Source organism: Streptomyces sp. NPDC091377, assembly GCF_044757045.1.
GTDB lineage: Bacteria > Actinomycetota > Actinomycetes > Streptomycetales > Streptomycetaceae > Streptomyces.
The window spans coordinates 1-56220 of record NZ_JBIVUE010000015.1 but is presented as its reverse complement, the minus strand read 5'-3'; the positions used below and the strand labels follow the sequence as shown (position 1 = coordinate 56220).

General features: G+C 72.5%; 50 protein-coding genes, 1 tRNA gene and 2 pseudogenes (1 of these 53 only partly in view). 28 read left to right on the top strand and 25 right to left on the bottom strand.

Annotated features, from left to right (window positions below; genetic code table 11):
• On the top strand, nt 1-526 hold the 3' portion of the coding sequence (locus tag ACIQNG_RS28290) for a nuclear transport factor 2 family protein (protein WP_401438081.1). 20 nt of this gene lie to the left of the window's left edge; 526 of the gene's 546 nt are visible here — the last part of the coding sequence; its start codon lies off the left edge, out of view; the stop codon is at nt 524-526.
• A 48-nt stretch (nt 527-574) separates the two neighbouring features.
• Here ACIQNG_RS28290 and ACIQNG_RS28285 read toward each other — a convergent pair whose 3' ends face one another.
• Entirely contained in the window at nt 575-1396 is an 822-nt protein-coding gene (locus ACIQNG_RS28285) for a serine hydrolase domain-containing protein (protein ID WP_401488896.1), read from the bottom strand.
• 134 nt (nt 1397-1530) lie between these two features.
• Between ACIQNG_RS28285 and ACIQNG_RS28280 the strand changes: the two genes are divergently transcribed.
• The gene (locus tag ACIQNG_RS28280) at nt 1531-2061 is read left to right on the top strand and encodes a MerR family transcriptional regulator (RefSeq protein ID WP_401488894.1); all 531 of its coding nucleotides are present in this window, start codon (nt 1531-1533) and stop codon (nt 2059-2061) included.
• Nucleotides 2058-3077 (top strand): aldo/keto reductase, encoded by a 1020-nt coding sequence (locus ACIQNG_RS28275; protein WP_401488892.1) that lies wholly within the window; start codon nt 2058-2060, stop codon nt 3075-3077. The genes ACIQNG_RS28280 and ACIQNG_RS28275 overlap by 4 nt, the downstream gene beginning before the upstream one ends.
• Nucleotides 3078-3083: 6 nt before the next feature.
• On the opposite strand, the gene ACIQNG_RS28270 is transcribed toward ACIQNG_RS28275, so the two are convergent.
• The 3 genes from ACIQNG_RS28270 to ACIQNG_RS28260 all read right to left on the bottom strand — a co-directional run bounded on the left by ACIQNG_RS28270 (nt 3084) and on the right by ACIQNG_RS28260 (nt 6053).
• A complete protein-coding gene (locus ACIQNG_RS28270) occupies nt 3084-3947 on the bottom strand; it encodes a DUF4429 domain-containing protein (protein ID WP_401438311.1) in 864 nt (287 codons plus the stop codon).
• A 78-nt stretch (nt 3948-4025) separates the two neighbouring features.
• A complete protein-coding gene (locus ACIQNG_RS28265; RefSeq protein ID WP_401438069.1) occupies nt 4026-5243 on the bottom strand; it encodes an alpha/beta hydrolase in 1218 nt (405 codons plus the stop codon).
• Between the two features lie 126 nt (nt 5244-5369).
• On the bottom strand, nt 5370-6053 hold the full coding sequence (locus tag ACIQNG_RS28260) for a TetR/AcrR family transcriptional regulator (protein ID WP_401488890.1): 684 nt from the start codon (nt 6051-6053) through the stop codon (nt 5370-5372).
• Nucleotides 6054-6166: 113 nt separating this feature from the next.
• Between ACIQNG_RS28260 and ACIQNG_RS28255 the strand changes: the two genes are divergently transcribed.
• Nucleotides 6167-7786 (top strand): MFS transporter, encoded by a 1620-nt coding sequence (locus ACIQNG_RS28255; protein WP_401488887.1) that lies wholly within the window; start codon nt 6167-6169, stop codon nt 7784-7786.
• 443 nt (nt 7787-8229) lie between these two features.
• Here ACIQNG_RS28255 and aceE read toward each other — a convergent pair whose 3' ends face one another.
• The gene (aceE, locus tag ACIQNG_RS28250; protein WP_401488884.1) at nt 8230-10977 is read right to left on the bottom strand and encodes a pyruvate dehydrogenase (acetyl-transferring), homodimeric type; all 2748 of its coding nucleotides are present in this window, start codon (nt 10975-10977) and stop codon (nt 8230-8232) included.
• 476 nt (nt 10978-11453) lie between these two features.
• On the opposite strand from aceE, the gene ACIQNG_RS28245 reads away from it, so the two are divergent.
• From ACIQNG_RS28245 to ACIQNG_RS28215, 7 genes are all read left to right on the top strand, one after another.
• Complete coding sequence (locus ACIQNG_RS28245; RefSeq protein ID WP_401438059.1) at nt 11454-11891, top strand: DUF3052 domain-containing protein; 438 nt, start codon at nt 11454-11456, stop codon at nt 11889-11891.
• Nucleotides 11892-12116: 225 nt separating this feature from the next.
• Nucleotides 12117-12575: a peroxiredoxin gene (locus tag ACIQNG_RS28240; protein ID WP_401438056.1), complete on the top strand. Its 459-nt coding sequence runs from the start codon at nt 12117-12119 to the stop codon at nt 12573-12575.
• 188 nt (nt 12576-12763) lie between these two features.
• Nucleotides 12764-13339 (top strand): TerD family protein, encoded by a 576-nt coding sequence (locus ACIQNG_RS28235; RefSeq protein ID WP_401438053.1) that lies wholly within the window; start codon nt 12764-12766, stop codon nt 13337-13339.
• Between the two features lie 128 nt (nt 13340-13467).
• Entirely contained in the window at nt 13468-14043 is a 576-nt protein-coding gene (locus tag ACIQNG_RS28230; RefSeq protein WP_401438051.1) for a TerD family protein, read from the top strand.
• Between the two features lie 89 nt (nt 14044-14132).
• Complete coding sequence (locus ACIQNG_RS28225; RefSeq protein ID WP_401488880.1) at nt 14133-15275, top strand: DUF475 domain-containing protein; 1143 nt, start codon at nt 14133-14135, stop codon at nt 15273-15275.
• Between the two features lie 208 nt (nt 15276-15483).
• Nucleotides 15484-16233 carry a Tellurium resistance gene (locus ACIQNG_RS28220; protein ID WP_401438046.1) on the top strand — a complete coding sequence of 250 codons (750 nt, stop codon included), beginning with the start codon at nt 15484-15486 and terminating at the stop codon, nt 16231-16233.
• Nucleotides 16234-16358: 125 nt separating this feature from the next.
• Nucleotides 16359-16898, top strand: a complete 540-nt coding sequence (locus tag ACIQNG_RS28215) for a hypothetical protein (RefSeq protein ID WP_401488877.1) — start codon at nt 16359-16361, stop codon at nt 16896-16898.
• Nucleotides 16899-17728: 830 nt separating this feature from the next.
• On the opposite strand, the gene ACIQNG_RS28210 is transcribed toward ACIQNG_RS28215, so the two are convergent.
• Nucleotides 17729-18685 carry a TerD family protein gene (locus ACIQNG_RS28210; protein ID WP_401488875.1) on the bottom strand — a complete coding sequence of 319 codons (957 nt, stop codon included), beginning with the start codon at nt 18683-18685 and terminating at the stop codon, nt 17729-17731.
• 219 nt (nt 18686-18904) lie between these two features.
• Between ACIQNG_RS28210 and ACIQNG_RS28205 the strand changes: the two genes are divergently transcribed.
• The 3 genes from ACIQNG_RS28205 to ACIQNG_RS28195 are packed head-to-tail and all read left to right on the top strand — an operon-like array spanning nt 18905 to nt 23594.
• Entirely contained in the window at nt 18905-20101 is a 1197-nt protein-coding gene (locus tag ACIQNG_RS28205) for an HpcH/HpaI aldolase/citrate lyase family protein (protein ID WP_401488873.1), read from the top strand.
• Nucleotides 20098-22770 carry a phosphoribosyltransferase gene (locus ACIQNG_RS28200; RefSeq protein ID WP_401488872.1) on the top strand — a complete coding sequence of 891 codons (2673 nt, stop codon included), beginning with the start codon at nt 20098-20100 and terminating at the stop codon, nt 22768-22770. The genes ACIQNG_RS28205 and ACIQNG_RS28200 overlap by 4 nt, the downstream gene beginning before the upstream one ends.
• Nucleotides 22770-23594 (top strand): HAD family hydrolase, encoded by an 825-nt coding sequence (locus tag ACIQNG_RS28195; RefSeq protein WP_401488870.1) that lies wholly within the window; start codon nt 22770-22772, stop codon nt 23592-23594. Before ACIQNG_RS28200 ends, ACIQNG_RS28195 begins: the two co-directional genes overlap by 1 nt.
• Here the strand turns inward: ACIQNG_RS28195 and ACIQNG_RS28190 are convergent.
• From ACIQNG_RS28190 to ACIQNG_RS28170, 5 genes are all read right to left on the bottom strand, one after another.
• Entirely contained in the window at nt 23591-24562 is a 972-nt protein-coding gene (locus ACIQNG_RS28190; RefSeq protein WP_401488869.1) for a DedA family protein, read from the bottom strand. The two genes, ACIQNG_RS28195 and ACIQNG_RS28190, sit on opposite strands and share 4 nt — an antisense overlap.
• Nucleotides 24563-24685: 123 nt before the next feature.
• Nucleotides 24686-24904, bottom strand: a complete 219-nt coding sequence (locus tag ACIQNG_RS28185) for a zinc ribbon domain-containing protein (protein WP_401488867.1) — start codon at nt 24902-24904, stop codon at nt 24686-24688.
• A 9-nt stretch (nt 24905-24913) separates the two neighbouring features.
• Entirely contained in the window at nt 24914-25525 is a 612-nt protein-coding gene (locus tag ACIQNG_RS28180; protein WP_401488866.1) for a DUF4383 domain-containing protein, read from the bottom strand.
• 104 nt (nt 25526-25629) lie between these two features.
• A complete protein-coding gene (locus ACIQNG_RS28175) occupies nt 25630-27018 on the bottom strand; it encodes a hypothetical protein (protein WP_401438025.1) in 1389 nt (462 codons plus the stop codon).
• A 74-nt stretch (nt 27019-27092) separates the two neighbouring features.
• Nucleotides 27093-27917 carry a DUF4097 family beta strand repeat-containing protein gene (locus ACIQNG_RS28170; RefSeq protein ID WP_401488864.1) on the bottom strand — a complete coding sequence of 275 codons (825 nt, stop codon included), beginning with the start codon at nt 27915-27917 and terminating at the stop codon, nt 27093-27095.
• Between the two features lie 216 nt (nt 27918-28133).
• Between ACIQNG_RS28170 and ACIQNG_RS28165 the strand changes: the two genes are divergently transcribed.
• A tRNA-Val gene (locus ACIQNG_RS28165) sits at nt 28134-28208 on the top strand.
• An 81-nt stretch (nt 28209-28289) separates the two neighbouring features.
• Here the strand turns inward: ACIQNG_RS28165 and ACIQNG_RS28160 are convergent.
• Nucleotides 28290-28628, bottom strand: a pseudogene (locus ACIQNG_RS28160) (HD domain-containing protein); the annotation flags it as partial.
• Between the two features lie 56 nt (nt 28629-28684).
• Between ACIQNG_RS28160 and ACIQNG_RS28155 the strand changes: the two are divergent.
• Complete coding sequence (locus tag ACIQNG_RS28155; RefSeq protein WP_401438020.1) at nt 28685-29038, top strand: DUF6415 family natural product biosynthesis protein; 354 nt, start codon at nt 28685-28687, stop codon at nt 29036-29038.
• Between the two features lie 28 nt (nt 29039-29066).
• Here the strand turns inward: ACIQNG_RS28155 and ACIQNG_RS28150 are convergent, their stop codons facing one another.
• Both ACIQNG_RS28150 and ACIQNG_RS28145 read right to left on the bottom strand, forming a co-directional pair.
• Nucleotides 29067-29417, bottom strand: coding sequence for a hypothetical protein (locus tag ACIQNG_RS28150; RefSeq protein ID WP_401438018.1), 351 nt, complete (start codon nt 29415-29417; stop codon nt 29067-29069).
• Nucleotides 29418-29847: 430 nt separating this feature from the next.
• Nucleotides 29848-30780 carry a ketopantoate reductase family protein gene (locus ACIQNG_RS28145; RefSeq protein ID WP_401488861.1) on the bottom strand — a complete coding sequence of 311 codons (933 nt, stop codon included), beginning with the start codon at nt 30778-30780 and terminating at the stop codon, nt 29848-29850.
• Nucleotides 30781-30893: 113 nt separating this feature from the next.
• Here ACIQNG_RS28145 and ACIQNG_RS28140 point away from each other — a divergent pair, with 113 nt between their 5' ends.
• On the top strand, nt 30894-31136 hold the full coding sequence (locus ACIQNG_RS28140; protein WP_401438012.1) for a DUF2277 domain-containing protein: 243 nt from the start codon (nt 30894-30896) through the stop codon (nt 31134-31136).
• Between the two features lie 60 nt (nt 31137-31196).
• On the opposite strand, the gene ACIQNG_RS28135 is transcribed toward ACIQNG_RS28140, so the two are convergent.
• A complete protein-coding gene (locus ACIQNG_RS28135) occupies nt 31197-31826 on the bottom strand; it encodes a DedA family protein (RefSeq protein WP_401488857.1) in 630 nt (209 codons plus the stop codon).
• A gap of 367 nt (nt 31827-32193) precedes the next feature.
• On the opposite strand from ACIQNG_RS28135, the gene ACIQNG_RS28130 reads away from it, so the two are divergent.
• Nucleotides 32194-32784 carry a superoxide dismutase family protein gene (locus ACIQNG_RS28130; protein ID WP_401488855.1) on the top strand — a complete coding sequence of 197 codons (591 nt, stop codon included), beginning with the start codon at nt 32194-32196 and terminating at the stop codon, nt 32782-32784.
• A gap of 60 nt (nt 32785-32844) precedes the next feature.
• On the opposite strand, the gene ACIQNG_RS28125 is transcribed toward ACIQNG_RS28130, so the two are convergent.
• The 4 genes from ACIQNG_RS28125 to ACIQNG_RS28110 form a co-directional block, all read right to left on the bottom strand.
• Nucleotides 32845-34821, bottom strand: a complete 1977-nt coding sequence (locus tag ACIQNG_RS28125) for an FAD/NAD(P)-binding protein (protein WP_401489090.1) — start codon at nt 34819-34821, stop codon at nt 32845-32847.
• Between the two features lie 84 nt (nt 34822-34905).
• On the bottom strand, nt 34906-35568 hold the full coding sequence (locus tag ACIQNG_RS28120) for a flavin reductase family protein (RefSeq protein ID WP_401488853.1): 663 nt from the start codon (nt 35566-35568) through the stop codon (nt 34906-34908).
• Between the two features lie 307 nt (nt 35569-35875).
• Nucleotides 35876-37549: an alkaline phosphatase D family protein gene (locus tag ACIQNG_RS28115; protein WP_401488850.1), complete on the bottom strand. Its 1674-nt coding sequence runs from the start codon at nt 37547-37549 to the stop codon at nt 35876-35878.
• Between the two features lie 90 nt (nt 37550-37639).
• A complete protein-coding gene (locus tag ACIQNG_RS28110) occupies nt 37640-38284 on the bottom strand; it encodes an HNH endonuclease family protein (RefSeq protein WP_401426458.1) in 645 nt (214 codons plus the stop codon).
• Nucleotides 38285-39183: 899 nt separating this feature from the next.
• Between ACIQNG_RS28110 and ACIQNG_RS28105 the strand changes: the two genes are divergently transcribed.
• Nucleotides 39184-39765, top strand: a complete 582-nt coding sequence (locus tag ACIQNG_RS28105) for a TMEM165/GDT1 family protein (protein WP_401426460.1) — start codon at nt 39184-39186, stop codon at nt 39763-39765.
• 252 nt (nt 39766-40017) lie between these two features.
• A complete protein-coding gene (locus ACIQNG_RS28100; RefSeq protein ID WP_401488849.1) occupies nt 40018-40677 on the top strand; it encodes an HAD-IA family hydrolase in 660 nt (219 codons plus the stop codon).
• Between the two features lie 140 nt (nt 40678-40817).
• On the opposite strand, the gene ACIQNG_RS28095 is transcribed toward ACIQNG_RS28100, so the two are convergent.
• The gene (locus tag ACIQNG_RS28095; RefSeq protein ID WP_401488847.1) at nt 40818-41912 is read right to left on the bottom strand and encodes a peptidoglycan-binding protein; all 1095 of its coding nucleotides are present in this window, start codon (nt 41910-41912) and stop codon (nt 40818-40820) included.
• Between the two features lie 171 nt (nt 41913-42083).
• Here ACIQNG_RS28095 and ACIQNG_RS28090 point away from each other — a divergent pair, with 171 nt between their 5' ends.
• Entirely contained in the window at nt 42084-44162 is a 2079-nt protein-coding gene (locus ACIQNG_RS28090) for an MDR family MFS transporter (RefSeq protein WP_401488845.1), read from the top strand.
• Between the two features lie 100 nt (nt 44163-44262).
• Here the strand turns inward: ACIQNG_RS28090 and ACIQNG_RS28085 are convergent, their stop codons facing one another.
• Complete coding sequence (locus ACIQNG_RS28085) at nt 44263-44697, bottom strand: DUF1992 domain-containing protein (protein WP_401488843.1); 435 nt, start codon at nt 44695-44697, stop codon at nt 44263-44265.
• A 177-nt stretch (nt 44698-44874) separates the two neighbouring features.
• Here ACIQNG_RS28085 and ACIQNG_RS28080 point away from each other — a divergent pair, with 177 nt between their 5' ends.
• On the top strand, nt 44875-45267 hold the full coding sequence (locus ACIQNG_RS28080) for a hypothetical protein (protein WP_401488841.1): 393 nt from the start codon (nt 44875-44877) through the stop codon (nt 45265-45267).
• A gap of 12 nt (nt 45268-45279) precedes the next feature.
• Here the strand turns inward: ACIQNG_RS28080 and ACIQNG_RS28075 are convergent, their stop codons facing one another.
• The gene (locus ACIQNG_RS28075) at nt 45280-45951 is read right to left on the bottom strand and encodes an O-methyltransferase (RefSeq protein WP_401426475.1); all 672 of its coding nucleotides are present in this window, start codon (nt 45949-45951) and stop codon (nt 45280-45282) included.
• Between the two features lie 283 nt (nt 45952-46234).
• Here ACIQNG_RS28075 and ACIQNG_RS28070 point away from each other — a divergent pair, with 283 nt between their 5' ends.
• Nucleotides 46235-48286 (top strand): bifunctional glycosyltransferase 87/phosphatase PAP2 family protein, encoded by a 2052-nt coding sequence (locus ACIQNG_RS28070; RefSeq protein ID WP_401488839.1) that lies wholly within the window; start codon nt 46235-46237, stop codon nt 48284-48286.
• Between the two features lie 449 nt (nt 48287-48735).
• On the opposite strand, the gene ACIQNG_RS28065 is transcribed toward ACIQNG_RS28070, so the two are convergent.
• Complete coding sequence (locus ACIQNG_RS28065; protein ID WP_401488837.1) at nt 48736-49680, bottom strand: LysR family transcriptional regulator; 945 nt, start codon at nt 49678-49680, stop codon at nt 48736-48738.
• A 266-nt stretch (nt 49681-49946) separates the two neighbouring features.
• Between ACIQNG_RS28065 and ACIQNG_RS28060 the strand changes: the two genes are divergently transcribed.
• The 3 genes from ACIQNG_RS28060 to ACIQNG_RS28050 all read left to right on the top strand — a co-directional run bounded on the left by ACIQNG_RS28060 (nt 49947) and on the right by ACIQNG_RS28050 (nt 52177).
• Nucleotides 49947-50408 carry a cupin domain-containing protein gene (locus ACIQNG_RS28060; protein ID WP_401489088.1) on the top strand — a complete coding sequence of 154 codons (462 nt, stop codon included), beginning with the start codon at nt 49947-49949 and terminating at the stop codon, nt 50406-50408.
• Between the two features lie 69 nt (nt 50409-50477).
• The gene (locus ACIQNG_RS28055; protein WP_401488834.1) at nt 50478-50855 is read left to right on the top strand and encodes a hypothetical protein; all 378 of its coding nucleotides are present in this window, start codon (nt 50478-50480) and stop codon (nt 50853-50855) included.
• Nucleotides 50856-51109: 254 nt separating this feature from the next.
• Complete coding sequence (locus tag ACIQNG_RS28050) at nt 51110-52177, top strand: LacI family DNA-binding transcriptional regulator (RefSeq protein WP_401488832.1); 1068 nt, start codon at nt 51110-51112, stop codon at nt 52175-52177.
• Between the two features lie 51 nt (nt 52178-52228).
• Here ACIQNG_RS28050 and ACIQNG_RS28045 read toward each other — a convergent pair whose 3' ends face one another.
• Nucleotides 52229-52591, bottom strand: a complete 363-nt coding sequence (locus tag ACIQNG_RS28045; RefSeq protein ID WP_401488830.1) for a hypothetical protein — start codon at nt 52589-52591, stop codon at nt 52229-52231.
• A 174-nt stretch (nt 52592-52765) separates the two neighbouring features.
• Here ACIQNG_RS28045 and ACIQNG_RS28040 point away from each other — a divergent pair.
• Nucleotides 52766-53146, top strand: a pseudogene (locus tag ACIQNG_RS28040) (DUF6879 family protein); the annotation flags it as partial.
• A gap of 25 nt (nt 53147-53171) precedes the next feature.
• The gene (locus ACIQNG_RS28035) at nt 53172-54023 is read left to right on the top strand and encodes a helix-turn-helix domain-containing protein (RefSeq protein ID WP_401488828.1); all 852 of its coding nucleotides are present in this window, start codon (nt 53172-53174) and stop codon (nt 54021-54023) included.
• Between the two features lie 786 nt (nt 54024-54809).
• On the opposite strand, the gene ACIQNG_RS28030 is transcribed toward ACIQNG_RS28035, so the two are convergent.
• Nucleotides 54810-55784 (bottom strand): acetylxylan esterase, encoded by a 975-nt coding sequence (locus ACIQNG_RS28030; RefSeq protein ID WP_401488825.1) that lies wholly within the window; start codon nt 55782-55784, stop codon nt 54810-54812.
• Nucleotides 55785-56220 lie beyond the last annotated feature (436 nt).

Below are 56220 nucleotides of genomic sequence, written 5' to 3'. Positions count from 1 at the left end.
GGCCGACGATCTGCTCTATGACTACGTCAATGCCTCGGACCCCTTCAACCCCATCAGCGTCCGCTCCCTGTATTCCGAGGACGCCACCCAGGAATTCCCCTTCGCCCCACCGGGCTTCCCGGCCGTGCTGCGGGGCCGGTCACGGGTGGTGCGGGCGGCCGAGGAACTCGGCCGGTGCATCGACCACCTGGAGCTGTACGACGGACGGGTGCACCCCACCCTCGACCCCGAGATCTTCTTCGCCACCTACCGCTCCCGCGGCTCGGTGCTCGGCAAGCCCTACGGCAACCGCTATGTCGCCTACGTCCGGATGCACGAGGGACGGATCGCCGAGTTCCACGAGTACTTCAACCCCCTGGAGATCGTCACCGCGATGCCCGCCCGCGCCCGACTCGGCATGGCGCTCCAACTCGCCCTGCCCCGCCGGGCCGCCCACTGGCTGCAGAAACGAATGAGCCCACGCACCCGGGCACTGCTGCTCGGCTTCGCCGACCGGCTGCCCTCCGGACTCTCCACGGCCGACTGAGCGGCCGGGTCCGAGCGCCGGGCCCTCCCGGGCCCACGGGGCCGGGGATCAGCCCCGTACGTCGCTCAGCACCGCGTCCGTGAACGGCGGCCACGCCTCGATCGCCCAGGGCCCGAACACCCGGTCCGTCAGCGCGGCACAGGCCAGCCCGGCAGCCGGATCGATCCACAAGAACGTACCGGACTGCCCGAAATGACCGAACGTACGGGGCGAGGACAGCGCCCCCGTCCAGTGCGGGCTCTTCGCGTCCCGGATCTCGAAGCCCAGCCCCCAGTCGTTCGGGTTCTGCGCCCCGTACCCGGGAAGCACCCCCTTCGTCCCCGGGAACTGCACGGTCATCGCCTCCGCGACCGTCCGCGGGTCCAGCAGCCGGGGCGTCTGCACCTCCGCCGCGAACCGCAGCAGATCCTCGACCGTCGAGACCCCGTCCTTCGCGGGTGAGCCGTCGAGGACCGTGGACGTCATGCCGAGCGGCTCCAGCACGGCCTGGCGCACATACTCCGCGAACGGCATCTCCGCCGCCGCGGCCACATGCTCGCCGAGCTGCTCGAACCCGGCGTTGGAGTACAGCCGCCGCTCACCGGGCCGGGCGGTCACCCGGTGCTCGTCGAACGCGAGCCCCGAGGTGTGCGCCAGCAGATGCCGTACGGTCGCCCCGTCCGGCCCCGCCGGCTCGTCCAGCTCGACGGCCCCCTCCTCGTACGCCACGAGCACGGCGTACGCGGCGATCGGCTTGGTCACCGACGCCAGCGGGAAGGACCGGCCGACCGGCCCGCGCACCCCCAGGACCGTGCCGTCGGCCCGTACGACACCCGCCGCGGCGTGCGGGACCGGCCAGTTCTCGATCAGTGCGAGGCTCTTGAGCGACATGCGCCGAGCCTATGCGGCCCCTGATCCGGCCCCATGAAGGGGTCCGTGCCGGTGCCGGGGTCCGCGCCGCTTTTTGACCGCTCTGCTCGTCTGGAGTTGCTTGGAGTGCACTCCAAGGTCATAGCGTGGAAGCCATGACGGTGATGCACACCACAGCCGCCCCCCTGACGGACTGCACGACCGGCACCGCGCCGGGCCCGGTGGCGGACGCCGAGGCGGCCCCCGCCCCGGCCGACCTCTGTTCCGCCCCGCCGCCCCGCCACCCCCGCCCCGAGGGCCAGGACCGCTACACCATCAGCGAGGTCGTCGCCTTCACCGGACTGTCGGCGCACACCCTGCGCTGGTACGAGCGGATCGGTCTGATGTCCCACATCGACCGCTCCCACACCGGCCAGCGCCGCTACTCCAACCGCGACCTCGACTGGCTCGACCTGGTCGGCAAGCTGCGGCTGACCGGGATGCCGGTCGCCGACATGGTCCGGTACGCGGAACTGGTGCGGGCGGGCGAGGACACCTACGCCGACCGCTGCGCGCTGCTGGAGGCGACCCGCCGGGACGTCCTCGCCCGGATCACCGAGCTGCGGGACACCCTGGCGGTACTGGACCGGAAGATCAGTTTCTACGCGGACGAGAGCCGCGTCCACCGGGCGGAGAGCGCACGATGACCCAGAACGGCACCATCAGCACCGTACGGCTCGGCGCCACCGGCCCCGAGGTCGGTGTCCAGGGCCTCGGCTGCATGGGCATGAGCTTCGCCTACGGCCCCCCGGACGCCGAGGCGTCCCGGGCGACCCTGGAACGCGCCCTGGAACTGGGCGTCACCCTCTACGACACGGCGGACGCCTACGGCGAGGGCGACAACGAACGCTTCCTGTCGCCGTTCTTCAAGGCGCACCGCGACCGGGTCGTCATCGCGACCAAGTTCGCCCTGCACATCCCGCCGGACGACCCCACCCGCCGGGACATCCGCAACGACCCGCCCTACATCCGCCGGGCCGTCGAGGCCAGCCTCAAGCGCCTGGACGTGGACGTCATCGACCTCTACTACATGCACCGGCGCGATGTGAACGTACCGATCGAGGAATCGGTCGGCACGATGGCCGAACTGGTCCGCGAGGGCAAGGTCAAGCACCTGGGCCTGAGCGAGGTCACCGCCCCCGAACTGCGCGCCGCGCACGCCGTGCACCCGATCGCGGCCGTGCAGTCCGAGTGGTCCCTGTTCAGCCGCGACATCGAGGCCCATGTGGTCCCGGCCGCCCGGGAACTGGGCGTCGCCCTCGTCCCGTACTCGCCGCTCGGCCGGGGCTTCCTCACCGGCTCCTTCACCGACGCCGAGAAGGAACTCACCGCCGACGACTTCCGCCGCCGCCAGCCCCGCTTCACCGGCGACAACGCCACCGCCAACGCGGCGCTCCTCGACCCCGTCCGGACCATCGCCGAGACCCATGGCGCCACCCTCGGCCAGATCGCCCTCGCCTGGGTCCAGCGCCGGGCGGCGGCCGACGGCCTGACCGTCGTCCCCATCCCGGGCACCCGCACACCGCAGCGGGTGGAGGAGAACACGGCCGCCACCCGGATCGTCCTCACCCCGCAGGAGACGGCCCTCCTGGAACCGATCGCGCGGCGGGTCGCGGGCAGCCGCTACGCCGACATGACGTTCACGTCGGCGGGCCGGGAGTAGCGGGGGCTACAGCTCGGCCAGCAACTCGGCCTTCTTCACGGAGAACTCCTCGTCCGTCACCAGCCCGGCCTGGTGCAGCTCCCCGAGATGCCGGATCCGCTCGGCGACCTCCGCGGGATCCCGCCGGGCCGCCGGCACCGCGGCGACCGCGGCGCCGGCCGGCCCCGCCCTCCGCACCGCGTCCAGCACGGCCGCCGCGAACGGCAGCGACTCGTGCACGGGCCCGTACCCCAGGCCGAAGACGACGGCGGCCGGATCCTGGTCCGCCTGGGCGGGCTGATCCCCGCCGTCGCGCCGCACCAGCCGCAGATGCCCCTCGAACACCTCCGGCGAGCGCCACTCCACCTCGGCGATGTCGGCGATCCGGAAACTCTGGTCCCCGGCCTTCCACTTCGCGGACGAAGCGCCCGTCCAGAACCACCGGAACGCCACCGTCGACCCGTCGAACGACGCCTTCGCGTCGTACGCCTTGAAGGCCATCGGCACCCGTGGCGCCGCCACCAGATGCCGCTCGGCGGGACCGGACTCGGTCAGCAGGGACCGCAGTTCGTCGGCGTAGTACTCCGCGAGCGTCTCCCGCTCTGCGGGCAGGACGAGACGGTAAGGGTCGCTGCTCTCCTTGAGCTGACCCGCCGCCGCCTCCATCAACGGATCGGCGCCCGGCCGCGGCTCGGCCCGCAGCACCACCGTTCCGCGCCGGCCGGGGGAGAGGGTCACACCCTGGAGCGCCGCCAGCGGCACCCGCCGCTCGCCCAGCGCCTGGAACAGCCTGGGTGTGCGAATCCCCCGTTCGTAGCGGATGAGCACGGAGTCGGACTCGAACTCCCAGGCGGCATGAAATCCGGCCAGTACGTCACCCATGCGGCTCATCGTATGCGGCACGAGCTCCTCCGTCCCCTCCCCGCGCGCACCGCAATTCCTACGCCTCTACGCGCGTCCTGTGTGACTCTACGCGCGTCCGGTCGACGCGTCCTCGGACAATTCGGCCCGGCATGCCCCGCCGTCGTCGGCGCACTCCACCGATCCGTACGCGCCTACCCCGATCTCGGCGAAGTTGCGCAGACTCCCCGTGCCGGGTTCGAAATACCCGGCGTGTCCCCGCGCCCCGCCCGCCGACAGCACCCGCGCGCCGAACGCCCGGGAGACCGGGTCGGCGCCGTGGCCGAGCCCGCCGAACTCCAGGTGGGGCACGTCCTGGACCCAGTCGTCGGCGTCCCGCATCGCCCACACCCGGGCAGCGGTCCGCAGCCGGGACGCCGTCGCCGCCCGCATGCCCGGACTGCCCGCCACCGCGATGTCGGCCACCCGCTCCGGCAGCGACCGCGCCGCCACCCCGCACAGCACCGAGCCGTAGCTGTGGCAGAACAGCGAGACCGGGGCCGTGCCGGGCAGCGCCCGCACCAGCGCGTCCAGCCGGACCGCGCCCTGCGCCGCGCGGGTCCCCGTGGCGGCGTCCACCCCGATGCCGCTCGGCGTGGTGTAGTCGGCCCAGGCGATCACCGCCGTACGCGTACCGGGGCGGGCGGCGCGCTCGGCCCGGTACAGCGACTCGGCCATGCCCGCGGGCGCCGTGTACTTGCGGTGGGTGCGCTGGAAGGTCATCAGATCGCTGTCGACGCCGGGGACCACGACGGAGATCCGCTCGGCCCGGTCCAGGCTGCCGAAGACCTCGGCCAGCCGCCCGGAGCCCTCGGGGTCGAAGGCGAGGATGTGGCGTCCCGGGGTCATCAGCGCGTCGAGGCGGTTCATCCGGCGCCCCGCCTCGTGCTGTCCGTCCGGGCTGATCCGGTCGTCGCGCATCCGTTGCCGCTCGGTGTCCCTGGCCTGGCTCAGGGCGATGCGGTTGGCCTGGTAGCGCAGGGTGACCGGGGCGCCGTTCATATTGCCGACCGCCAGCGGGTAGCGGTGGGCGAGCAGCGTGCGCTGGGCGTCGCCGAGCGAGGCGAAGAACGCGGCGAGCCGGGCGGGCGCGGACCGCGGGTCGGGCAGCCGGTGACCGCCGAGCCGGCCGCCCTCCCACGCGGCGAGCGAGGACTGGAGCGGGGTGTGCTCGCGCTGACTGCGCAGGGCGGTCCAGCCGGTGGTCGCCAGCATCACGAAGACCACGGCCAGGGCGAGCAGCGCGCGCCACGCGTTGAGCGTCGGGGAGGTGTCGAAGGAAGTCACTGGGAGGACACACTAGGAGAACGGCACGGTCTCACGGCAACCGAGTGACCGGACTCACGTTTCAACCACCCGCACGTGGGTCAGAGATCCGCAGGGAACACCCGCGGGGAACCCGCCGGACGGCGCTCAGGGACACGCCGGACCTCCCCGCGTGTCGCGCCAGTTCCCCGTCAGCGCGGGTCCCACCTGATCGAGGTACTCGACGGTGATCGCGCGCATCGACTCCACGCTGTGGTCCTCGCCCGCGCTCCACAGTCGCTCGGTGACCCGCATCACCCCGCCGAACACCGCCACCACCACCCGGGGCCGCGGGTCCGCGTCCACGTCCAGCCCCTCGCGCTCGGCGATCAGCCGCGCGAACCGCTCCTCCGTCTGCGCCGACCGCCGCAGATGCGCCGCCAGCAGCACCGGCGTCGACTCGATCACCCGGTACATCCCCAGATACTGCTCCACCGGCACGACACACTCGATCGTCTCGTGCACGGTCTCCCAGCCCTCCAGCACCGCCCGGCGCATCGCCTCCAGCGGCGGTTCCTGCGGCGGGCGGGCGCGGACCGCCTCGTAGAAGTGCTCCATCGCCATCTCCTGCACGCCGAGCGCGACGTGCTCCTTGCCGGAGTAGTAGCGGAAGAAGGTGCGCTGGGAGACCCCGACGGCCTCGACGATGGCGTCGACCGTGGTGCTGTCGTACCCCCGCTCGATGAAGAGGGTGTACGCGGCGCGCAGCAGGGCGGCACGCGTGCGCTGCTTCTTCAACTCGCGCAAGCCCGGTCGCGCCGGGGTCGTACCCGTGCGGTCCAGCGTCTCCATGAAGCCCTCCAAGGCGCCGTTCTCGCAGTTCGAGCCCGGTGTGAGTGACGTGACAGCTACCGACTTGTGAATTTGTTTGTCAACTGTCAGTGGCTGTCACTAGCCTCGCTCGCATGACTAGTCAGACCACCATCGACAAGACCGGTCCGGAGGACAAGACACCGTCCCCCGGACCGTCTTCGGCGCCGGCCAAGGGGCTGCGTGGCCATCCTTGGTTCACCCTCATAACCGTCGCCGTCGGGGTCATGATGGTGGCCCTGGACGGCACCATCGTGGCCATCGCCAACCCGGCCATCGCCAAGGACCTCGGGGCGACCTTCGCCCAGGTCCAGTGGATCACCAACTCCTACTTCCTGGCCCTCGCCGTCGCCCTGATCACCGCCGGCAAGCTCGGTGACCGCTTCGGCCACCGCCAGACCTTCCTCATCGGCGTGGTCGGCTTCGCCGCCGCGTCGGGCGCCATCGGGCTGTCGGACAGCATCGCGATGGTCATCGTCTTCCGGGTGTTCCAGGGGCTGTTCGGCGCGCTGCTGATGCCGGCCGCGCTCGGTCTGCTGCGGGCCACCTTCCCGGCCGAGAAGCTCAACATGGCTATCGGCATCTGGGGCATGGTCATCGGCGCCTCCACCGCCGGCGGCCCGATCCTCGGCGGCGTCCTCGTCGAGCACGTCAACTGGCAGTCCGTGTTCTTCATCAACGTCCCGGTCGGCATCCTCGCTGTCGCCCTCGGCGCGGTGATCCTGCTGGACCACCGGGCGAAGAACGCCCCGCGCTCCTTCGACCTGCTCGGCATCGGCCTGCTGTCGGGCGCGATGTTCTGCCTGGTCTGGGCGCTGATCAAGGCCCCCGAGTGGGGCTGGGGCGCGGGTCTGACCTGGCTGTTCATCGGCATCTCGATCGTGGGCTTCGCCCTGTTCGCGCTCTGGGAGACCAAGGTCCGCGAGCCGCTGATCCCGCTGGCGCTGTTCCGCTCGGTGCCGCTGTCGGCCGGTGTGGTCCTGATGGTCCTCATGGCGATCGCGTTCATGGGCGGCCTGTTCTTCGTGACGTTCTACCTCCAGAACGTCCACGGCATGAGCCCCATCGACGCGGGCCTGCACCTCCTCCCGCTCACCGGCATGATGATCGTCGGCTCGCCGCTCGCGGGCTTCATGATCACCAAGGTGGGGCCGCGGATCCCGCTCGCGGGCGGCATGGTCCTCACCGCGCTCGCCATGTACGGCATGTCCACCCTGGAGACCGACACCGGCAGCGCGGTCATGTCCGTCTGGTTCGCCCTGCTCGGCCTCGGCCTCGCGCCGGTCATGGTCGGCGCCACGGAGGTCATCGTCGGCAACGCGCCGATGGAGCTGTCCGGGGTCGCGGGCGGGCTCCAGCAGGCCGCGATGCAGATCGGCGGCAGCCTGGGCACGGCCGTGCTGGGTGCGGTGATGGCCTCCAAGGTCGACAGCGACCTGGCCGGGAACTGGGCCGACGCCGGGCTTCCACCCCTCAGCCACGCCCAGCAGGAACAGGCGTCCGAGGCGGTCCAGGTCGGCGTCGCGCCCATCGCGCCCGGCACACCGGCGGAGGTCGCCACGCAGATCACCGACGTGGCGCACGACACCTTCATCTCCGGCATGAGCCTCGCGTCGCTCGTGGCAGCGGGAGTAGCCGCCGCGGCGGTCTTCGTAGCCTTCCTGACCAAGCGAGGCACCAACGCGAGCGCAGGCGCGGGGGCGGCACACATCTGAAACACGGAACGGCTGAGCCGCGGGTCCCGAGGCCCCCCCAGGGGCGCGGGGAACTGCGCGACCGGCCACGACGCACCCGCGCCGTACCGCGGGTCCGGGTCGGAGCAGGGCGAACCCGATGGGCTACGCCAGCCCGACCCCCCAGGGGCGGGGGGAACTGCGCGACCGGCCACAGGGCGGGGGCAAGCAGGGCGAACCCTGACGGGCTACGGCAGCCCGGCCCCCCAGGGGCGCGGGGAACTGCGCGACCGGCCACGACGCACCCGCGCCGTACCGCGGGTCCGGGTCGGAGCAGGGCGAACCCTGACGGGCTACGCCAGCCCGACCCACCCAGGGGCGCGGGGAACTGCGCGACCAGCCACGACGCACCCGCGCCGTACCGACAACCGCACCACCCCCCACCCCCCCAACCCCCCCAACCCCCCCGCCCCCTCCGGGACGGACTAGGCGTCGCCGCCCGCCGGGCCCGGATCCGCCGCCGTCACATCCAGAAGCCGGTAGCGGTCCAGGGCCTGCTTGGGAGCGGAGCGGTCCACCGTCCCGTCGGCGGCCAGTTCGGTCAGCACCGCCAGGACGACCGAGTGCGCGTCGATGTGGAAGAAGCGACGGGCCGCGCCCCGGGTGTCGGCGAAGCCGAAACCGTCGGCGCCCAGCGACTGGTAGCGCCCCGGCACCCACCGCGCGATCTGGTCCGGCACCGAGCGCATCCAGTCGGACACCGCCACGAACGGCCCCTCGGCGCCGCTCAGCTTGCGGGTCACGTACGGCACCCGCTGCTCCTCCTCCGGCCGCAGCAGATTGTGCTCCTCACAGGCCACCGCCTCGCGCCGCAGCTCGTTCCACGAGGTCGCCGACCAGACGTCGGCCCGTACGTCCCACTCCTCGGCGAGGATCCGCTGGGCCTCCAGCGCCCACGGCACCGCCACGCCCGAGGCCATGATCTGCGCCGGGACCGAACCGGCCGTGGCCGCGCCGACCTTGTGGACGCCCTTGAGGATGCCCTCGACGTCCACGTCCTCCGGCTCGGCCGGGTGCTGGATGGGCTCGTTGTAGACGGTGAGGTAGTAGAAGACGTCCTCGCCGTGCGGATGCTCCGCGCCGCCGCCGTACATCCGCCGCAGCCCGTCCTGCACGATGTGCGCGATCTCGTACCCGTACGCCGGGTCGTACGCCACACAGCCCGGGTTGGTCGAGGCGAGCAGCTGGGAGTGGCCGTCGGCGTGCTGAAGCCCCTCACCGGTCAGGGTCGTACGTCCGGCGGTCGCGCCCAGTACAAAACCCCGCGCGAGCTGATCGGCCATCTGCCAGAACTGATCGCCGGTGCGCTGGAAACCGAACATCGAGTAGAAGACGTAGACCGGGATCAACGGTTCGCCGTGGGTCGCGTACGACGAGCCCGCGGCGATCAGCGAGGCCGTGCAGCCGGCCTCCGAGATGCCGTCGTGCAGCATCTGCCCGGTCGGCGACTCCTTGTAGGCGAGCAGCAGATCCCGGTCCACGGACTCGTACTGCTGGCCGAGCGGGTTGTAGATCTTTGCACTCGGGAAGAACGAGTCCATGCCGAAGGTGCGGTACTCGTCCGGCGCGATCAGCACGAACCGCTTGCCGATCTCCTTGTCCCGCATGAGATCCTTCAGCAGCCGTACGAACGCCATGGTGGTGGCGATCTGCTGGTGCCCCGACCCCTTCTTCACGGTCGCGTACGTCTTGTCCTCGGGCAGCGCCAGCGGCTTCGACCGGACGACACGGGTGGGGACGTAGCCGCCGAGCGCCTTGCGGCGGTCGTGCATGTACTGGATCTCCTCCGAGTCCCGCCCCGGGTGGTAGTACGGCGGCAGCCCGCTCTCCAGCTCACGGTCCGAGATCGGCAGATGGAGCCGGTCACGGAAGCCCTTGAGGTCGGCGACCGTGAGCTTCTTCATCTGGTGGGTGGCGTTGCGGCCCTCGAAGTTCGGGCCGAGCGTCCAGCCCTTGACCGTCTTCGCCAGGATCACCGTCGGCTGGCCCTTGTGCTCCTTGGCCGCCGCGAACGCCGCGAAGATCTTGCGGTGGTCGTGGCCGCCGCGCCCCAGATGCAGGATCTGGTCGTCGCTCATCTCCTCGACCATCGCCCGCAGCCGGTGGTCGTCCCCGAAGAAGTGGTCCCGGATGTAGGCGCCGGTCTCGGTCGCGTACGTCTGGAACTGCCCGTCCGGGGTGGTGTTCATCCGGTTGACCAGCACCCCGTCCCGGTCCCTGGCCAGCAGCGGGTCCCAGGAGCGGTCCCAGACCAGCTTGATCACATTCCAGCCGGCGCCCCGGAACACCGACTCCAGTTCCTGGATGACCTTGCCGTTGCCCCGCACCGGGCCGTCGAGCCGCTGGAGATTGCAGTTGACGACGAAGGTCAGGTTGTCCAGGCCCTCACGCGCGGCGATGGTCAGCTGACCCAGCGACTCCGGCTCGTCCATCTCGCCGTCGCCGAGGAAGGCCCACACGTGGGACTTCGATGTGTCCGCGATCTCGCGCGCGTGGAGATAGCGGTTCATCCGCGCCTGGTAGATCGCGCCGATCGGGCCGAGCCCCATCGACACCGTCGGGAACTCCCAGAAGTCCGGCATCAGCCGCGGGTGCGGATACGAGGACAGACCGTACGGCGCCTTCGACTTCTCCTGGCGGAAGCCGTCCAGGTGCTGCTCGGTGAGGCGGTCCAGGAGGAACGCGCGGGCGTAGATGCCGGGCGAGGCATGGCCCTGGAAGAAGACCTGGTCCCCGCCGTCGCCCTCGTCCTTGCCCCGGAAGAAGTGGTTGAAGCCCACGTCGTAGAGGGAGGCGGAGGACGCGAAGGTGGCGATGTGGCCGCCGACCCCGATCCCGGGGCGCTGGGCCCGCGACACCATCACGGCCGCGTTCCAGCGCGTCGCGTTCAGGACCCGGCGCTCGATCTCCTCATTGCCCGGGAAGAACGGCTCGTCCTTGGTGGCGATCGTGTTGACGTAGTCCGTGCTGCGCATCTCCGGCACGGCCACCCGCTTCTCGCGAGCCCGCTCGATCAGCCGGAGCATGAGATAGCGGGCCCGTTCACGGCCCCGCGCGTCGATGGCGGCGTCCAGGGAGTCCAGCCACTCCTGGGTTTCCTCGGGATCAAAGTCAGGCACCTGACTCGGAAGGCCGCCAATGATGATCGGGTTGCGATCGGATCCGGAAGCCACGCTGTTCCTTACCTGTCGGAGTTACCTGCACCTGTCGGATTCGCCTGTTGCGGGGCTGTTCCGCCCGGTGTCTGCGCCGTTCCCCATCGTGTACCTCGGGGCGGCAAACGTCATCTCTACCGAGAGGTAACCCGCCGTCACGCACAGCTGACCGGTCCGTCGGGCACGATCCGGGCACGATCCGGGCAAGATCCGGGCGGCTTCCCGGCAGGGGGGTCGGTACGGAAAACTCATTCGAGTCTCGTACCCTCAGAGGGTTCCCAAACACACAAACAGGGCAGAACGGTGTGGTGTGCGTCACCTTCCTCCGGGGGGTGGTGCCTGGAGTTGCGGGGACACGGCCGGGATCGTCACCGTTTCGGCGGTCTGAAACGCCGGGTACTTGCGCGATCCGTCCCGTCCGTGTGGACTACGGCCAACGCTTCGCGCACGCGCGAGGCTGAGACATACCCGAAGACATGATCAGGAGGCAACCCGTGAGCGCGACCGCGGACCACGCGGAGGAAAGGACGAACCCTGCCATCAGGCTGGGGTTCCAGCCCGAGCAGGTGGTCCAGGAGATCGGCTACGACGACGACGTCGACCAGGAGCTCCGCGAGGCCATCCAGGAAACGATCGGCAGCGAGCTCGTCGACGAGGACTATGACGACGTGGCCGACGCCGTGGTGCTGTGGTTCCGCGACGACGACGGTGACCTGACCGATGCGCTGGTGGACGCCACCACGTACATCGAGGAGGGCGGCGCCATCCTGCTGCTGACGCCGAAGACCGGGCGGGACGGATACGTCGAGCCGAGCGACATCTCGGAAGCCGCGACGACCGCCGGTCTGACCGCCGCCAAGAGCGTCAGTGTCGGCAAGGACTGGAGCGGGAGCCGGCTGGCGACACCGAAGGCGGCGAAGACGAAGCGGTGACATCACGACGGGGCGGGCCCGGCGTCGACCCGGCCCGCCCCGTCCTCCCCCTGTGACGGCCCCGTCCTTGTGACGCCCGTGTCGTCATCGTGTCGCCCCCCGCGTGTCACCCTGTCGTGGCCCCGCCGTCGTCCCCGCGTGGGGCGGATGTCATCCGGCTGCGTAGGGTGGGAGTCGTTCGAACAGGCTCACCGCGGGGCCGGCGGCCCCGACGAAGGGACGACGATGGCGATCCAGGTCGGCGACAAGGCCCCCGACTTCGAGCTCAAGGACAACCACGGCGCGACCGTGAAGCTGTCCGACTTCCAGGGCGAGAAGAACGTGGTCCTGCTCTTCTACCCCTTCGCCTTCACCGGCGTGTGCACCGGCGAGCTGTGCGAGGTCCGCGACAACCTGCCGAGGTTCGCCGACCGCGACACCCAGGTGCTCGCCGTCTCCAACGACTCCATCCACACCCTGCGCGTCTTCGCCGAGCAGGAGGGCCTGGAATATCCGCTGCTCAGCGACTTCTGGCCGCACGGCGAGGTCTCGCGCGCGTACGACGTCTTCGACGCGGACAAGGGCTGCGCGGTGCGCGGCACCTTCGTGATCGACAAGGAGGGCGTCGTGCGCTGGACCGTGGTCAACGGGCTCCCCGACGCCCGCGACCTCGACGCGTACGTGACGGCGCTCGACGCGCTGTGACCGTCCGGCGTCTCTGATCCCCCCGTCCCTGATCGCGTCCGCGACCTGCCGCGCCGACCACCTCGGCATCCATGATTGCTTCGGTCCAGGGCCTGCGGGGTACGGGAACCGCTCACTAGGATCGACTCGTTTGATCCGTTACCGATGCACGACGGGGCTTCCCGCCCCCGGACACTATGGAGGGACTCGTGGGAGTCAGCCTCAGCAAGGGCGGCAACGTATCGCTGACCAAGGAGGCCCCGGGTCTGACCGCGGTCATCGTCGGTCTGGGGTGGGACGTGCGCACCACGACCGGCACGGACTTCGACCTCGACGCGAGCGCGCTGCTGCTGAACAACACCGGCAAGGTCGCCAACGACCAGCACTTCATCTTCTTCAACAACCTGAAGAGTCCGGACGGCTCGGTCGAGCACACCGGTGACAACCTCACCGGTGAGGGCGAGGGCGACGACGAGCAGATCAAGGTCAACCTCGCGGGCGTCCCGGCCGAGGTCGAGAAGATCACTTTCCCGGTCTCGATCTACGACGCCGAGAACCGCCAGCAGTCCTTCGGCCAGGTGCGCAACGCGTTCATCCGCGTCGTCAACCAGGCCGGCGGCGCCGAGATCGCCCGCTACGACCTCAGTGAGGACGCCTCGACCGAGACCGCGATGGTCTTCGGTGAGCTGTACCGGCACGGCGAGGAGTGGAAGTTCCGCGCCATCGGCCAGGGCTACGCCTCGGGCCTGCGCGGGATCGCGCAGGACTTCGGTGTGAACGTCTGATAGACGTCACTGAGCGACGTCAGCGATCGACGTCACGACAGCTGACCCGTCCGGCGCCGCACGGTTCGTGTGCGGCGCCGGACGCGCAGGACAACAGAAAAAAGCACCACCAGGGGAGGAACAGCATCATGGGCGTCACGCTCGCCAAGGGAGGCAATGTCTCCCTGTCCAAGGCCGCACCGAATCTCACCCACGTGGTGATCGGACTCGGCTGGGACGCGCGTTCCACCACCGGAGCCCCCTTCGACCTCGACGCCAGCGCGCTGGTGTGCAGCAACGGGCGGGTGCTGGGCGACGAGTGGTTCATCTTCTACAACCAGCTCACCAGCCCCGACGGCTCGGTCGAGCACACGGGCGACAACCTCACCGGTGAGGGCGACGGCGACGACGAGTCCCTGGTGATCGATCTGGCCAAGGTCCCGGCGCACGCGGACAAGATCGTGTTCCCGGTCTCGATCCATATGGCCGATGAGCGGGGCCAGACCTTCGGCCAGGTCAGCAATGCCTTCATCCGGGTCGTCAACCAGGCCGACGGCCAGGAACTCGCCCGCTACGACCTGAGTGAGGACGCCTCCACCGAAACGGCCATGATCTTCGGCGAGGTCTACCGCTACCAGGGCGAATGGAAGTTCCGCGCGGTCGGACAGGGGTACGCGTCCGGGTTGCGCGGAATCGCTCTAGACTTCGGGGTCAACGTTTCATAGATCAACTTTCGCAATACCGGGGACGGAGTGGTGGAGGTCCGCATACCTCGCACCCCCCGTGAAGCCCGTACATAGGGATTGGGTAGCCAGTGGTTCTGAAAACCTTCGGCTGGTCGTTCGCGGTCACCGCGGCCGGTCTTGTCGCGGCGATCTTCTACGGGGGGTGGGCCGCGTTCGGGATCGTGGCGATCCTCTGCGTCCTTGAGATCTCGCTTTCCTTCGACAACGCGGTGGTCAACGCCGGAATCCTGAAGAAGATGAATGCCTTCTGGCAGCGCATCTTCCTCACCATCGGCATTCTGATCGCCGTATTCGGTATGCGACTCGTCTTCCCCGTGGTGATCGTCGCGGTCAGCGCGCAACTCGGGCCGATCGAGGCCGTCGACCTCGCGCTCACCGACAAGGACCGCTATCAGGAACTCGTCACCGACGCGCACCCGGCGATCGCCGCCTTCGGTGGCATGTTCCTTTTGATGATCTTCCTGGACTTCGTTTTCGAGGACCGGGAGATCAAATGGCTGACCTGGATCGAGCGCCCGCTGGCCAAGCTCGGCAAGGTCGACATGCTCTCCGTCTGTGTCGCCCTGATCATTCTGCTGATCACCGCAATGACCTTCGCGACCCAAGCCCATCTCCACGCGGGCCCGCAGAACAAGGCGGAGACGGTACTGCTCTCCGGGGTCGCGGGTTTGATCACCTATATGATCGTCGGCGGTCTCTCCGGCTATTTCGAGGACAAGCTGGAGGAACAGGAGGAGCACGAGCACGAACAGGAGGAGGAGGCCAAGCGGGCCGGGAAGCCGGTCATCCTGCTGGCCGGCCGGGCGGCGTTCTTCATGTTCCTCTACCTGGAGGTCCTGGACGCGTCCTTCTCCTTCGACGGTGTGATCGGCGCGTTCGCCATCACCAACGACATCGTGCTCATGGCGCTCGGCCTGGGTGTCGGCGCGATGTACGTCCGGTCGATCACCGTGTATCTGGTCCGTCAGGGCACCCTGGACGACTACGTCTACCTGGAGCACGGCGCGCACTACGCGATCGGCGCGCTCGCCGTCATCCTGCTGATCACCATCCAGTACGAGATCAGCGAGTGGATCACCGGATCGCTCGGTGTCATCCTGATCGCCGCGTCCTTCCTCTGGTCGGTCCGGCGCAACCGGAGGCTGGCGGAGGCCGGGGGCGACGGAGGCTCCGGCTCGGACGAGAAGGCGCAGGTCTCCTCGGGCGTGTGACCTGCTCGGGCGGCTGTGACGCCGTCGGGCGCGAAACGTCCCCGGGCGGCCGGTCTCTTCCGGTGTGACGGGGCCGTGGGTGTGACAGGCCCGCGGGTGAGGAACGCTCTCTGTGCGGGGCGGTGTCGAGGCGGACGTCTCAATGCCGCCCCGTACGGCTGCCGGGCCACGGGGCCGGTCGGCGAGGGACACGAGGTGGGGGCGGGGAATGGGTCTACTGGACGGACTGGAGCGGTTCTGGCGTGGCGGCCGGGACGCGGAGTTCGACTCGGGCAGCGCGGCGACCAACTCGATCGAGCTGACCAAGCGGCACGGCCAGGTGTCCCTGACCAAACAGGGCGCCGCGACCGGCAATCTGCGCATCAACCTGACCTGGCGGATGCGGACCTCCGACATCGGCGGCCCGCAGCGGGAGAGCCTGCTGCGGCACCCCTTCAAGGCGCTGAAGCCGCCGGAGGTGATGGGCCACAGCCAGAGCATGGTCAACGTCGACCTCGACCTCGGCTGCCTGTACGAGATGCAGGACGGCAGCAAGGGCGTCGTCCAGCCGCTCGGCGGCTTCCTCGGCGACCTCAACGCGGCGCCGTACGTCAAGCTCAGCGGCGACGACCGGTTCGGCTCGGGCTCCGGTGAGACGATCTACGTCAACATGGACCAGCGCGAGGCCATCAAGCGGATCCTGGTCTTCGTCTACATCTACGACCAGACCCCGGCCTTCGACCGCACCCACGCCATCGTCACCCTCTACCCCAGCAACGGCCCCCGTATCGAGATCGGCCTCGACGAACGCCATCCCCAGGCCCGCTCCTGTGCCGTCGTCATGCTGGAGAACGTCAAGGGGGAGATGATGGTCCGCCGCGAGGTGAAGTTCGTGTACGGCTTCCAGGGGGAACTGGACCGGCTGTACGGGTGGGGGTTGCAGTGGGGGCGCGGGCACAAGTCGAAGGCGGAGGCGTAGGGGCGCCGGGCGCCCATGGAGCCCCAGGTCGCGCTGGGTAGGCTGGGCCGGTCCGTCGCCGCGCCCCGCGGGGAGGGGCTGACCGTTCGACGTGTGACACGACGGCGCCCGCGCCGTCGGGAGAAGTGAGCGAAGCCATGGCCATGGTGGGCCTGTTCTGGATCGCCCAGGGCGACGTGTACGTGGGCGCCAAGCCGTCCGGACTGAGCCCCGGGGTGCGGCTGACCCCCGACGGGGTGACTGCCCTCGGCGACGGTGGGTCCGGCCTCCACCTGTGGGAGGACGTCCACGGCCTGACCGTGACGGACGTCCCCCTGCGGTCCCTGATGCGGCAGGTCGGCGCGGTCAAGGACCTGGCCCTGGGCACCGTCGCCAACCTGGCCCTGCCCGGCAGCGGGGGCCCCGTGGAGGAGGCCCCGGCGATGATGACCGTACGCGTGACGTCGTCCGGCGTCGACCACGACCTGTCCGCGTACGTGGCCGCGGCCAACGGCTACGCCTCGACCGAGGTCGAACTCTCCCAGGCTCTGCTGTCCCGCCTCACCGAAGGCGCCGCGACGATGGCGACGACCCTCGCGGCGATGTCCGAATGGGGCCGCACCGCGGAGGCGGGCACCCCTCGCAGGCAGGAACGGGAACGCCTGCTCCGGGAGTGGGCCGCGTAGACATCGAGGGCCTGTGCGCCTGACGCCGGGTGGGTCGGTGCGCGCTGCTGTCCGGGGCGGATGGGCCGCCTGCCTGACGCCGGGCCCGCCGCGCCTGGCGTCTGGCCCGGTGGGCCCGGTGCCCGGTGCCCGGTGCCCGGTGCCCGGTGGCCCGGCGTGAGCCCTGCGGCTCCGTGTGCTCGGTGTCTGGGCCGTGTGCGCCCGTACTCCTGGCCTCTGGGCCCGGTGGGTCTGTGTGCGCTGGTGTCCGGGGCCGATGGGCCGCGCCCCTGCCCCCGGGGCCGCCGCGTCTGGCCCCTGGCCCCTGGCCCCTGGCCCCTGGCCCCTGGCCCCTGGCCCCTGGCCCCTGGCCCCTGGCCCCTGGCCCCTGGCCTCGTGGGGCCGTACGCCCGGTCTAAGCCCGATGGCTCCGTCCCCCTGAGTACCCGGGGCCGGTGTGCCTGGCGTCTGGGCCACCGTGGGGCTGAGTGTCTGGTGTCTGGGCCCGGTGGCCGGTATGCCCGGTGTGAGTCCCGGGGCTCCGTGTACCCGGTGTGTCGGGCCCTGTGCGGCTGTACCCCTGGCCTCTGGGCCCGGGGGTCTGGGTGTGCTGGTGTCCGGGGCCGGTGGGCCGTACGCCGGAGTGCCTGGGGTCGGTGGGCCTTGCGGCCGGTCTCCGGGCCGTCGTGGGTCCGCCTGCCCGGTACCTGGGTCCAGCGGGTCCGCGTACCCGGTGTCCGGCCCCGTGAGCCCGCGTACCCGGTGCCTCTGTGAGCCCGTGCACCCGGGGTCCCGGGGGGCGTGCCCCCGGTGTCCCCGTGAGTCCGCGTAGCCGGTGTCCTCCGGGGTTTCTAGCGGCCGATGAACTGCGGTCCCTGGGGAGGTAGCCGGAATTCCGGGTCCGGGGTGGTCGGCTGGGGGTAGCCGTAGGCCGACTGGTCGCCCGCCTGCGGGAAGCCGTGGGGCGACGGGGCGGCCGTCGGGGGCTGGGGGTGCGGGTAGCCGTAGGCCGGCTGTCCTCCGACCGGGCCCGGCGCGGTGACGGCCGCCGCGGCGACCGGCTGGGGGAAGCCGTACGCGGGCTCCCCGCCCTGCGCCGGCATCGGCACAGGCGGCTGCTGCGGCGGCAGCGGCGGGATCACCGGGCCCGGCGCCGCCGGGGCTCCCGCGGCGGCGTGCGCCGCTCCCGCCGGCCGAGGAGCCGTCTGCTGTCCCGAGGCCGTCGGCCCCGCGTCGGCGGCGGCCTGGCGCGCGGCCTCCGCCTCCGCCTCGTCCACCGAGATCCCGAAGTCGGTCGCGAGCCCCCGCAGCCCGTTGGAGTACCCCTCGCCGAGCGCCCGGAACTTCCACCCGTCGCCGCGCCGGTACAGCTCACCGCAGATCAGCGCGGTCTCCTCACCGGTCGTCGGGACGACGTCGAAGGACGCCACCGGCTCCGCGTCCGGCGTCGCCGCGTCGTACAGCAGGATCCGCAGGGTCCGTACGCGGTCGAACGCCACCCCGTCCGCCGACGCGACGAGGAGGATCCGGCCGACACTCGACTCGACACCGGTGAGATCTGTCTGGATCGTGTCGGTGAGGCTCTCGGCGACCCGCTTCTTGCCGAGCCGCCAGACCTTCCCGGAGGGGTGTCGGGGCTGGTTGTAGAAGACGAAGTCCTCGTCGGAGCGCACCCGCCCGTCGGGACCGAGGAGCAGCGCCGAGGCGTCGACGTCCGGGACCCCCTGCCCGGGCGTCCAGCGCAGCACGGCGCGCACCGTCGTGGCATCCAGCGGGACGTTCGACCCCTTCAGCATGGCGTGCGTCATGCGGTCATCCTGCCTTCTCGGTCCTGGTCACGACAATCGGGTCGGCCTGTCCACGGCGGCACGGGGAAGGCACCATGGAGAGGGTTGTGCGTGTATGCGTCACCGGAAATTCATGCCCATCGGGAACCCCTGACATGGACTCCTACGTACTATTACCGGCCACCTTTTACGCACCGCGTTCCATATCATCAGGCCATTTCGACTCCACGGGGGAGACTTATGCATCATTTCGGGCACATCGCCCCTGACGTGCGGCAGCGCCTCTTCCACCGGGAACCCGGCCGGTTCACGGCCGCCTCCCCGGCCCGGCTCCTCGCCGCCGCCCTCGGGGCCACGCTGTACAGCCCCGCGACCCGGCCGAGACTCGCCCGCGACGTCGTGAAACAGGCCGACCGGGGCGTGGTCTCCATGGTGGTGTGCCTGGAGGACTCGATCGACGACGCGGACGTCCAGGACGCCGAGGAGAACCTCGTACGACAGTTCCGCGCCCTCGCCGAGGGCAGCCGGTACGCCGACGACCCACCCCTGCTCTTCATCCGGGTCCGCACCCCGGACCAGATCCCCGACCTCACCCGCCGGCTCGGCCCGGCCGTCGGGCTGCTCTCCGGGTTCGTCCTGCCGAAGTTCACCGAGGAGCGCGGCATCCCCTTCCTGGAGGCCCTCTCCGGCGCCGAGGCGGCCAGCGGCCGGCGCCTCTTCGCCATGCCGGTCCTGGAGTCGCCCGAGCTTCTCTACCGGGAGACCCGCGTCGAGACCCTGGAGGGCATCCTCCGCGCCGTCGACAAGTACCGCGACCGCGTCCTCGCCCTGCGCCTCGGCGTCACCGACTTCTGCTCCTCGTACGGCCTGCGCCGCCCGCCCGACATGACCGCCTACGACGTCCAGGTCGTCGCCTCCGTCATCGCCGACGTGGTCAACATGCTGGGCCGCGCCGACGGCACCGGGTTCACGGTGACCGGCCCGGTCTGGGAGTACTTCCGGGTGCAGGAACGTATGTTCAAGCCCCAGCTGCGCCGCAGCCCCTTCCACGAAGGCCAGGCCGACGCCCTGCGCGCCGCGCTCATCGAGCACGCCATGGACGGACTGCTGCGCGAGATCACCCTCGACCAGGCCAACGGACTGCTCGGCAAGACCTGCATCCACCCCTCCCACGTCCTGCCCGTGCACGCCCTGTCGGTGGTCAGCCACGAGGAGTACAGCGACGCCCAGGACATCCTCCGTCCGGAACGCGGCGGTGGGGGTGTACTGCGGTCTTCGTACACCAACAAGATGAACGAGGTGAAGCCGCACCGCGCCTGGGCCGAACGCACCATGCTGCGCGCCGAGGCGTTCGGCGTGGCCAACGAGGACATCGGCTTCGTCGAACTCCTCGCCGCCGGCATACCCGACCCCGCCCCCACGACAAGGGACGCATGAACAAGGCACCGCACCACCCCACCCACCCCGCCGCCCCCGAGCCCCCCGCGGGAGCCGACGGCACGGACGCCCACCCGGCCGGCCCGGCCCACCCGGGGCAGGAGGCGGCCGAGGGCGTCTGGACCGGGACCTGGGTCGGGGAGCGGCTCGGGGTCGGGCTGACCGGGGACGACGAACTGCCCCGGCTGCTCGGTCTCGCCCTGCGACGCAACCCCAAGCGGGCCCATCTGCTGGTCTCCCACGTGCTCGGCAAGCACATCCCGCAGACGCCCTCCGTCGTCCACGGCCACGGGTTCGCCCTCGGTCGGCGCGTCCGCGACCTGCTCGACGAGGAGGGCGAGCGGGCCGCCGTCGTGCTCGGCTACGCCGAGACGGCCACCGGGCTCGGCCACTGCGTCGCCGACGGACTCGGCGACACGCCCTATCTGCACTCCACCCGCCGCCCCGTGCCCGGCGTGACCCCCGCGGGCGGCTTCGAGGAGTCGCACTCCCACGCCACCTCCCACCTGCTGCTCCCCGAGGACCCGGCGCTCCTCGCCGGGGACGGCCCGCTCGTCCTGGTGGACGACGAGTTCTCCACCGGCAACACCGTCCTCAACACCGTGCGCACCCTCCACGAACGCCACCCGCGCCGCCGCTACGTCATCGTCGCCCTGGTCGACATGCGCTCCCCGGCCGACCAGGGCCGCCTGGCCGAGTTCGCCCGCGAGATGGACGTCCGGGTCGACCTCGTCACCACCGCCCGGGGCACCGTACGACTCCCCGAGGGCGTCCTGGAGAAGGGCCAGGCCCTCGTCGCCGAGCACGAGCAGGAGCAGGAGCGCGCCCGCGAGCGCCGGCAGGAGCACGCGGGCGCACAGGAGCAGGAGCAGGAGCGGGAGCGCGAGGGCGTCGCCGCCGGGCCCGAGGGGGCGGCGCGGCAGGGGGACCCCCGACCCGGCCGCGAGACCGGCACCGTCGCCCGCGTCGATCTGCGCTGGCCCGCCGGAGTCCCCGACGGGGGACGCCACGGCTTCACCCCCGACCACCGGCAGCGCCTCGACGCCGCCCTGCCCGGCATGGGGGCCCGGCTCGCCCAGGCACTGCCGACCGCCCCCCGACGGGTACTGGTCCTCGGCTCCGAGGAGCTGATGTACGCGCCGCTGCGCCTCGCCCACCAGCTGGAACAGCTCCTGCCCGGCGTGGACCTCCGCTTCTCCACCACCACCCGCTCACCGGTCCTCGCCGTCGACGACCCCGGGTACGCCATCCGTACCCGCCTCGTCTTCCCGGCCCACGACGACCCCGCCGACGGCCCCGGCGACCGCTACGCCTACAACGTCGCCGGCGCCGGATTCGACGCCGTCGTCGCCGTCACCGACTCGACCGCCGACACCCCGGCGCTGCACGCCCCCGACGGCCTGCTCGCCCGCCTCGCCGACCACACCCCGCACGTCCTGCTCGCCGTGGTCCCCAGCCACCTCCCCGAGCCGCCGCGCCCCACCTCTCCCGGAGCCAGATCCACGATGCTGCCCGAACCCCTCCGCGGCCCCGCCTTCTCCTCGTACGCCCCCGAGGAGGTCGGCTGGCTCCTCCAGGACCTGTCGGACGTCACCCTGGAGGCCCCGACCGAGGAACGCGAGGAGGCGATCCAGAGCGGCGGCGCCCACTACGCCGAGTCACTGCCCGTGGAGTACCAGCCCAGCGAGGGATACCAGCGGCTCTTCCACGCCGCCCTCGACACCTCGGCGACCCGCATCGCCCAGGCCGTCGGCGTGGTCACCGAGTCCGTCCTCGCCGAACGCTCCCCGCGCCCGGTGCTCGTCTCCCTCGCCCGCGCCGGCACCCCCGTCGGCATCCTGATGCGCCGCTGGGCCCAGCACCGCCACGGCCTCGACCTGCCCCACTACGCCGTCTCCATCGTCCGCGGCCGGGGCATCGACGCCAACGCCCTGCGCTGGCTCGCCGACCACCACGACCCCGCCGACGTCGTCTTCGTCGACGGCTGGACCGGCAAGGGCGCCATCACCCGCGAACTCACTGACGCCGTCCGCCGCTTCGAGCGGGACCACGGCGTCACCGGCTTCGACCCCGAGATCGCCGTCCTCGCCGACCCCGGCTCCTGCGTCCGCACCTACGGCACCCGCGAGGACTTCCTCATCCCCTCCGCCTGCCTCAACTCCACCGTCTCCGGGCTGATATCGCGCACCGTCCTCCGTGCCGACCTCGTCGGACCGCACGACTACCACGGCGCCAAGTACTACCGCGAACTCGCCGGAGCCGACCTCTCCGCCGACTTCCTCGACACCGTCGCCGCCCGCTTCCCCGACGTCACGGACCCCGTCGACACCGCCCTCAAGGAACTCCTCTCCGGCACCGCCGACCGCGCCCCCACCTGGGCCGGCTGGGCCGCCGTCGAGCGCATCTGCGAGGAGTACGGCATCCGCGACGTCAACCTCGTCAAGCCCGGTGTCGGCGAGACCACCCGCGTCCTGCTGCGCCGCGTGCCCTGGAAGATCCTCGCCCGGGCCGGCGCGGGCGCCGACCTCGACCACGTACGCCTCCTCGCCGAGCAGCGGGGCGTCCCCGTCGAAGAGGTCTCCGAACTCCCCTACACCTGCGTGGGGCTGATTCATCCCCAGTACACACGGGGCGCCACCGGCGCCGATGGAAAGGCGGTGGCGCTCTGATGCCGGTGCTGGTGGCGAGCGATCTCGACCGGACCCTGATCTACTCCTCGGCCGCTCTCGCGCTGACCATGCCCGACGCCCGGGCCCCCCGGCTGCTCTGCGTCGAGGTCCACGAGAGCAAGCCCCTCTCCTACCTGACCGAGACCTCCGCCCGGCTCCTCACCGAACTGGGCGAACTCGGCGAGGACCGCGCGGTCTTCGTCCCCTCCACCACCCGCACCCGCAGACAGTACGAGCGCATCAACCTCCCCGGCCCCGCCCCGAGGTTCGCCATCTGCGCCAACGGCGGCCACCTCCTCGTGGACGGCGTCACCGACCACGACTGGCACGCCCGGGTCACCGCCCGCCTCGCCGACGAGTGCGCCCCCCTCGCGGAGGTACGCGCCCATCTGGAGACCTCCGCCGACCCCGCCTGGGTCCGCAAGCACCGGGTCGCCGACGACCTCTTCGCCTATCTGGTGATCGAGCGGGAACTCCTGCCCGAGGACTGGATGAAGGAACTGGCCGTCTGGGCGGAGAACCGCGGCTGGACCGTCTCCCTCCAGGGCCGCAAGATCTACGCCGTGCCCCGACCGCTGACCAAGAGCGCCGCCATGCGCGAGGTCGCCCGCCGCACCGGCGCCGACCGCACCCTCGCCGCCGGTGACTCCCTCCTCGACGCCGACCTCCTGCTCGCGGCCGACCACGCCTGGCGCCCCGCCCACGGCGAACTCGCCGACGCCGGCTGGACCGCCCCCACGGTCACCGCACTGCCCGAACGGGGCGTCCTGGCGGGGGAGCGGATCCTCCGAGAATTCCTCCGCGGGGCGACGGCCACGCCCTAGCGCGGCGCCCGCCCGTACGCCGAGTACTCGTACCCCGGGTGCTCGGCGTACCCCGGGTGCTCGGCGTACCCCGAAGGCTCGGCGTGCTCCGCGTAACCGGCCTCGGCCTCGGCCCCGTACGTGGGATCGGCCTCGTACGTGGCCCGGTACCCGTGGGCTCTGTCGCCCTCCGGGCCCTCGTCGCCGGAACCCGCGGAGTCGCCGGAACCGCCGCTGTGGCCGCCGTGCCCGGAGCGGCCCGAGCGGCCGGTGCCGCGGCCCCGGCCTCCGCGTCCGCCCCGGCGCCGTCCCTGACCTGGCCGCATCAGCCGTACGACCGCGAAGGCCAGGACCGCGAGGACGGCGACGGCGAGGACCACCTTCGAGTAGGTGGACACCACGGTCGTGACCTCGGACCATTTCTCGCCCAGCACATAGCCGGCGAGGACGAACACCGTGTTCCAGATCGCGCTGCCCGCCGTGGTCAGCCCCAGGAACACCGGCAGCGGCATACGTTCCACACCGGCGGGCACGGAGATCAGACTGCGGAAGACGGGGATCATCCGCCCGAAGAACACGGCCTTCGTGCCGTGCCGGGCGAACCACGCCTCCGTCCGCTCGATGTCCGCCACCTTCACCAGCGGCAGCCGCCCGGCGAGGGCGACCGTACGGTCCCGGCCGAGCAGCGCGCCGATGCCGTAGAGGGCGAGCGCGCCGACCACCGAACCGATCGTGGTCCACACCAGGGCCGCGTACAGGTTGATCTGCCCGGTGCTCGACGCGAACCCCGCCAGCGGCAGGATCACCTCGCTGGGCAGCGGGGGGAACAGGTTCTCCAGGGCCACGAGCAGACCGGCACCGGGAGCGCCCAGGGTGTCCATGACGTCGTTGATCCACTGGGGCGCGGCAGCGCCTTCGGCGGCCATGGCCGGCATCGGTGCCGCCATGGCCGTGGTCTGCGCCGCGGTGAGCGCTGCGATGGCTGTCATGTGATCACGGTAGAAAGTCGAAGCTGAAGAAACGCTGAGGACGACCGCCCGGCGGGCCGTCGTCCCCGGTTCCGCCGGGTTGCCGCCCTCGTCGTGCGGTCGGCCCAGCGGTCGTGCGGGCGGTCAGCCGCAGCAGCCGCCCCCGCAGCAGCCGCCGCCTCTGCCGCCGGCGGGCGGGGAGGGGGCCTGGGAGGCGGTGCCGGCGACGGCCACGGTGGACAGGAGCTTGACCGTGTCGCCGTGACCGGCCGGACAGGCGGCGGGGTCGGAGGACTCGGCCATGGGACGGCTCAGTTCGAAGGTGTCTCCGCAGGTACGGCAGCGGTACTCGTAGCGAGGCATGCGCACAGACTAACCGGCCTCTCGCGGCGGGCGCGGGGCCGTGGACGCCTGCTGCCCCTGTTGCCCTTGCTGCCCCGGCTGTCCCGGCTGGTCCGGCTGGTCCGGCGGGGAGGTGGCGTGGCCGGGGTGGCGGGCTCTCCAGTACGGGTTGTCGTGCGGTAGGGCCGAGCCGACGCGACCGTACATCCCGAAGGTCATCAGGAGGAGGCCGACCACAAAGCTGAACAGTACGTTCTGGATCTTGAACGCGAGGAAGTTGTAGTCGGTCTGGAGCAGCCCGAGGTTCAGGAAGCCGTTCAGGATGAAGAGGACTCCGAGGGTCATGTTGAGGGTGGAGGCGAAGTTCCCGCCGATCAGCATGCCGACGAGCAGCAGGGCTCCGACGCAGATGGACAGCACGCTCAGGGCACCGTTGGTGTTCAGGCCGACGACCTGGTCGCCGCCGGTGTCGAAGAACCCGATGTTGTTCGTCAGCCCGAGGATGCCGAAGGCGATCAGCAGCAGACCCATCAGGCCGGCGCCGATGCGGTACACCGTGCTCAGCCGGTGATCGGTGGGAAGGTGCTCGTCGAGCCGGATGCGCTGCCTGGCGGTTCCGGGGTGCATGACGGGTGTGGCCATGGTCCGCCTCCCTTGGGGCGCGAGCGGAGGCCGTACGTGCTCTCCCCACCCAATATCCGCCCGCCGCGCGGATGGGGCAACGGCGGGGCGCGGGGGCCGGTGGCTCAGGAGCCGGAGCCCCCGCCGCGCTCCTCGCGGATCTGCGAGACGACACCGGCCACGGACCGCCGTACGGCCTCGGTCTCGGTGAGGAAGTGCCAGTAGTCGGGGTGGCGGCCCTCAAGGGTGGTGATCGCCCGTTCCAGACGGGCCACGGCGTCGTCCAGGGGGCGGGCGTGGCGCGGGTCGGGGGTGTGGCGGCCGGCCATGGCGAGGCGCTGGGCGTCGCGGATGGCGAACCGGGTCCGCTCGATCTCGGCCTGGGGGTCCTTCTGCACGGCGTTGAGCCGCCGCAGCCGGTCACCGGCGGCGGAGACGGCCTCGTCGGTGGTGTTGAGCAGGGCGCGGACGGTGGAGAGCAGGGCGGTGGCGTCGGGCCAGCGCTGGGCCTCGCGGGCGCTCTGCGCCTCGGTGAGCTTGCGTTCGGCCTGGCGGACGTTGTCCTCGGCGAGGTCGGGGACGCGCTGGAGGTCCTGCCAGCAGGCGGCCGTGAACCGGCGGCGCAGTTCGCTGAGGATGGGGTCGACCTGCTCGGCGCGGGTGGTGAGGGCCTGGGCGCGGGTGCGCAGGGAGACGAGGCGTTTGTCGATCTCGGCGGCGCGTTCGGGCAGCCGGTCGGCTTCGGCGCGGATGGTCTCGGCCTCGCGGGCGACGCGCTCGGCCCGCTCCAGGGTCTGCGGCACGCCGTGCTGGCCGGCGCCCTGGTTGAGGCGGGTCAGGTCGGGGCCGAGGGCGGCGAGGCGGGCGGCGAGGTCGTCGGCCTTGAGCCCGGAGGCGCGGACGCCGTCCAGGGCGTTGGAGGCGGCGAGGAGGGACTGCCGGGCGCGTTCGACGGCGGGGACGAGCCGGGCGAGCTGGGTCTCGGCCTTGCCGAGCAGTGGGCCGAGGCTGTCGGCGAACCGGTCGAGGTCGCGTCTGACGCGGGTCAGCTCGTCGGTGGCCTTGGTCAGCTCGGTGCGGGCGCGGGAGGCGACGGACGCCTCCAGGTCGTCGCGGTCGAGGTCGTGGGCGTCGACGGCGCCGATGTACTGGTGGCTGGCCTGGTCGATGCGGTGGCCGAGGGCCTCGAAGTCGGCGGCGGCGCGCCGGGCGGCGGGGGAGTCGTCGACGGCGACGATGGTCTCTATGGAGATCCGCAGGTCACGCTGGGCGGTGTCGAGGTCGTAGAACGCCGCCGCGGCGGCGTCCTTGGCGGCCTGGGCCTCGGCGCGCTGGCTCTCGGCCCGGCCGCCGAACCAGCGCCGGGTGCCGCCCCCGGTGAAGGAGGCGGGCAGCGCCAGGGCCGCCACCAGCGGCAGGGAGACCAGGGTGAGGGTGTCGCGCCACGCCCGGCGCACGGGACGGCGTGCGGACGGTACCAACGGCGCGTACGGCTGAGTCGGTGTCGCCGTCACATCCCTCTCCCGTGCTGTCGTCCGCCCTGCCCGGTGTCATTCTCCCACCGGTTAAGGACGAACACACGGGCCGGTTAGTTCGCGATCCGGACTGTGACTTTGCCGTCGCCGGTGTGGGCGGAGACCACATGGTCGCTGGAGTCGGCGCGCGGGACGGAGACGTCCACACGGCCGTCGCCGGTCACGGTGGTGACGCGGTAGGTGGCGCGGGGCACCTCGACGGTGACGTTCCCGTCACCGGCGCGGGTCTCGACCCGGTCGGGGACGGTGCCCAGCCGAAGGCGGACACTGCCGTCGCCGGAGCGGGTGGTGACCTCGCGGGAGTCGCCCTCGGCGTGGATGTCGCCGTCGCCGGTGTGCAGATCGAGGCGGCCGGTGGCCTCGGTGACGCGGATCCTGCCGTCGCCGGAGCGCAGGGTGAGCGGGGAGGAGGAGTCGGAGACCCGGACGTTGCCGTCGCCGCTGCGGATGGCGAGGGGGCGCCGGAAGCCGGTGGCGTGGACGTTGCCGTCCGCGGTCCTGATGTCGAGCGCGGTGCCGCCGGGCACCTCGATCCGGTGCCGGGCCGCGCAGTCGGCGACGACGCCGGAGCACTCCAGGCGCAGCTTGAGCCGGTCGTCGTCCATGGACCAGGTCACCTTGGGGTCCTTGCCCACCGCGACCGACCCCTGGAACCAGCGGGTGACCTCGATCTTCCCCGCCGGCAGATCGTCCACGGCGACGATGTCCAGCGAGGAGTCGTCGGAGTCGACGGTGAGGGTGTCACCCCGCAGCGCGAAGGAGCGGCGCTCCGGGTCGCTGTCCTCGGAGGCGTCCGCGGAGCACGCGGTGGCCCCGGCCAGGACGACCAGAACGGCTCCCGCCGCGGCGGCCGAACGCGCGGAAACGGAACGGCTCATGCCGATCTCCCCCTGTGTTGCTGAGTACCCGTACGGGCCTGTCCCCGACGGCACTTCGACCGTAGGCGGCCCGGGCCCCCGCCCGGGATCCGGCCCACGCCCGGATCGAGGGTGGGGCTAACCCCCGGCCCCGCTCCCCGGAGGGCACCAGGCCCCACCAGCCGAGAGGCGTTTGCGGGGCACCGCCCCCGGCCATGTACGCTGTCCACTCGTCCTGGGTGCGTAGCTCAGGGGTAGAGCGCCTGCCTTACAAGCAGGATGTCGGCGGTTCGAAACCGTCCGCGCCCACCAGGATTTAAGTAGCAGGTAGCAGGTAGCAGGTAGCAGGTCAGAGGCCCCCCGCTGGATCGGCGGGGGGCCTCTGTGCATCGTTCATCGGCCGCTCTCGCCCATGGCCGACCGCAGCCAGTCCAGGGGTGACTGGGCCAGCAGCGCGTCAGCCAGCCGCTGTCCGGACTCCGTGACGATCCGGGCCCGGCTGTTGTCCACCCACCGCTGGGCCGAGGCGTACCCCTGTGCCTTGTACTCCAGCCCTTGAAGCATGCATTCCGGCTTGTCCGCGTCCCGCGCGCAGACGGCCTCCGGCGTCTCGCGTGCCTCGTACTCGGCGACGACGGCGCGGACCGCGGTGCGCAGCACCTCGGGCATGCCCGCCGTCTGGTCGTCGGTCACCGCCCTGGGGTCGCCCGGGGCCGCGTACCTCTTCCCCAGAAGGCCATCTGTGGCATCGGCCGTGCGCTGTACCGGCTCGCGCGACGGCGGCCGGCATGAGCGACACCCTGGACCTTCCCGCCATGCGCGACGCCGCCCGGAGCGTCCTCGGCGAGCGCGCCCGACTGCCCACCGAGGAGCAACTGGAGCTTCTCACCAGCCGCCTGCGGGGGCACCTCATGCTCGCCCTTCCCGTCATCGTGGAGGCGGCGGCCGAGTACCCCGAGGACGACATCCCCAGCGCCTGCGCCCTGGTCGGTGTGCAGGACGCACGGTCCCGGCTCGACAAGGAGCCCGCCGCCCGCTCCCGGTCCGCGGGAATCGCCCACGCCCAGCTGCTCGCCCGCTCGGTGATGGCCCTGTGCGACCACTACGAGTCCCTGACCGGCGGGTCGGCGAGCCGTGCCTGACCGGGCCGCGAGGGGCGCCCGCCCGCCGTCACCCCGTGGGCTCTCCCTCCGGTCCCGGCTCGTGGGCGTGTTTGAGGTGGGCGCGGGCGTCGACCTGGTCGGGGCCGGTGAAGTGGTCCCAGTAGCGGTGTGTGGTGACGAAGACGGCCAGTTCGTGTTCGCGGCGGCGGAGCTTCTCTATCTCCGCCTGCTGATCGAGGGTCCAGCCGGGGGAGGCGGGGCGCTCGACCCGCCGCCAGCCGTTGTCGTCGCTGAAGCCGTCGAGGGGCTCGACCGACCAGGGCAGCCGCTTGAGCAGGGCCGACAGCTCGGCCCTGACCTGATGCAGCTCCTCCTGACCGGCGAGGAGGTCGCTTGGGAAGTCGTAGGTCGTCGGCACGCGGTAATGCTACGCCTGTTCGATTTTGTGGTGCGAGTGCCTTCGGGGGCTTCATTCGAATGAGTGCTTCGAGCGCGTGCTCGAACGGGCCGCAGATGCCCAGCAGGATGGGGGGAGGAGGAGCAGGTGCCTTACGGGACCTTGCTCTCGTCTTCCCGGGGGTCGGGGCCCGGGGGCCCGGGGTCTGGGCTCTCGCCTGGGGTTGCCGGGCTCATCGGCCTTCCCGGATCCCCGGATCCCCGGATCCCCGGATCCCCGGATCCCCGGATCCCCGGATCCCCGGATCCCCGGATCACCGGATCCCCGGATCCCCGGATCCCCGGATCCCCGGATCCCCGGATCCCCGGATCCCCGGATCACCAGGTTCCGTAGGGCTCCCGGGGCCGCAGATCCAGCGGCCCCCGCCCCCCCGGCCCCCCGGCCCCCGCCCCTAGCCCTCGCCCAGTTCTCCCACCAGGCGGGATGCCACCGGGACCGGGATGTCGTGGCGGGACGCCGCGCGGAGGAGGGCTCCGCCGATGGCGTCCAGTTCCAGGGGTCGGCCCGCCTCGGCGTCGCGGAGCATCGAGGACTTGGTGTCCGGCGGGAAGGACTCGTAGCGCGCCACCGCCTGCGCCGCGTCGCCTGGGCCGCCGCAGGCCCGGCTGACCGCGATCGTCTCCTCGACCAGGGCGGTGAGTTCGTCCCGGTGGTGGGCGCGGATCTCGCCCACCGGGGCCCGGTAGCGGGTGGTGAGCAGCGCGAGCGGGGCGACGAAGGCCATCTTCGCCCAGAGGGTCGCCGTCTCGTCGTCCCGTACCCGGGTGACGGGACCCGCCTCGGTGAGCACGGCGGCCAGCGCCTCCAGACGGGCCCGCGGGACCGGGTCGCCGGTCAGGTCGATCTCGGCGAACGGGCTCCCGTGCACGATCTCGCCCGGTGCCGTCCGCGTCGACTCGACCCGGATGGCCGCCGGCGCGACCCCGTCGGGCCCGTAGCGGGCCCGCAGCGCCACCGGGTGCTCGACACCGTTCAGGAACGGTACGAGCAGCGCGTCGCCCAGCACCGCGGCCGGAACGCGGGCCAGCGACGCGTCCAGCGCGGTGTGCTTGACGGCGATCAGACAGGCGTCCACCGGTTCACGCAGCTCGGTGTCCGCCTCGACCGAGGCCGTGAAGTCCCCGAACGCGCCACTGCGGACACGGATCCCGGACGTCCGCAGGGACGACGCCGTCTCTTCCCGCGCCAGACAGATCACCCGGTGACCGGCCTGCGCCAGCAACGCGGCGAGCAGTCCGCCCACGCCCCCGGGGCCGAGCACGGCGTACGTGCCGACGGCGCTGTCCGTCCGGTCGTGCTGTGTCGCTGTCCCGTCATGTGCCATCTGATGTGACTCCTCTCGTGGTCGGCCCCGGTGCCGGTGGCCGCCTCGTGGTGGATCATCGCAGGTTTCCCGGGCCCACTGCGGTACGGGAGCGGGCGCGCGACACTGGGGGTATGTGCCGCAGCATCAAGACGCTCCGTCCGCCCGCGTTGCCCGAAGAGGCGACGGAAGACGAGATCAGGGCCGCCGCCCTCCAGTTCGTGCGGAAGGTGTCCGGGTTCCGGGCGCCCGCCGCGCACAACCAAGAGGTCTTCGACCACGCCGTCGACGTGATCGCCCAGGCCACGGCCGAACTCCTCGACGGCCTGGAGATACGGGGCTCCGCACCCCCGGCCCAACGCGCGGCAGCCGGATAGGCGAACGGGGCGGGGCGGGGCGGGTAAGGGAGAGGAGGGGCGGGCGAGCCCAAGGGTCGTCTAGCCCGCCTTCGTCGGGCTCGGGCCCCGTCGCATCAGGTACCCGGCCCCCGCCCCCGCCGCGAACAGCGCCAGCACCGACACCCCCGTGGCCAGCCACGTCGCGCCCAGCCAGTGGGCACCGAAGTAGCCGAGGGCCACGCTGTACGTCGCCCAGGACAGGCCCGCCAGCGCGGACCAGGGCAGGAAGTCACGGGTACGGCGGTGGGCCGTGCCCGCTATCAGGGAGACGGCCGAGCGGCCCGCGGGCGCGAACCGGGCCAGCACCACCAACGCCCCGCCACTGCCCCGGGCGAGGGCGGCGCCGACCCGCTCGTGCGCGCTGGTCAGCCGACGGGAGCGGGCGATCGCCCGGTCGAGCCGGTCCCCGCCGCGCCGGGCCAGCCGGTAGACGACCAGGTCACCCAGGACGGAGGCGGTCGCCGCGCACAGGGTCAGAGCCAGGATGTCGGGCACGTACTGCGGCACATGGTCGCTTGCCGCGCCCGAGCCGGCCGCCGCCGCCGTCGCGGCCATGATGACCAGCACCCCGCTGGGCAGCAGAGGCAGGAACACGTCAAGCAACACCGACAGTGCCACCAGCGCGTAGATCCATGGGCTGGCGGCCAGCGCCCCCACACTTTCCAGCAACGAGACTCCCCGTACTTCCCCCCGTGGACCGGACCGTGCCGCGGTGTCGCGAGGGAACGGCAGGAGCGGCCATGACAGCCATACAGCGTACGCCGAGGGTGTGACAGAGGATTCACCGGGGGCTCGTGTGTTCGGCACACCACGTTCACCCGAGCGTCCACCGAGAGACCGAGAGACCGAGAGACCGACGGAATGACAGAACGACAGACCGACAGACCGACAGGACTGTAGACCGGCCGTCCGGGGCACCGTTCACCCGGCTGTCCCGTCCCGACGGGCGCTCGGTCCCTTCCTCCCGTAGCAACGGTAGGGAAGAAGCAGGGGGGAACGCCCGGAAGCGGGCTCACAGGTGAGGACAGTACCGATCATGGTGGCAGGAGTATGCGTCGGCGCGGTCGCCGCGGTCGTGTTGGCGGCCGGTGCGGGCAGCGCCTATGGAGCGGGTGGCGGCGCGGATCCCGGAACGGCCGTGCCCGAACGCGAGCGGGGCTATGTGATGCGGACGGACGCCCGGTTCGCCCCGCCCGCCGCGCTCGTCCCGTCGGCCGCGGTGACGTACGACGAGACGTTCGTCCCGGCCGGGGCGTGGATCGAGGTCGGGCAGAGCACCGCGCCCGACGGCGCCACGAGCGTACGGCTGAAGGTGCGGGGCGTGAAGCCGGGGCACAGCTTCGGGGTCCATGTGCACCAGAAGCCGTGCGCCGCCGACCCGGCCGCGGCCGGCGGGCACTACCAGCACGTGAAGTCGACCGACCCGCACCAGGCCAACCCGGACAACGAGGTCTGGCTCGACTTCACCGCCGGGCCCACCGGCTCCGGCGACGCGTCCGCCCGCCACGACTGGGGCTTCCGGCGCGGTGAGGCGTCCTCCGTGGTGCTCCACGCCGAGCCCGGCAACCACGGCTCGCGCGTGGGCTGCTTCACCATCCCGTTCGGCTGGACCGCGGGCACCGCCTGAACCCCGCCCGACCACAGGCTCAGGCACCGATGAGGCGTCCTTCCCACCAGGAGGGGCGCCTCACCCCTCCGCGACGGAAACAGACACAGGCGCAGGCACCGGCACCGGCACCCGCAGTGCCGCCCGTGCCACCGCGTCCGCGTCCGACAGGGTCACCGAGTCGACCCCCGGCCGCGCCCCCGCCGCCGTCACCCAGTGCACCCCCTCCGTCGGCACCCCGAACGCGAACCGCCGGGTGTGGGCGACTCCGTGATGGTCCAGCAGCCGGTACGGCCGCGGCGTCACATCCAGGCCGCCGGTCTCGTAGCCGTCCACGACATGCGCCCGGCACCGCCCCTCCGCCAGCAAGGCGGCGAGCAACGGGTCACCGGTCCGCCGCAGGTCCGGTTCCGGGAGCCGCGCCTCCACCAGCGAGGTCACCCGCACCGCGGAACCCGGTACGTCGGGGGAGTGCGCGACCCACGCCCCCCGCGCGCACCGCACCTGGAGGCGGGGCCCCAGCACCTCCACCACCCCGGCCGCCACCAGCGCGGTCAGTTCCTCGATCCGGCGCCGGGGCGGGCCGATGGACAGGAACGCGTTGAGCGGGGTGTACCAGCGGTCCAGGTGATCGCGGCGCGAGGCCCCGGCCAGGCCCCCGTGGTCCACCACCAGCCGCAGTTCGTTGCGCAGATCCCGCAGCACGTCCAGCGCCGCCTTCAGCGGCCCGCGCACATTCCCCAGCCCGGCCTGGACGGCGTCCGCCCGCAGATGCCCGAGCAGCCACGCGCGCCACTCGTCCCGCCCGGCGAAGCGGATCCCGTCGTACGGCCGCGCGATCCGCTCCCACGACCACCGCTCACCCACCCCGAAATCCGCCCGCACCCGCGCTTCCCCGGGATCCCCGTACGGCACGGACAGATACCGCTCGGCGAACTCCCGCCGCCGGCCCGCCTCCGGCACCAGCGCCTCGTGGAAGACGGTCTCGACCTCCTTCGCCACCAGCGGCCAGATCTCCGCCAGGAAGTCGGGGGCGTCCCCGGAGTCGGCCCGTTTACGGAAGCCCGAGACGACCTCCGGGGTCAGCACCCGCGGCAGATGGCGGCCGTAGGCGCCCTTCTGGTTGTCGCCGCGCGCCTGGTACGGCACCCCGCGCCGCGACCCCGCGAACAGCCGCGGCTCCCGCCCCGAGGGCACATACCGCAGCCCGGCCCCGGAATCCCGTACGAACCGCCCGCCCCGGCCGGTCGTGAGCAGCGCCAGATGATCGAAGAAGTTCAGCCCGAGCCCGCGCAGCAGCACCGGTTCGCCGGGGGCCAGCGGGGCGAGGTCGACGTCGGCCGGATTGGCGGGCGGGACGTGGTGCAGACCGCGGGCGGAGGCGTACGACGACTGCGCGCGCTCCTCGTCCGTCGCGGTGAGCGGCAGATGACCCTGGGCGAGGACGACCGCGCTCAGGCCGCTCAGCACCCGCCCGTCGTCCAGCGTCAGCACCTGGCCGCCGCCGGGGCCGTCCGCCAGCCGGACCGCACGGGCGGTGTGCGGCTCGACGTGCACGGCGGGCGGTGCCTCGCGGACCGTCCGGGCGAACACCCACTCCAGGTAGCGGCCGTAGTGGGCGCGGGTCGGGTACTCGTCCGGGCCGAGCCCGCCGGCCGCCCACTCGTACAGGCTCGGGCCGGGATGGATCGGGCCCGAGCAGTCGACGCTGTCGTCGGTGAACAGCGTGACCTGGGAGGCGACGGTGTTCATCAGGAGTTCGGCGGACTGCTCGGTACGCCACACACGGCCCGGGCCCGGCGGCGCCGGATCGACCACATGGACCGTCAGCCGGGCGCCGGGCGGCAGCAACTCCGGAGCGGAGGCGCACAGTCGCTCCAGCACACTCGTGCCGCGTGGACCCGCGCCCACCAGGGCGACGGAGACATGGGGGGTCGGCACCGCGTTCGATATGGACAAGGGGGTGACTCCCGGGGCGTATGGGGCGCGTTCGGAGCTGTGTCGCAGCACTGCCGTACGGCAGTCGACCGCCCGTTGGAAGCGGACGGCCCGCCTCATCATGCCGTCGGCCGCCACCGAAACCAACGCACGCCCCACACGTCGCAGTTGTCCGCGCCTCCTCCCTCACCTCCTCCCGTGCCGTCAGGTGGGCTCCTCGACCGTGCGGGGTGTCTGGGTGCGGTAGGAGTGGCCGAGTTCCGGGCCGAGGCCGAAGTAGTGGCGGAAGTTGTAGACGAGGGGGCTCCAGGCGGCGGGGTCGATGTGGTCGGTGCCCGGGACGACGATGCGGGAGTCGGCGTGCACCCTGCGCACGCCGGCCTCGACGATGACGAAGTCCCCGGAGGCGTCCGGCCGCACCTGCTCGGCGCGGGCCTCCAGCTGGATCGGGCAGCCGGCGACGCGAGGCGGCCGGACCAGATCGGAGGGGATGCCGGTCAGGCCCGCCGCCGCGAACTTGTCCGGCTCGTAGCGGCAGCCCTCGGGCTTGCCGGAGGGCACCGGGTGGCGGCCGGTCAGCGGCGCCAGCCGCTCCACGGCCGGCCATTGGTCGGGGGCCGGCAGGCTGATGACCAGGTCGGGGCGGCTGCCCAGGTTGTACGCGGTCTGCCCCGTACGGCCCAGTCCGATCACGATCGTCCGCCCGAGGGCCCACGCGGACGATATCGGGGCGAGATTGAAGGAACCGTCCTGGTTCTCCGTCGACAGGAGCACCACCGGCGTCCCGAAGTACAGGATGCTCGGCTCGATCCGGAGGTGGGTCGCGGCGGTCTGGGCGGGCAGGTCGCGGGGAGGTGCCGTTCTCATGGCGGCAGCCTAGGATCCGGTCGCTTCGGCCCGCGCCGAAGTGTCCCGGGGCTGGCTGCCCGCCCGGGCCGGACCGCCCGTCACGCGCTCGCCTGTCCCGGCCCGGCCGCCCGCCGCGCGCTTGCCCGTCCGGGCCGGACCGCCCGTCACGCGCTCGCCTGTCCCGGCCCGGCCGCCCGCCGCGCGCTTGCCCGCCCGGGCCGGACCGCCCGTCACGCGCTCGCCTGTCCCGGCCCGGCCGCCCGTCACGCGCTCGCCCGCCCGGGCCCGGCCCCCCGCCGCGCGCCCGCCCGTCCCGGCCCGGCGGTCAGCTCTCCGTCAGTACGGACTCCCGCACCGTCACCAGCCGGGGCGCGGCGCCGGACGACGCCGGCTTGGCCTGTTCCAGGCGCAGGGTCGCGGCGCGGCCCCGCAGGACGAGGGTCATCAGCTGGTTGCCGAACCACGGGCCGCCCGTCTTGCGCCAGTCGATGGACGGGCGCGGGATCCCGCCGTGCCCGGCGAAACAGCGGCCCAACCGGCGGGCGACCGCGCTCCAGCCGAACCGGAAACCGGCGCGGATCGACAGCGGGATGGAGTTGTGCACGGGGGAGCAGGTCAGCTGGAGCACCCGGGCGTCCGGCCCCCCGCGCGCCCCGCCGCGCGCCCCGCCCGCGCCCCCGGGCCAGGTCGGCTCGGCGATGTACGCGTGGTGCACATCGCCGGAGAGCACACACACCGTCGCCGGCGCGTCCGGCCCCGACCCCACCTCGGCGATCAGCGCGGCCAGCGCCTCGAACGACTCCGGGAACGCCGCCCAGTGCTCCAGATCCCCCGCCCGCCGCACCTTCTCCCCGAACCGCGCCCAGCGGGGCCCCTTGTCGCCCCGGCACAGCGCCGCGTTCCACCCCTCGGCGTCGTGTACGAGGTGCGGCAGCAGCCAGGGCAGGGAGGTGCCGATGAGGAGATGGTCGTAGGAGCCGGGCGCTTCGAGCGCCTGCTCGCGCAGCCAGTCCGCCTCGCCGGGGTCGAGCATCGAGCGGCTGCCCTCCGCCAGGACCCGGGCCGCCCGGGTGTCCACCATCAGCAGCCGTACCCGGCCGAAGTCGCGCCGGTAGCTCCAGCGGACGGCGGCCGGATCGGCGTCGGCCCGCGCGGCGAAGGCGCGCAGCGCGTCGGTGCCGTCGGGGGTGGCGCGCACGGCGGCGTAGAGCGGGTCGCCGGCGAGTTCGGCCGGGGTGAGATTGCCGAGGTGCTGATGGACCCAGTACGACATCAGCCCGCCCAGCAGCCGCTCCCGCCACCAACTCGTCGCCCGCATGTCGGCGAGCCAGGCCGCGGAGGTGTTCCAATCGTCGATCAGGTCGTGGTCGTCGAAGATCATGCACGAGGGCACGGTGGACAGCAGCCAGCGCACCTGGGGGTCGAGCCAGGACTCGTAATAGAGGTGGGTGTACTCCTCGTAGTCGGCGACCTGTTCGCCCGGTGGCTCGGCGAGGTCGCGGCGGGCGGACAGCCAGCGGCGGGTCGGCTCGGAGACCTCGTCGGCGTAGATCTGGTCGCCGAGGAGCAGCAGCACGTCGGGGCGTTCGGCGGCCGGGTCGGCGGCGATCCGCGCGGCCAGGGTGTCCAGCGCGTCCGGCCCGACCGGATCGGGCTCCCCCTCGGGCGGCGCGGCCCAGCGGCAGGAGCCGAAGGCGACCCGGACGGTGTCGTCCGGGAGCGGGGTGCGGATGGTGGAGGGCGGGAAGGGGGAGTGGGGCGGCGGCCAGGCCCGGACGCCGTCGAGCAGCACCTCGTACGCCGTCTCCGTGCCCGGCGGGAGGCCGGTCACCGGGATCAGGGCGTAGTGGTGGCCCGCGATCTGGAAGGTGCGGGAGGTGCTCGAGGAGCCGTCCGCGCAGCGCACCTCGGCGGTGCACGGACGGCTCGATTCGACCCATACGGTCGCCGAGGTGCCGTCGGCATGTCTCAGCAGTGGTCCGAGGCGCAGTTCCGCCATGTGATCGCCCGCCTTCTGTCCGGTGGCCCGTACGGTACGGAACGACGGAGGCGGGTGGGGCGGTTCCGGGCGGGTCGTCGTCCGGGAGGGTCAGCAGGCGTTGAGGTAGCTGGTGAGGGCGGTCTTCTCGGCGGAGTCGACGGAGAGTCCGTAGTAGTACTTCACCTGGACCCAGGCGCGGACGTAGGTGCAGCGGTAGTCGGTGCGGGACGGCATCCAGGTGGCCGGGTCCTGGTCGCCCTTGGCCTGGTTGACGTTGTCGGTGACGGCGATGAGCTGGGGGCGGGTGAGGTCGTTGGCGAACGACTGGCGCCGCGAGGTGGTCCAGGAACCGGCCCCGGAGTCCCATGCCTCGGCGAGCGGGACCAGGTGGTCGATGTCGACGTCGGAGGCGGCGGACCAGGTGGCGCCGTCATAGGGGGAGTACCAGCTTCCGCTGGTGGCGGCACAGGAGGAGTCCTGGACGACACCCGTGCCGTCGCGCTTGAGGACGACCTCGCGGGTGTTGCAGGCGCCGGACTGGGTGATCCAGTGCGGGAAGAGGTCCCGGTCGTAGCCGGTGCGGTTCTCGGTGGCCACGGTGAGCTGGGCGAGATAGCCGCGGGCGGTGGCGGCGCTGACCGGGGTGGGCAGAGCGGCTGCGGCGTGGGGGGCGTTGAACAGGGCCGCGCCGGAGATCAGGGCGGTGACGGCGGCGGCCAGGCTGAACCGTCGACGCGCGTAGAACCTGGGCATGCGAACTCCCTCGGGGGATGGGGTGTCGGTGGGTGTCGGTGGGTGGGCGTGGGAATGCTGTCGGTGGGGTGTTGCGTACGGGTGTTCGTCCGGTGAGAAGTTAGTGACACGTGCATGACACCCACAAGATTCGATACGGAACTTTCTGCTCCGGCTGGTGTGCGTGGACCCGCCAGGTCCGCCCGCCCCCGGACGGCGGGACACTTCGCGCGGGGCGGGGTCGAGTGCGGCGGGGGCGGGGGTTTTGCGCGGGGCGTGGGTGCGCCCCCGGGCGCGGAGTCCCGCGCGGGGCGGGGTCGAATGCCGCGGGGGTGGGGATCGCGCGTGGGGCGGGGACGGGCATTTCGGGGCTGGGGGTCTCGCGCGGTGCGGGGCTGAGTGCCGCGGGGCGCGGATCGGTGCGGTGCGCGGGGCTAGTGCGGCGGGGGCGGGAATCTCGCGCGAGGTGGGGGCGGGGATCGCGCGTCGGGGCGGGGGCGGGCACCCGGGGCGGGACCCTGCGCGCGTCGGGGCGGGGGCGGGCACCCGGGGCGGGACCCTGTGCGCGTCGGGGCGGGGGCGGGCGCCGTCGGGGTGGCACTTCTCACGCGGGGCGGTCCGGGGAAGGTCGCGTACCATGGAGGGCGCAGAAGGGGAGTAGCTCTTCGCCGGACCGTCGACATACTGCTCAGCCCGTGAGGGCCGAGCCGGCGCCCGGAGGCGGAACACGATCGCCCGCGTCAGCGCGGCGCGTGAATCGCGGTCAAGCACCGCGACGGTGTCCTCGCCAGCGAGACCTTCGGCAAGCAGTGCACGCCCGTGCCCTACGGCACGGGTGCAGCGTGTGCTGTCCTGCCGAGGTGTTTCGTACGCGAGACGCAGCACTCTCGGTGGGGTGGCCCCGACCGATTGAGGATCCCTTGATCAGCTTCACCGTGACGGCCGTCGTCTTCGGCGTCGTCTTCCTCGCGGAACTCCCCGACAAGACCGCACTCGCCGGGCTGGTCCTCGGCACCCGCTACAAGGCGTCGTACGTCTTCGCGGGCGTGGCGGCGGCGTTCGCCCTGCATGTGGCGCTGGCCGTGGCGGCGGGCAGTGTGCTGACCCTGCTGCCGCAGCAACTGGTCTCGGCCATCACCGGCGTGCTCTTCCTCGGCGGTGCCGCGGTGCTGCTGCTGAAGAAGGACGACGGCGAGGAGGAGATCCGCAAGCCGGAGAACCAGTCCTTCTGGAAGGTGGCGGGCGCGGGCTTCATGCTCATCCTGGTCGCCGAGTTCGGTGACCTGACCCAGATCATGACCGCCAACCTCGCCGCCCGCTACGACGACCCGCTCTCCGTCGCCCTCGGCGCGGTGCTCGCCCTGTGGGCGGTGGCCGGCCTCGGCATCGTGGGCGGCAAGGCCCTGATGAAGCGGGTGCCGCTGAAGCTGATCACCAGGGTGGCGGCACTGCTCATGACGGGGCTCGGCGTGTGGAGCCTCTGGGAGGCGGTGACGGGCTGAGGTCCGCCGCACCCGCCGGGTGACTGTCCCGCCGGAACCGGTTGAACACCGGATGAAGAGGGAGGGGGCCACTGGCGGGATGCCGGATTTATTTTGTACCGTAGAGAAACAAACTGGCTCCGCCCGTTTTCCCTGACCGGCGGGCGGGGCCGGCTTTTCTTCTGCCTTCCGCTTCCTCCTGCCCCCTCCTTCCCTCTCCTTTCCCCTTCCTCCCTTTCTTCCCCTTCCTCCCTCCGTGCCTTGGAGCTGCCGATGCCGGCCAAGACCGTGCTCACCGCCCGCGCCCTCCTGCTCGACATGGACGGCACCCTCGTCAACTCGGACGCCGTCGTGGAGCGGATCTGGCGCCGCTGGGCGGACCGGCAGGGGCTGGACGGCGACGAGGTGATGAAGGTCGTGCACGGGAGGCAGGGCCACACCTCGATGGCCCTGCTGCTGCCGGAGCGGCCGATGGAGCGGAACATCGAGGACAACGCCCGGATGCTCGCGGAGGAGACCGCCGACCTGGACGGGGTCGTGGTGGTGCCGGGCGCGACGGAGTTCATGGCGTCCCTGCGGGGGCTGCCGCACGCGCTGGTGACCTCGGCGGACGCCGCCCTCTCCACAGCGCGCATGGCGGCTACGGGGCTTCCGCTGCCGGACGTCCGGGTCACCGCCGAGTCCGTGGGCGCGAGCAAGCCCGACCCCGAGGGCTTCCTGAAGGGCGCCGCCGAACTGGGCGTCCCGGCCCAGGACTGCGTCGTCTTCGAAGACTCCGGCGCGGGCATCGCAGCCGCCCGCGCCGCGGGCATGCGCGTGGTCGGCATTGGCCCCCGCGCCGCCGCCCACGCCCCCGACATCACCGTCCCGGACCTGACGACCACCCGGGTGACCCCCACGGCCGACGGCCACCTCCAGCTGCACATCACCTGAGCCGGGCACGGGCCCGCATCGCCAACCCCCTGAAGGGGCGCGGGGAACTGCGCGCCCAGCCCACCACCACCCGCACCCGCACCCACAACGCATCGCCCACCCCCAACACACCGCCCACCCACAACACACCCGGCCGGAGGCTACGGCTCGGCGGTCTCCCCCTCCAGCGCCGCCCGAGTCGCCTCGTCATACACCCCGTAGTCCTCGGCCCCCACCCCCCGAGCCCACTGATACGTCCGCACCGCGTTCTCCAGTTCGCGCCCGAAGTTCCCGTCCGTCTCGCTGACGTACAGCTGCAACTGCCCCAGCCGCTGCTGGAGTTCGGTGACCTCGGACCCCCGGTCACCCCGCCGCAGCACCGCGGAGGAGCCGTCGGGGCCCGACGGCGACCCCGAGGCGCGGCTGGGCGACGACTCGGGCGAGCCGCTGGCCGACGTCGACGCGGACGCCGTGGCGGACCGGCTCGCCGACGCGGACGCCGACGGGCTCGCGCTCGCCGACGGCGGACCGGACGTCGCCGAGGGCGAGTGAGAGGCCGGCCCCGTGGTCTCCGGGGTCGCGGACGGCTCGGCATCCTCCTCCGGCACCGACGCCCGTACGTCCTCCGGCATCGCGGTGTCCCGGGACGGCTTCTCGTAGGAGAACACCCCGCTGGCGAACCCGGCCCCCGCGAGCACCGCCACCACCGCACCCCCCGCCGCGATCAGCAGGGCCTTCCGCCGCCGACGCGAAGAACTCCCCGCCCCCGGGCCGGCCGCACCCCCCACACCACCTTCACCAGCCCCTCCGGCTCCTCCGGCCCCACCGGCCCCACCGGCTCCCTCCACGCCACCAGCCCCACCGGCCCCCTCCACATCACCGGGCCCCGGCCCGAACGCCTCCACATCCGCCGGGGACGGCACCGACACCCCCTCCCCGACCCGCCCCAACCGCATCGTCGCGTCCGGCTCCACCCCGGGCCCGGCCACCGGCCCCACCACAGGCCCAGCCGCAGGCGTCCCCGCCCCCGCCCCCGCCCCCGCTCCCGTCCCCACCGCGGACGCGGCCCCGCCCTGCTCCAGGTCGATGTACGGCCTGATCCGCAGCGGATCGAAGTCCTCCGCCGCGGCCTGCTCCGCCGTACGGGCGTCCCGCAGGGCGTCGGACGCCCGGCGGCCACACGCGCACGCCGGGGTGTTGTCCGGCCCGCGGGTCGCCCCGCATTCCGGGCAGTTGCGCCCCTCCGTGTCGACCACCTGTTCGTCCCTCCTAGCGACTGCGGAACTGCCGAAATTATGCAGATCTCGTGGAGGCCGTTTCCGGTGAGCCCCCGGATTCACGGCGGAACATCACATTCCAAAGGGACTCGACAGGCCATAACCGGTCACACCGCTCACGATGGAGGGAGGTGAGCGGCGGGAGGTCGGATGGCGGAGGACGCGTACGGGGTGACCGGCAGCGCGCGGGACCTGCCGACGCCGCCGCCCGCCGGCGACGGGCATGTCGCGCCCAATGTGCTGGTCTCCATCGGCGCCCTGCTCCTCGGCATGCTGCTCGCCGCCCTCGACCAGACCATCGTCTCCACCGCGCTGCCGACCATCGTCAGCGACCTCGGCGGCCTGGAGCACCTGTCCTGGGTCGTCACCGCCTATCTGCTGGCCTCCACCGCCGCCACCCCGCTCTGGGGCAAGCTCGGTGACCAGTACGGCCGCAAACGGCTCTTCCAGATCGCGATCGTGATCTTCCTGGTCGGCTCGGCGCTGTGCGGGATGGCCCAGGACATGTTCCAGCTCATCGCCTTCCGCGCTCTCCAGGGCCTCGGCGGCGGCGGGCTCATGGTGCTGTCCATGGCGATCGTCGGCGACCTGGTCTCCCCCCGGGAACGCGGGCGCTACCAAGGGCTGTTCGGTGCCGTGTTCGGCGCGTCCAGTGTGCTCGGGCCCCTGCTCGGCGGGCTGTTCACCGAGCATCTGAGCTGGCGCTGGGTCTTCTACATCAATCTGCCGATCGGGATCGTCGCGCTGATCGTGATCGCCACCGTGCTGCATCTGCCACGCCGCTCGCAGCGGCATGTCATCGACTACCTCGGTACGGTCCTCATCGCGACCGTCGCCGTGTGCCTGGTGCTGGTCGCCTCGCTCGGCGGCACCACCTGGGCGTGGGGCTCACCGCAGATCGTCGGGCTCGCGGTGGCGGGCGTGGTCCTCGCGGTGGTGTTCGTCGGGGTCGAGCGCCGGGCCGCCGAACCCGTACTGCCGCCGAAGCTGTTCCGGATCCGTACCTTCACCCTCGCCGCGGTCATCAGCTTCATCGTCGGCTTCGCCATGTTCGGCGCGATGACCTATCTGCCGACCTTCCTCCAGGTGGTCCAGGGCATCACTCCGACCATGTCCGGCGTCCACATGCTGCCGATGGTGGTGGGCCTGCTGCTCGCCTCCACCGCCTCCGGGCAGATCGTCAGCCGCACCGGCCGCTGGAAGGTCTTCCCCATCGCGGGCACCGGTATCACCGCGCTGGGCCTGCTGCTCCTGCACCAGCTCGACGAGAACAGCTCGACCGCCCTGATGAGTGTCTACTTCTTCGTCTTCGGCCTCGGCCTCGGCCTGGTCATGCAGGTCCTGGTGCTGATCGTGCAGAACGCGGTGGCCTACGAGGATCTCGGCGTCGCCACCTCCGGCGCGACCTTCTTCCGCTCCATCGGCGCCTCCTTCGGCGTGGCCGTCTTCGGCTCGATCTTCGCCGGACGGCTCGGTGACCGTCTCGCCGACGCCTTCCGGGGCGTCCCGCTCCCCGCCGGGGCCTCGGTCGACGCGCTCAAGGCCGACCCGCACGTCCTGGCCCTGCTCCCGCCCGCCATGCGGCAGCCCGCGCTGCACGCGTACGCCTCCGCCATCACCGACGTCTTCCTGTACGCGGCGCCGGTCGCGCTGCTCGGGTTCGCCCTGGCCTGGTTCCTCAAGGAGGACCGGCTGCGCGGCTCGGTCACGGCACCGGACGCGACCCAGACCCTGGCCAGCAACCCGGTGGAGCGGTCGTCGTACGACGAGGTCTGCCGCGCCCTGTCGGTCCTCGGCACCCGCGAGGGCCGCCGCGAGGTCTACCGCGACATCACCGCGCGGGCCGGCTACGACCTCCAGCCCGCCGCGAGCTGGATGCTGCTGCGGATGAAACGGTACGGCGCCGTCGAGCCGGGCCGGCTGGCCGAGCACGGCCCGGTGCCGCTGACCGTCGTCCTGGAGGCGGCCCGGCAGATCGAGACCCGGCGCCTGGCCCGGCGCGAGGGACTCGACCTGATCCTGACCGGGGAGGGCGTCCAGGTCGCCGAACGCCTCGCCGGTGCCCGCGAGGACTCGCTGTCCCGGCTCCTGGGCGACTGGTGGGGCCCCGACCGCCCGAGGGACCTGGTCCGCCTGGTGAAGGAGCTGAACGACGAGCTGTGCGGATCCCGCAGCGAACAGCCGGGCGAGCCGGACGGGACCACGGACCGCCCGGGCCGGCCCGGGTGACCGAATCGCACCCGCACCCCCCACCCCACCGACCTACCCCACCGATCTAGGCGACCCCACCGGCCAAGGCGACCCCACCGGCCAAGGCGACCCCACCGATCTAGGCGCCCCCGACCCCTTCGCCGCGCTCCCGCCGCTCAAGCCGCTCCCGCCGCTGACGCAGAACGTCCTCCACGTCGTACGGCTTCTTCCCGAGGGGTGGGCCCGGGGGCGGGCGGAGCAGCATGTCGCCGATCTTCGCGTTGACCTTCTCGATGATCCGCCGGGCCCGGTACTCCGAGGGGCAGTCCAGGGCCGCCTCCAGGGCGTCCTCCGCCTCCTTGCGCAGGGCGAGCGCCGGGGGCAGCACCGAGAAGCCCTCCCGTGCCATCTTCCGCTTGATCCACCACAGTTCGTCGTACGGCTGCTCGACCTCGCTCGGCAGCGGCTTGCCCGCGCCGGCCAGCCCGGAGAACTCGCCCCGCTCCTCCGCCTCGCGGATCTGGTGATCGATCCAGGACTCGAAGCTGACTCCCGGTGGCTTTCGCTCGGTCATGAACCCATTGTGCCGGACACCACCCGGCCGGGCGATTTATCATGCGGCGGCGGCGGTCAACGGACCACCGCGCACAGCCGTTTCGCACGGCGAGGACGGATCGGGCGGCGAGTGCGTTCCGGACGGCGGGCAGGTCTCGGCGGACGGCACGCGAGCCGATGTTCACAGGGGGCGTACGTGCTCGAACTCACCATGGCCACCGTGTCCGGGGCCGACGCGGGGGCCACGGCCGGGATGCAGATGGCCGACGCGCCGAGCGAGCCGGGCGCCGTGCTGCGCGTGGGGCGCGATGCCGCCGTGTGCCGGCTGGTGTCACCGCAGGACTGGCTGTTCGTCTCCCGGGTGCATCTGGAGTTCCGGTGCGGCCCCGAGCGCGGCTGGCAGGTGACCTGGCTGCGCGGCTCCCAGGCCGAGCCGTCCTCGGAGGTACGGCTGATCGTCGGGGAGTACGCGCAGCCCCTCGTCTACGGCGGCTCCGTGGCGCTGCCCAGGGGCGGCAACGGCGAGTTGACCATCCGGGACCGCACCGCCCCGCGCAGCGTCAACGTGGGCTTCTACCACGAGGTCTGACCGGCGGGTTCCTCACGCCAGGACCCGCGCCAGCGCGAACCCGTCGTACCCCTTCACCCCGACCGTCTGGATCGCCGTGCCCGTCAGCCTCGGATGCCCGGCGATCAGATCGAGGGCGGCGCGGGTGCCCCGTACGTCCTCGGCGGTGCTGTCCGCGTCCACGACCCGGCCGCCGCGGACGACGTTGTCGAGGACGATCAGACTGCCCGCGCGGGTGAGCTTCAGGGCCCACTCCACGTAGTGCGGGTTGTTCGCCTTGTCCGCGTCGATGAAGACCAGGTCGAAGGGGGGCGGGTTCTCGTCGGCGAGCCGGGGCAGCGACTCCAGCGCGGGCCCGACCCGTACGTCCACGAGCGCGTCGAGACCCGCGCGGGCGATGTTGCGCTCGGCGACCTCGGCGTGCCGCGGGCTGTACTCCAGGGTGACCAGCCGCCCGTCGGACGGGAGCGCGCGGGCCAGCCAGATGGTGCTGTAGCCGCCGAGGGTGCCGATCTCCAGGATCGCGCGGGCGCCCTGGATCTCGGCGAGCAACTGGAGCAGCTTGCCCTGCGGGGCGGAGACCGCGATCGCCGGGAGACCGGAGGCGTCGCTGTCGCGCACGGCCGCGCGCAGGGGGTCGTCGTCGGGGGAGAGACGGGCGGTGAAGTAGGCGTCCACGGCGTCCCAGGTCTGCGATTCGCTCATGCGAGGTGCCTTTCGTGGTTCCGGCCGGCGTCGTCCTTGGATTGTCCGCCGCCCATGGTCCGCCGGGGTGGATTCCGCCCCGGTGTGGATCAGGTGTGAGTCAGGCCCCTCCCCGTGGCGGCGGGGGAACCCGGCGCCAGTATCGTCATCCGGACAAAAGAGGAGCGGACGTCAGGTGAATCAGGGGTAGCCTGCGTCTCTCCCGGGGGCGGTGTGAGCCTCACAGGGAATGACCCCACGCACCTGACGCGTGGGGACGGACGGGGCGGGAGGCCGACGAGGCGTGGCGAATGCGGAACACAGCGGGCGACCGGCGGAGGCGTTCGCGCCGACAGCCTGCGGAACGGCCGGCGCGCGGCTGCGGTACGCGCGGCTCGGCCTGTGGCTGGTGGCCGCGGTCCTCGCCGTACGCGAGATGGCCGTCGTCCTCAGCACCCCGCGCGGCGAGCGGCTGACCGACCTGGAGACCTGGGTGGGGACCAACGGCGTCCTGCACGTCGAGGGCTCGCTGTACGACACCACCCGCTTCACCGGCACCCCGTTCAGCGGGCTGGTCCTCAAACCGCTGACGCGCGCCGCCGAGCAGGCGCTCGGCTGGGGCTGGACCTTCGGCACCCTGCTGCTGGTCGCCGCGCTCGGCCTGGTCGCCGCCCGCGCCCTGCCGCAGCCCGTCAGCCGCCGTACGTCGCTGGTCGCGGCGCCCGTCGCGATCGTCCTGCTGATGGTCTCGCTGCCGGTGCGCAACACCCTCTGGCTCGGCCAGACCAGCATCATCCCGGTCCTGCTGGTGCTGCTCGGCTGTTTCGCCGTACGGGGCCAGCGCGCCAGCGGGGTGCTCATCGGTCTGGCGGCGGCGCTCCAGCCCACGGTCCTGCTGTTCGCCCCGCTGCTCTGGTTCACCGGCCGCAAGCAGGCCGCCGCGACGACCGGGGTCACCTTCGCCGCGACGACCGCGCTGGCGTGGGCGGCGATGCCGCAGGACTCGTACACCTACTGGGTGCACCACATGGCGGGCACCGGGCTGGGCGGCGCGGCCGACGACCTCGCCAACCAGTCGCTGCACGGCGCGCTGCTGCGGCTCGGGCTGAACGGTCCGCTGGAGATCGCCCTCTTCCTGGTGCTGGGCGCGGCCGTCGCGTTCCTCGGGGTGCGGCGGGCGGTGCGGTACGCGCGGGACGGGCAGTTGCTGCTGGCCGTGGCGATCACCGGCTGTGCCGCGATCGCCGTGTCCCCGACGACCTGGCAGCACCAACTGCTGTGGGTGCTGCTCGCGGTGGTCGGCCGGGTCGGCAAACGGGCCTCCGACCGCTATGTGTGGCCGGTCGCGGTCGTCCTGGTGATGACGCTGCCGACGAAGATGATGCTGCCGGACATCGAGGCGCTGTACCCGCTGCGCGACAACGTCGTCCTCCTGGCCGCGCTGGCCGCGGCGACGTTCGTACCGTTCCTGTCCCGTACGTCGCCGCACTACCGGACGCCGATCCCCACCCAGTACGCCGAACCGGTCCCGGGCCGCTTCCCGTGGATCCCGCTCCTGCCGTTCCTGCGCCGGGTCCTCACCCGGCCGAACCTGCTGCTGGAACTGCTGCTGATCCGGGTCACCTACGCCGCCTACCAGCAGGTGCGGCTGGCGGCGACCGGCGGCACGATCTCCGGCGGCCGGGAGCGGGCGGAGGCGCACGGACAGCAGATCCTCGACATCGAACGTGTCCTGCGCATCGACATCGAGTACGCCGTCAACCACGCCGTGGTGAAGATCGACTGGCTGCGGGGCTTCTTCGACTTCTACTACACGTCCTTCCACTTCGCGGTCCCGCTGACCGTGCTCGCCGTCCTGTACTGGCGCCGCCCGGTCGACTACCGCTGGGCCCGCACCTCCCTGGGCATCACCACCCTGCTCGCCCTGATCGGCTTCTGGGCCTATCCGCTGGCGCCCCCGCGCCTGATGCCGGAGTTCGGCATCATCGACACCGTCCACGGCGTCCAGGACTTCTCCCAGCCGGACTACGGCACGCTGACGTCCCTCACCAACCAGTACGCCGCGATGCCCTCGCTCCACTTCGGCTGGTCCCTGTGGTGCGGTCTCGCCATCGCGATCGTCGCCCCCAAGCTGTGGATGAAGGCCCTCGGCCTGCTGCACCCCCTCTTCACGGTCGCCGCGATCGTCGCCACCGGCAATCACTGGGTCCTCGACGCGGTCGGCGGCGCGCTCGTCGTCCTCGGCGGCTTCGCCCTGACCTACGTCTTCCAGGGGCCGCGGGCCCGGACGGTGACGGCGCTGACGGACCTGTCCGAGAAGAAGCCGGTGCTGGCGGAGGCGGGCCCCGGGAAGTAGGCGGGGCCGAATGCCACTGGCCGCCGGCATGCCGGTGTGAGGGGTGTACGCGGTGTTCCCGGTGTTCCCGGTGTTTCCGGTGCTGCCGGTGCCGGTGCCGCAGGTGCCGTGGGCGGGTGAACGCGGGGAGGGGGCGGCGCTGGTGCAGTTGCTGCGCACCCGGCGCCTCCAGGACGCTTCCGGAGAGGTTCTGGCGGCCGGGCGGTCGGGCGGTCGGGCGGCTCGCCGTGCGCCGGTTCGAGTCGGAGGTCCGGCCCCGACCTGCACCGGCTGCTCCTGGACCAGCGGGTCTCGTCCGGCGGGGTCTCGTCTGGCGGGGTCTCGTCTGGCGGGGCTCGTCCGACGGGCCCTGCGCGCGGCCACCCGCCCGGCGCGTGTCGAGCGCGCGGACGGCGCCAGCGCCGGGACCTCCACCCTGAGGATCGGCCCGGCGGCACGCGAGCAGGCGCTCAGCGACGGGGCGCGGCTCTCGTGGGGCGGGGTGAAGCGCCCGCGGCCGGTGACGTGAGCGGACCGCCCGCGGCCGGTGACGTGAGGTGCCCGCCCGCGCGATACGCGGTGGCCGCCAGGGCGGCGAAGGAGGCGACGAGCGGGTTCGCGGCGCCCGTGTTCCAGGCGACGACCACACGGCTCGGCGCCATGTCGGCCAGCGGGACGACGGCGAGCCCCTCCGGCGGCTCGTGGCCGAGCGGGGTCATCCCGACCGTGCCGTTCCACAGGACGGCCTGTCTGCACTCCTCGACCGCGCGGACCACCGGCCCCTCCCGGTGCGTCCCGCCGTGCCAGTACGACTGCCAGAGCCGGTCCGTGTCCTGCGGGAACCTGAACCAGCGGCGGTCCGCCAGTTCGGCCAGCCGCAGACTCGCACGGTCGGCGAGGAGATCGTCGGCCCGCAGCAGCGCCCCGACCGGGTCGGCCCCCACCTCCCGAACCGTCAGCCCCGTCTCGTCGAACGGCCCCCGGGTCAGGGCGACATCGACCGCCCCGGCGGCCAGTCCGCAGGTGGGATCGGTCAGTTCGGCGTCCCGGATCACCACCTCGACCCGCGGGTGCCGCCGCCGGTAGGCGTGAGCCAGCGCCACCGCACGCGGATCGGTGCCGTCACCCAGCAGACCGACGGTGAGGGTCGCGGTACCGGCCGCCTCGGCGACCCGCACCCGGGTCCGAGCGGCCCGGTCGAGCAGCGCGCGGGCCTCACCGAGGAGCACCGCGCCGACGGGGGTGAGCGTGACCCCGGCCGGGGACCGGTGGAGCAGCGTGGCCCCGAGGTCGGCCTCCAGCCGCCTGATCGCCCGGCTCAGGGGCGGCTGGCTCATGTGGAGCCGGGCGGCGGCCCGCCCGAAGTGCAGTTCCTCGGCGACCGCGACGAAGTAGCGCAGCGTGCGTAGTTCCACGCCGGGACGATACCCGTACGGTATCGGGGCGCCGGAACAGGTCTTGGACAGCCGTGGGCCGTCGGCGGTGGGATCGGGACATGACCGAAGAACCGAACCCCCGCGAACGGACCGCCGACGGGACGCACTCACCGGCGAGGGCCGGCGTGCCGGACGGCCTCGGCGGCCCCGACACCCCCCACCCTGCCGACCGAAACGCCCCCGCCCCCGCCCCAGTTCCTGCCCCCGCCCCAGTCCCCGTCCCCGTTCCCGTCCCCGCCGTCTCGGTGGTGGGCCCCGGCGAGGGGGAGACGATCGTCCTGGGCACCACGCGGATGCGCGTCCTGGAGGACGGCGGCACCACCGGCCACCGCCTCGGCGTCGCCGAGTCCGTCCTCGCCCCCCACACCCCCGGACCCGCGCAGCACCGGCACGCCCGGCACGACGAGGGCTTCTACGTCCTCTCCGGTTCGGTGCGCTTCACGGTCGGGGACCGGACGTACGACGCGGCGGCGGGCACGCTGGTGATGGTTCCGCCGGGCGCCCCGCACACCTTCGCCAATGTGACCGACCGACCGGCCGTCATGCTGAGCCTCTTCACGCCGGACCTGTATGTGCAGTACTTCCGCGACCTGCGCGACCTGATGGCGGAAGGCGGCCCACCGGCAACGGAGGCGGCCCTCCGGATCATGCGCCGCTACGCCACGGAACCGGCCGGCGAGGCGTCGGCTGTCCGTGGGCCTGCCTAAGATCACCACCGCGCGGCCCGAGCACCCCCCGCCTCATCCTCCGACCGCCCGCGCAGAGGAAGGAACACCATGGCACTCGACCCCACCCTGGTCGTCGGACGGCTCTTCGAGGAACTGGCCGCCGAGAACTTCGACTTCACGATCACACTGACCGACGGCGAGGATCCGGACCGGTGGGTGCAACTGCGGGCCGGTTCGATCAACATCCCGTACCCGTACGGCGACCCCCCGCAGGAGACCCTGCCTCCCATGGACCTCTTCGGCACGGTGACGTGGAGCGTCGACAGTTGGGAACCCGGCCGCTACGCGACGATCGACTGGGGCGTCGACACGGGCCCCGCGCGCGAGGACGAGCGACGGGTCCTCACGAGGCTCCTCACCCGGATGCTGGAGACCTACCACGGGGTGCCGGTGGACTCGGGGCGGTGGATGGTCGAGGAGGAGTGACCGGCCCCCTCCGGCCCGCCCCCTTTCCGATCACGCCTCCGATGCACCCCTCCGATGCACCCCTCCGATGCACCCCTCCGATGCACCCCTCCGATCACCTCGCCCCGTCCTCGGCCGAAAAGCGCTGCTTGCCCGTTGAGCTGGTCAAGACCTAGGGTGAATGCGCTTTCATTTCACCGTCCCATCCACACTTCGCTTCGATACGCGCCTCCCATCGAGCGCGCGCCGCACTGAGCACACGGGGGTATGGCCCGATGAGTACCGCTCCGACGGTCTATGACGTGGCGGGGCGGGCCGGTGTCTCCATCGCCACCGTCTCCCGCGTCTACCGCAGCCCCGACAGCGTGCGCGCGGGGACCCGTGAGCGGGTGCTCGCCGCCGCCCGGGAACTGGGCTACGTGCCCAGCGGCAACGCCCAGGGGCTCGCCAGCCGCTCCACCGGCGTCCTTGGGCTCTGCTTCCCGGACTACTCCGACCCGGACACGGAGGCCGCCGACGCCGAGGACGACGACGCGGCCATGATCTACTTCGACCAGATCATCCGGGGCATGGAACGCGCCGCCCGCCGCCACGGCTACGCCCTGCTCATCGCGGCCTCCCTCAAGGACGGCCCGGAGAGCCTGGCGACCAAGGTGGCGGGCCGGGTGGACGGCTTCGCCGTGCTGGCCCGTACCGTGCCGCTGGCCGAGCTGGAGGTCATCTCGCGGCGGCAGCCGGTCGTGATGCTCGCCGGCCCCCGCGAGGGCGGGGAACGCCTCGACCACCTGGACCACATCGAGGTCGCCAACCACGCCGGTCAGCGCGAACTGACCCGGCACCTCCTCGCCGACCACGGACTGCGCCGTCTCGCCTACGTCGGCTTCGCCGAGGACTCCCCGGACGTCGAGGCCCGCTTCCGGGGCTTCCAGGACGCGTGCCGTGACGCGGGCGTACCGGTACGGGACGAGCCGGACCTGCGGGTCGCGATGATGACCCAGGCCGAGGGTGCGCGGGCGGCGGACGCGCTGTGCGAACGGGGCGGGCCGCTGCCGGAGGCCCTCGTCTTCGCGAACGACCAGATGGCCGTCGGCGCCCTGCACGCCCTGGAGCGGCGGGGCCTTGAGGTGCCGGAGGACATCGTCGTCACCGGCTTCGACGGCATTCCCCTCAGCCGGCTGGTCCGCCCGGCCCTGACCACCGTCCACCAGCCCATGCTGCGGATGGGCGAGGCCGCCGCCGACCTCCTCGTCAGCCGGCTCAACGGCACCAACACCGGCGACCCCGAATCCCTGGTCCTCCCGGTCACCCTCGTGCGAAGGGGAAGCTGCGGCTGCCACGACTGACCGGGCGGGCCGGGCCATGGGCGACGGGCGGTTCCTGTCCCTTCCGGGTCGTCACGGGCGTACGCCTTCCCGGATGAGCCGGTAGAGGGCGAGCCCCGTCCCACAGCTCCCGGCGTCGTCCACGCACTGCTCGCAGCGCGGGGCGTGATCGAGCAACGCCTGGTACGCCCGCCGCCCGGCGTGCGCGCGGCACGCCCGGGGGAACCAGTGCACCCCGGTGACGCGCTCACCGAGATCGACAGCACTCTCCGCCGTGAGCGGCTCCTCACCGGCGTCCCACACACAGACGGCACCCCGCGCCTGGTCGGCGGTCAACGCGTCGAGCGGGGGCACGCCGATGTGGTCGAGCACCGTTCGGGGTGCCTGTGCGGCGGGGAGAGGGTCCACGTGGGGAGCTTCGGATGCGGTCGTCATGCGGAGGACCGTACGAACGGGGCGTCGACGCCCGCGATGCGGTGTTCTCGAATGTTCCGGAGAGCCGACCGGATGTTCCTCGGTGGTCTCCCGAAGGGGCCGGGGAAGGGTGTGCGGGATGTCGGGCCTGGTGATGCTGGAGGGAACGCGACCCGGCAGTGAGGGAGAACGACCGTGCGGCGGATCCGGTTCAACGGCACCGACAGCAAGAACGGCGGTTGCCCGGCGGTGCACGAGGACCTCGACAGCGGTGAGATCCTCGTGCAGGGGCGGCCGGTCACCGACCCCGAGGACATGGCGCAGCTTCAGCACCTGGGCCCTGGCGATGCCGTGGTGGCCGTGCCGCGCGCACTGCTCGTCAACCACGGTCCGAAGCAGTCGGAGCGCGTGCCCGAGCTGATCTCCCTGGAGGAGTTCGGCCGTCTCTTCGAGACCTTCGAGCATGCGGCGTGGCACCTGGAGACCCGCCGCGGCTACGCCTCGGACCGTGAGGATCCCGGCTTCGCGGAGTTCCTCACCACCGGCGGCGTGCCGTGCGACCTGGACAGCGACTGGTGCGCGAAGGAGTAGAACCACACCGGTGAGTACGGACTGGCAGCAGGCACGCGAGGCCCTCGGGCGCCGACTCAAGGAGCTGCGCCTCTCGGCGTCCGGGGGCCGGCTCACCGGAACGCTGCTCGCACAGCGGCTCGGCTGGCCGCACTCCAAGGTGTACAAGCTGGAGGGTGGTCGGCAGACCGCAGTGCCGGAGGATCTCCGGGCATGGGCGGAAGCCGTCGGCCGACCCGAGGTCTTCGGCGAACTGGAGGCGCGGCTCAAGGGGTTCGAGTCCCACATCCGGTCATGGCGCCGTCAGCTCCGGGAGGGGCACCGCCCGGTGCAGGACACCTGGAATGCCGCCGTCGACCGGGCCCGGGTGATCCACGCCTGGGAGGAGTCCGTCGTCCCGGGCATGCTCCAGACCGCCGACTACGCCCGGCACATCTTTCTGCGGTACGCCGACCTCCAGGGCACCAAGCGCGACACCGAGGCGGCCGTCCGCTCCAGGATGGAGCGGCAGAACTGGCTGTACCAGGGCGGCCGGCGCTTTCACGCGCTGGTGTGGGAGGCCGCGCTCCACGCACGCGTCTGCCCGCCCTCTGTGCTCGCCGCACAGTTGGACCGGCTGATGGGACACGTCGGGATGGACACCGTCGACCTCGGGGTCATACCCCTCGGTGCGCCCCTGAAGATCCCCGCCGCGAACGGCTTCTGGATCCTCGACGGCCGTCTCGTCATCACGGAGGACTGGCACGCCGAGCTGTGGCTCGATGACGACGAGACCGTGGGCTCGTACCGGCGTGTGTGGGAGACGCTGCGCGCGTCGGCGGTGCATGGCGCGGACGCGCAGAACGTGATCAGCCACGTCCGCCGCGGCCTGCACCTCCGGTAACCTCCGCGACCTGGGTGACTCCGGTGATGACTCCGGTCGCGGGCTGGAGGGCCTGCCTCTGGCCCGCCCCTCCACCTCAGACACCCGCGGTGACCCCCGCACTCCGGGTGGTGCCGGGGTGGCCCCGGTCCGACGCGAAGGGCCTGTCCCTGGCCCGTCTCCTCACCTCGGACGCTGGCGGTGGCCGCCGTGGGCTGGGTGGCCGCCGGGGTGGCCTTGGTCGGGGGCGGGTGCGTGCCTCTGGTCCGTTCCTGACCTCAGATGCCCGGGGTAGCCCCGGCGGGCGGCCTGGGTGGTGCCGGGGGTGATCCCGGGTCGGGGGCGGAGGATTCACCTCTGGTCCGTCTCTTCACGTCAGAGGGCTGCGGTGGCCGCCGCAGCTTGGGTGGCCGTCGGTGTGGCCCTGGTCGGGGGCGGGGGGCCTGCCTCCGGTCCGTTTCTGACCCCAGACGCCCGTGGTGGCCCCGGCGGCCCGGGTGGTGCCGGGGGATCCCGGGTCGGGGGCGGAAGGTTCGCCTCCGGTCCGTCTCCTCACGTCGGAGGGCCGCGGTGGCCGCCGGGGTGCCCCTGGTCGGGGGTGCGGAGGGTTCGCCTCCGGTCAGTTCCTGACGCCAGATGCCCGGGGTAGCCGCGGCGGGCGGCCTGGGTGGTGCCGGGGGTGATCCCGGTCCGACGCGAAGGGCCTGCCCCTGGGCCGTGCCCTCACCTCGGACGCCCGGGGTAGCCCCCGTACTCCGGTGGTGCCGCGGCGGCCCCGGTCCGACGTGAAGGCCCCGCCCCCACCCCTCACCCCAGCCACCGCCCGAAGAACCCCGTCGTCGCCTGCTCCAGGCCCCGTCGCTCCGTCGCCTCCCCGGCATGGGGGAAGTGCCCGGCCGTCAGGACGTACAGGTCGCGCGGGCCCGCGAGGGCGTTGTGCACCGCGAACTGGCCCGGTGGCGGGACCACGGGGTCGAACAGGGCCGGAGCCGTCAGGACCGGGATCCGTACCCGGGTCGCCGCCGTCGCGGCGTCGTGGAGGGCCAGCACCTCCACGATCTCGGGGCGGGTGCGGTGCAGGCGTCGTACCGCCTCGCCGCTGCCCGCGCAGGGGAGGGTCAGGCGCAGAGGGTGGTTGCCGAAGGTCGGGACCGTCAGCCGCGCCGCCCTGAAGCGGTCGTCCCAGGGCAGGGCCAGCGCCCCCAGGCCGCCGCCGAGACTCTCGCCGAGATAGCCGAGGCCCCGCCCCACCAGCTCCGGGACCAGTTCCGTCAGGGCCGTCGCCGCGCACCACAGGTCGGCCACGCAGTCGCCGATGACGTAGGTCTCACGGCTCCCGATGCCGTGCAGCACATGCTCCTCCGACCACTCCGGCACGTCCGCGCGCCGGCTCCGCCCCGGCATCCCGGTCACGCACGGCAGCAGCGCCGCCGCGTCCGGCAGGGGCAGCGGCAGCGCGTCGGCGACGTCGTCCCGTCCGCCGTAGCCGTGCCCGATCACGAAACCGTGCCGCACCGGCCGCCCCGCCTCCGGCAGCACCAGCCAGCCACCGCACCGGCCCGCGACCGAGCCGTACGACACCTCGTGGACCCGCACTCCTGCCCGCTCCGCGACCAGCGCCCCGAGCCGGGGCTCCGGCGCCACCCGGGCCGCCGCCTCGAACCGGGCCCGCCAGAACGCGTCGAAGCCCTCCGGCACGGGCGGCGCCGGTACCGCGAGCAGCGCGTCGCGGGTCAGGCCGTACGTCGGGTCGAACGGGAAGTCGTGTGCGAACTCCGGCATGCCGCCGACCCTAGGGCCTGTCGTCCGGATCGGCCCAGCCATGAGAAACGGTGCTGCTCGGCCGGACCCCGCGACGCCGGACCCCGCGACCCAGGGACCCCCGCGACGCCGGACCCCCGCGCCCCCGCGACCCCGCGACGCCGGGCCGCCGCGACCTCGCGACCCCGGGACCCCCGCGACGCCGCGACCTCGCGACCTCGCGACCCCGCGACCCCGCGACGCCGGGCCGCCGTGACTCCGCGACCCCGGGCCGCGACCCCGGGCCGCCGAGACGCCGGACCCCGCGACGCCGGACCCGCGACCCCGGACCCCGCGCCCCCGCGCCCCCCGACCCCCCGACCCCCGCCCCGTTATGGTTTCCGCGGTCCTGCAATAGGACCGCTGGCCTCCGGGCCCGGCATGACTTTTGCCCCCTGTCGAACGGATGACCTGGGGG

Excerpts from the sequence above, each read along its gene's own strand:
- ACIQNG_RS28275 (WP_401488892.1), top strand. The coding sequence starts at position 2,058 with ATGACCCAGAACGGCACCATCAGCACCGTACGGCTCGGCGCCACCGGC.
- ACIQNG_RS28125 (WP_401489090.1), bottom strand. The coding sequence starts at position 34,821 with ATGAGGCGGGCCGTCCGCTTCCAACGGGCGGTCGACTGCCGTACGGCA.
- ACIQNG_RS28155 (WP_401438020.1), top strand. The coding sequence starts at position 28,685 with ATGAGCGACACCCTGGACCTTCCCGCCATGCGCGACGCCGCCCGGAGC.
- ACIQNG_RS28195 (WP_401488870.1), top strand. The coding sequence starts at position 22,770 with ATGCCGGTGCTGGTGGCGAGCGATCTCGACCGGACCCTGATCTACTCC.
- ACIQNG_RS28220 (WP_401438046.1), top strand. The coding sequence starts at position 15,484 with ATGGGTCTACTGGACGGACTGGAGCGGTTCTGGCGTGGCGGCCGGGAC.
- ACIQNG_RS28075 (WP_401426475.1), bottom strand. The coding sequence starts at position 45,951 with ATGAGCGAATCGCAGACCTGGGACGCCGTGGACGCCTACTTCACCGCC.
- ACIQNG_RS28200 (WP_401488872.1), top strand. The coding sequence starts at position 20,098 with ATGAACAAGGCACCGCACCACCCCACCCACCCCGCCGCCCCCGAGCCC.
- ACIQNG_RS28050 (WP_401488832.1), top strand. The coding sequence starts at position 51,110 with ATGAGTACCGCTCCGACGGTCTATGACGTGGCGGGGCGGGCCGGTGTC.
- ACIQNG_RS28255 (WP_401488887.1), top strand. The coding sequence starts at position 6,167 with ATGACTAGTCAGACCACCATCGACAAGACCGGTCCGGAGGACAAGACA.
- ACIQNG_RS28115 (WP_401488850.1), bottom strand. The coding sequence starts at position 37,549 with ATGGCGGAACTGCGCCTCGGACCACTGCTGAGACATGCCGACGGCACC.
- ACIQNG_RS28170 (WP_401488864.1), bottom strand. The coding sequence starts at position 27,917 with ATGAGCCGTTCCGTTTCCGCGCGTTCGGCCGCCGCGGCGGGAGCCGTT.
- ACIQNG_RS28205 (WP_401488873.1), top strand. The coding sequence starts at position 18,905 with ATGCATCATTTCGGGCACATCGCCCCTGACGTGCGGCAGCGCCTCTTC.
- ACIQNG_RS28110 (WP_401426458.1), bottom strand. The coding sequence starts at position 38,284 with ATGCCCAGGTTCTACGCGCGTCGACGGTTCAGCCTGGCCGCCGCCGTC.
- ACIQNG_RS28230 (WP_401438051.1), top strand. The coding sequence starts at position 13,468 with ATGGGCGTCACGCTCGCCAAGGGAGGCAATGTCTCCCTGTCCAAGGCC.
- ACIQNG_RS28180 (WP_401488866.1), bottom strand. The coding sequence starts at position 25,525 with ATGGCCACACCCGTCATGCACCCCGGAACCGCCAGGCAGCGCATCCGG.
- ACIQNG_RS28045 (WP_401488830.1), bottom strand. The coding sequence starts at position 52,591 with ATGACGACCGCATCCGAAGCTCCCCACGTGGACCCTCTCCCCGCCGCA.
- ACIQNG_RS28100 (WP_401488849.1), top strand. The coding sequence starts at position 40,018 with ATGCCGGCCAAGACCGTGCTCACCGCCCGCGCCCTCCTGCTCGACATG.
- ACIQNG_RS28140 (WP_401438012.1), top strand. The coding sequence starts at position 30,894 with ATGTGCCGCAGCATCAAGACGCTCCGTCCGCCCGCGTTGCCCGAAGAG.
- ACIQNG_RS28210 (WP_401488875.1), bottom strand. The coding sequence starts at position 18,685 with ATGACGCACGCCATGCTGAAGGGGTCGAACGTCCCGCTGGATGCCACG.
- ACIQNG_RS28120 (WP_401488853.1), bottom strand. The coding sequence starts at position 35,568 with ATGAGAACGGCACCTCCCCGCGACCTGCCCGCCCAGACCGCCGCGACC.
- ACIQNG_RS28280 (WP_401488894.1), top strand. The coding sequence starts at position 1,531 with ATGACGGTGATGCACACCACAGCCGCCCCCCTGACGGACTGCACGACC.
- ACIQNG_RS28130 (WP_401488855.1), top strand. The coding sequence starts at position 32,194 with ATGGTGGCAGGAGTATGCGTCGGCGCGGTCGCCGCGGTCGTGTTGGCG.
- ACIQNG_RS28285 (WP_401488896.1), bottom strand. The coding sequence starts at position 1,396 with ATGTCGCTCAAGAGCCTCGCACTGATCGAGAACTGGCCGGTCCCGCAC.
- ACIQNG_RS28090 (WP_401488845.1), top strand. The coding sequence starts at position 42,084 with ATGGCGGAGGACGCGTACGGGGTGACCGGCAGCGCGCGGGACCTGCCG.
- ACIQNG_RS28190 (WP_401488869.1), bottom strand. The coding sequence starts at position 24,562 with ATGACAGCCATCGCAGCGCTCACCGCGGCGCAGACCACGGCCATGGCG.
- ACIQNG_RS28145 (WP_401488861.1), bottom strand. The coding sequence starts at position 30,780 with ATGGCACATGACGGGACAGCGACACAGCACGACCGGACGGACAGCGCC.
- ACIQNG_RS28260 (WP_401488890.1), bottom strand. The coding sequence starts at position 6,053 with ATGGAGACGCTGGACCGCACGGGTACGACCCCGGCGCGACCGGGCTTG.
- ACIQNG_RS28185 (WP_401488867.1), bottom strand. The coding sequence starts at position 24,904 with ATGCCTCGCTACGAGTACCGCTGCCGTACCTGCGGAGACACCTTCGAA.
- ACIQNG_RS28270 (WP_401438311.1), bottom strand. The coding sequence starts at position 3,947 with ATGAGCCGCATGGGTGACGTACTGGCCGGATTTCATGCCGCCTGGGAG.
- ACIQNG_RS28055 (WP_401488834.1), top strand. The coding sequence starts at position 50,478 with ATGGCACTCGACCCCACCCTGGTCGTCGGACGGCTCTTCGAGGAACTG.
- ACIQNG_RS28240 (WP_401438056.1), top strand. The coding sequence starts at position 12,117 with ATGGCGATCCAGGTCGGCGACAAGGCCCCCGACTTCGAGCTCAAGGAC.
- ACIQNG_RS28085 (WP_401488843.1), bottom strand. The coding sequence starts at position 44,697 with ATGACCGAGCGAAAGCCACCGGGAGTCAGCTTCGAGTCCTGGATCGAT.
- ACIQNG_RS28030 (WP_401488825.1), bottom strand. The coding sequence starts at position 55,784 with ATGCCGGAGTTCGCACACGACTTCCCGTTCGACCCGACGTACGGCCTG.